General features: G+C 63.1%; 51 protein-coding genes, 2 tRNA genes and 1 pseudogene. 21 read left to right on the top strand and 33 right to left on the bottom strand.

Translation table 11 applies throughout. The annotated features are described in order from the left end of the window. Nucleotides 1-47: 47 nt before the first annotated feature. Nucleotides 48-218 (bottom strand): hypothetical protein, encoded by a 171-nt coding sequence (locus LB519_RS30465; RefSeq protein ID WP_013531212.1) that lies wholly within the window; start codon nucleotides 216-218, stop codon nucleotides 48-50. A 51-nt stretch (nucleotides 219-269) separates the two neighbouring features. Beyond that, nucleotides 270-1,055 (bottom strand): TSUP family transporter, encoded by a 786-nt coding sequence (locus tag LB519_RS30460; protein WP_013531213.1) that lies wholly within the window; start codon nucleotides 1,053-1,055, stop codon nucleotides 270-272. A 147-nt stretch (nucleotides 1,056-1,202) separates the two neighbouring features. On the opposite strand from LB519_RS30460, the gene LB519_RS30455 reads away from it, so the two are divergent. Further along, nucleotides 1,203-1,634, top strand: a complete 432-nt coding sequence (locus tag LB519_RS30455; protein WP_224621885.1) for a TerB family tellurite resistance protein — start codon at nucleotides 1,203-1,205, stop codon at nucleotides 1,632-1,634. A 21-nt stretch (nucleotides 1,635-1,655) separates the two neighbouring features. On the opposite strand, the gene LB519_RS30450 is transcribed toward LB519_RS30455, so the two are convergent. The 5 genes from LB519_RS30450 to LB519_RS30430 all read right to left on the bottom strand — a co-directional run bounded on the left by LB519_RS30450 (nucleotide 1,656) and on the right by LB519_RS30430 (nucleotide 8,022). Further along, nucleotides 1,656-3,278, bottom strand: a complete 1,623-nt coding sequence (locus tag LB519_RS30450) for an ABC transporter ATP-binding protein (RefSeq protein WP_224621884.1) — start codon at nucleotides 3,276-3,278, stop codon at nucleotides 1,656-1,658. Next, on the bottom strand, nucleotides 3,275-4,144 hold the full coding sequence (locus tag LB519_RS30445) for an ABC transporter permease (protein ID WP_224621883.1): 870 nt from the start codon (nucleotides 4,142-4,144) through the stop codon (nucleotides 3,275-3,277). Before LB519_RS30445 ends, LB519_RS30450 begins: the two co-directional genes overlap by 4 nt. After that, on the bottom strand, nucleotides 4,141-5,088 hold the full coding sequence (locus LB519_RS30440; protein WP_224621882.1) for an ABC transporter permease: 948 nt from the start codon (nucleotides 5,086-5,088) through the stop codon (nucleotides 4,141-4,143). Before LB519_RS30440 ends, LB519_RS30445 begins: the two co-directional genes overlap by 4 nt. Nucleotides 5,089-5,101: 13 nt before the next feature. Then, nucleotides 5,102-6,580, bottom strand: coding sequence for an ABC transporter substrate-binding protein (locus LB519_RS30435; RefSeq protein WP_224621881.1), 1,479 nt, complete (start codon nucleotides 6,578-6,580; stop codon nucleotides 5,102-5,104). Nucleotides 6,581-6,741: 161 nt separating this feature from the next. Then, on the bottom strand, nucleotides 6,742-8,022 hold the full coding sequence (locus LB519_RS30430; RefSeq protein ID WP_224621880.1) for an acetylornithine deacetylase/succinyl-diaminopimelate desuccinylase family protein: 1,281 nt from the start codon (nucleotides 8,020-8,022) through the stop codon (nucleotides 6,742-6,744). An 8-nt stretch (nucleotides 8,023-8,030) separates the two neighbouring features. On the opposite strand from LB519_RS30430, the gene LB519_RS30425 reads away from it, so the two are divergent. Then, nucleotides 8,031-8,237, top strand: coding sequence for a hypothetical protein (locus LB519_RS30425; RefSeq protein ID WP_127224121.1), 207 nt, complete (start codon nucleotides 8,031-8,033; stop codon nucleotides 8,235-8,237). A 4-nt stretch (nucleotides 8,238-8,241) separates the two neighbouring features. Beyond that, complete coding sequence (locus LB519_RS30420; RefSeq protein WP_013531220.1) at nucleotides 8,242-8,670, top strand: L,D-transpeptidase; 429 nt, start codon at nucleotides 8,242-8,244, stop codon at nucleotides 8,668-8,670. A gap of 60 nt (nucleotides 8,671-8,730) precedes the next feature. Here LB519_RS30420 and LB519_RS30415 read toward each other — a convergent pair whose 3' ends face one another. The 10 genes from LB519_RS30415 to LB519_RS30370 all read right to left on the bottom strand — a co-directional run bounded on the left by LB519_RS30415 (nucleotide 8,731) and on the right by LB519_RS30370 (nucleotide 16,587). Next, nucleotides 8,731-9,720 (bottom strand): lipid A biosynthesis lauroyl acyltransferase, encoded by a 990-nt coding sequence (locus LB519_RS30415; protein ID WP_224621879.1) that lies wholly within the window; start codon nucleotides 9,718-9,720, stop codon nucleotides 8,731-8,733. A 4-nt stretch (nucleotides 9,721-9,724) separates the two neighbouring features. After that, the gene (locus LB519_RS30410) at nucleotides 9,725-10,753 is read right to left on the bottom strand and encodes a zinc-binding dehydrogenase (protein ID WP_224621878.1); all 1,029 of its coding nucleotides are present in this window, start codon (nucleotides 10,751-10,753) and stop codon (nucleotides 9,725-9,727) included. A gap of 36 nt (nucleotides 10,754-10,789) precedes the next feature. Then, on the bottom strand, nucleotides 10,790-12,067 hold the full coding sequence (locus tag LB519_RS30405) for a beta-ketoacyl-ACP synthase (RefSeq protein WP_013531223.1): 1,278 nt from the start codon (nucleotides 12,065-12,067) through the stop codon (nucleotides 10,790-10,792). Nucleotides 12,068-12,110: 43 nt separating this feature from the next. After that, complete coding sequence (locus LB519_RS30400) at nucleotides 12,111-13,301, bottom strand: beta-ketoacyl-ACP synthase (protein ID WP_224621877.1); 1,191 nt, start codon at nucleotides 13,299-13,301, stop codon at nucleotides 12,111-12,113. A gap of 56 nt (nucleotides 13,302-13,357) precedes the next feature. After that, nucleotides 13,358-13,639, bottom strand: coding sequence for an acyl carrier protein (locus tag LB519_RS30395; RefSeq protein ID WP_010909964.1), 282 nt, complete (start codon nucleotides 13,637-13,639; stop codon nucleotides 13,358-13,360). Between the two features lie 230 nt (nucleotides 13,640-13,869). Beyond that, a complete protein-coding gene (locus LB519_RS30390; RefSeq protein ID WP_027160471.1) occupies nucleotides 13,870-15,012 on the bottom strand; it encodes a slipin family protein in 1,143 nt (380 codons plus the stop codon). A gap of 352 nt (nucleotides 15,013-15,364) precedes the next feature. Then, nucleotides 15,365-15,434: transfer RNA gene (locus LB519_RS30385), tRNA-Asn, on the bottom strand. Between the two features lie 2 nt (nucleotides 15,435-15,436). Then, nucleotides 15,437-15,510, bottom strand: a tRNA-Tyr gene (locus tag LB519_RS30380). 227 nt (nucleotides 15,511-15,737) lie between these two features. After that, nucleotides 15,738-16,286: a histidine phosphatase family protein gene (locus tag LB519_RS30375; RefSeq protein WP_224621876.1), complete on the bottom strand. Its 549-nt coding sequence runs from the start codon at nucleotides 16,284-16,286 to the stop codon at nucleotides 15,738-15,740. A 103-nt stretch (nucleotides 16,287-16,389) separates the two neighbouring features. Beyond that, nucleotides 16,390-16,587 (bottom strand): hypothetical protein, encoded by a 198-nt coding sequence (locus LB519_RS30370; RefSeq protein WP_224621875.1) that lies wholly within the window; start codon nucleotides 16,585-16,587, stop codon nucleotides 16,390-16,392. Nucleotides 16,588-16,901: 314 nt separating this feature from the next. Between LB519_RS30370 and LB519_RS30365 the strand changes: the two genes are divergently transcribed. The 3 genes from LB519_RS30365 to LB519_RS30355 all read left to right on the top strand — a co-directional run bounded on the left by LB519_RS30365 (nucleotide 16,902) and on the right by LB519_RS30355 (nucleotide 20,615). After that, nucleotides 16,902-17,852 carry an AEC family transporter gene (locus LB519_RS30365; RefSeq protein WP_224621874.1) on the top strand — a complete coding sequence of 317 codons (951 nt, stop codon included), beginning with the start codon at nucleotides 16,902-16,904 and terminating at the stop codon, nucleotides 17,850-17,852. Between the two features lie 190 nt (nucleotides 17,853-18,042). After that, nucleotides 18,043-19,500 (top strand): NAD-dependent succinate-semialdehyde dehydrogenase, encoded by a 1,458-nt coding sequence (locus tag LB519_RS30360; protein ID WP_224621873.1) that lies wholly within the window; start codon nucleotides 18,043-18,045, stop codon nucleotides 19,498-19,500. A 92-nt stretch (nucleotides 19,501-19,592) separates the two neighbouring features. Continuing rightward, complete coding sequence (locus LB519_RS30355; RefSeq protein ID WP_027160469.1) at nucleotides 19,593-20,615, top strand: aldose epimerase family protein; 1,023 nt, start codon at nucleotides 19,593-19,595, stop codon at nucleotides 20,613-20,615. A 10-nt stretch (nucleotides 20,616-20,625) separates the two neighbouring features. On the opposite strand, the gene LB519_RS30350 is transcribed toward LB519_RS30355, so the two are convergent. Further along, nucleotides 20,626-21,546, bottom strand: coding sequence for a sugar kinase (locus LB519_RS30350; protein ID WP_224621872.1), 921 nt, complete (start codon nucleotides 21,544-21,546; stop codon nucleotides 20,626-20,628). 152 nt (nucleotides 21,547-21,698) lie between these two features. On the opposite strand from LB519_RS30350, the gene LB519_RS30345 reads away from it, so the two are divergent. Next, entirely contained in the window at nucleotides 21,699-22,148 is a 450-nt protein-coding gene (locus LB519_RS30345; RefSeq protein WP_024503807.1) for a FixH family protein, read from the top strand. 7 nt (nucleotides 22,149-22,155) lie between these two features. Next, the gene (locus LB519_RS30340) at nucleotides 22,156-23,355 is read left to right on the top strand and encodes a cytochrome-c peroxidase (protein WP_224621871.1); all 1,200 of its coding nucleotides are present in this window, start codon (nucleotides 22,156-22,158) and stop codon (nucleotides 23,353-23,355) included. A 1-nt stretch (nucleotide 23,356) separates the two neighbouring features. On the opposite strand, the gene LB519_RS30335 is transcribed toward LB519_RS30340, so the two are convergent. Continuing rightward, nucleotides 23,357-23,809, bottom strand: a complete 453-nt coding sequence (locus tag LB519_RS30335) for an Lrp/AsnC family transcriptional regulator (RefSeq protein ID WP_013531233.1) — start codon at nucleotides 23,807-23,809, stop codon at nucleotides 23,357-23,359. A 163-nt stretch (nucleotides 23,810-23,972) separates the two neighbouring features. Between LB519_RS30335 and putA the strand changes: the two genes are divergently transcribed. Beyond that, nucleotides 23,973-27,587 carry a bifunctional proline dehydrogenase/L-glutamate gamma-semialdehyde dehydrogenase PutA gene (putA, locus tag LB519_RS30330; RefSeq protein ID WP_224621870.1) on the top strand — a complete coding sequence of 1,205 codons (3,615 nt, stop codon included), beginning with the start codon at nucleotides 23,973-23,975 and terminating at the stop codon, nucleotides 27,585-27,587. Nucleotides 27,588-27,701: 114 nt separating this feature from the next. Here the strand turns inward: putA and LB519_RS30325 are convergent, their stop codons facing one another. The 4 genes from LB519_RS30325 to LB519_RS30310 form a co-directional block, all read right to left on the bottom strand. Beyond that, entirely contained in the window at nucleotides 27,702-28,016 is a 315-nt protein-coding gene (locus tag LB519_RS30325; protein ID WP_027039045.1) for an antibiotic biosynthesis monooxygenase family protein, read from the bottom strand. A 62-nt stretch (nucleotides 28,017-28,078) separates the two neighbouring features. Next, nucleotides 28,079-28,954 carry a TonB family protein gene (locus LB519_RS30320; RefSeq protein ID WP_318011981.1) on the bottom strand — a complete coding sequence of 292 codons (876 nt, stop codon included), beginning with the start codon at nucleotides 28,952-28,954 and terminating at the stop codon, nucleotides 28,079-28,081. A 1-nt stretch (nucleotide 28,955) separates the two neighbouring features. Beyond that, nucleotides 28,956-29,399: a hypothetical protein gene (locus LB519_RS30315; RefSeq protein WP_224621869.1), complete on the bottom strand. Its 444-nt coding sequence runs from the start codon at nucleotides 29,397-29,399 to the stop codon at nucleotides 28,956-28,958. Between the two features lie 5 nt (nucleotides 29,400-29,404). Beyond that, the gene (locus LB519_RS30310) at nucleotides 29,405-31,603 is read right to left on the bottom strand and encodes a TonB-dependent hemoglobin/transferrin/lactoferrin family receptor (protein WP_224621868.1); all 2,199 of its coding nucleotides are present in this window, start codon (nucleotides 31,601-31,603) and stop codon (nucleotides 29,405-29,407) included. Nucleotides 31,604-31,801: 198 nt separating this feature from the next. Here LB519_RS30310 and hemP point away from each other — a divergent pair, with 198 nt between their 5' ends. The 5 genes from hemP to LB519_RS30285 are packed head-to-tail and all read left to right on the top strand — an operon-like array spanning nucleotide 31,802 to nucleotide 35,920. Then, on the top strand, nucleotides 31,802-32,008 hold the full coding sequence (gene hemP / locus LB519_RS30305) for a hemin uptake protein HemP (protein ID WP_063168168.1): 207 nt from the start codon (nucleotides 31,802-31,804) through the stop codon (nucleotides 32,006-32,008). Nucleotides 32,009-32,031: 23 nt separating this feature from the next. Further along, nucleotides 32,032-33,093, top strand: a complete 1,062-nt coding sequence (locus LB519_RS30300) for a hemin-degrading factor (protein WP_224621867.1) — start codon at nucleotides 32,032-32,034, stop codon at nucleotides 33,091-33,093. 11 nt (nucleotides 33,094-33,104) lie between these two features. Beyond that, a complete protein-coding gene (locus LB519_RS30295) occupies nucleotides 33,105-34,013 on the top strand; it encodes a hemin ABC transporter substrate-binding protein (RefSeq protein ID WP_224621866.1) in 909 nt (302 codons plus the stop codon). 11 nt (nucleotides 34,014-34,024) lie between these two features. After that, a complete protein-coding gene (locus LB519_RS30290; protein WP_024503814.1) occupies nucleotides 34,025-35,122 on the top strand; it encodes a FecCD family ABC transporter permease in 1,098 nt (365 codons plus the stop codon). A 6-nt stretch (nucleotides 35,123-35,128) separates the two neighbouring features. After that, a complete protein-coding gene (locus LB519_RS30285; RefSeq protein ID WP_224621865.1) occupies nucleotides 35,129-35,920 on the top strand; it encodes a heme ABC transporter ATP-binding protein in 792 nt (263 codons plus the stop codon). Nucleotides 35,921-36,043: 123 nt separating this feature from the next. Here the strand turns inward: LB519_RS30285 and rirA are convergent, their stop codons facing one another. Beyond that, entirely contained in the window at nucleotides 36,044-36,508 is a 465-nt protein-coding gene (rirA, locus tag LB519_RS30280; protein WP_013531245.1) for an iron-responsive transcriptional regulator RirA, read from the bottom strand. A 276-nt stretch (nucleotides 36,509-36,784) separates the two neighbouring features. Between rirA and LB519_RS30275 the strand changes: the two genes are divergently transcribed. The 3 genes from LB519_RS30275 (at nucleotide 36,785) to LB519_RS30265 (ending at nucleotide 39,308) form a co-directional block, all read left to right on the top strand. Further along, the gene (locus LB519_RS30275) at nucleotides 36,785-38,080 is read left to right on the top strand and encodes a DUF445 domain-containing protein (RefSeq protein ID WP_063168163.1); all 1,296 of its coding nucleotides are present in this window, start codon (nucleotides 36,785-36,787) and stop codon (nucleotides 38,078-38,080) included. A 111-nt stretch (nucleotides 38,081-38,191) separates the two neighbouring features. Next, the gene (locus tag LB519_RS30270) at nucleotides 38,192-38,620 is read left to right on the top strand and encodes a phasin family protein (protein ID WP_024503818.1); all 429 of its coding nucleotides are present in this window, start codon (nucleotides 38,192-38,194) and stop codon (nucleotides 38,618-38,620) included. Nucleotides 38,621-38,810: 190 nt separating this feature from the next. Next, nucleotides 38,811-39,308, top strand: coding sequence for a MaoC family dehydratase (locus LB519_RS30265; protein WP_013531248.1), 498 nt, complete (start codon nucleotides 38,811-38,813; stop codon nucleotides 39,306-39,308). 37 nt (nucleotides 39,309-39,345) lie between these two features. Here the strand turns inward: LB519_RS30265 and LB519_RS30260 are convergent, their stop codons facing one another. Continuing rightward, nucleotides 39,346-40,800: an MFS transporter gene (locus LB519_RS30260; protein WP_224621864.1), complete on the bottom strand. Its 1,455-nt coding sequence runs from the start codon at nucleotides 40,798-40,800 to the stop codon at nucleotides 39,346-39,348. Nucleotides 40,801-40,930: 130 nt separating this feature from the next. Between LB519_RS30260 and LB519_RS30255 the strand changes: the two genes are divergently transcribed. Next, nucleotides 40,931-41,824 (top strand): LysR family transcriptional regulator, encoded by an 894-nt coding sequence (locus tag LB519_RS30255; protein WP_013531250.1) that lies wholly within the window; start codon nucleotides 40,931-40,933, stop codon nucleotides 41,822-41,824. Nucleotides 41,825-41,873: 49 nt separating this feature from the next. Here the strand turns inward: LB519_RS30255 and cml are convergent, their stop codons facing one another. Together cml and LB519_RS30245 are read right to left on the bottom strand one after the other, a co-directional pair. Next, nucleotides 41,874-43,070 (bottom strand): CmlA/FloR family chloramphenicol efflux MFS transporter, encoded by a 1,197-nt coding sequence (gene cml / locus LB519_RS30250; protein WP_224621863.1) that lies wholly within the window; start codon nucleotides 43,068-43,070, stop codon nucleotides 41,874-41,876. Between the two features lie 234 nt (nucleotides 43,071-43,304). Beyond that, on the bottom strand, nucleotides 43,305-44,708 hold the full coding sequence (locus tag LB519_RS30245; protein WP_224621862.1) for a PLP-dependent aminotransferase family protein: 1,404 nt from the start codon (nucleotides 44,706-44,708) through the stop codon (nucleotides 43,305-43,307). Nucleotides 44,709-44,812: 104 nt separating this feature from the next. On the opposite strand from LB519_RS30245, the gene LB519_RS30240 reads away from it, so the two are divergent. Next, the gene (locus LB519_RS30240) at nucleotides 44,813-45,703 is read left to right on the top strand and encodes a DMT family transporter (protein WP_063168159.1); all 891 of its coding nucleotides are present in this window, start codon (nucleotides 44,813-44,815) and stop codon (nucleotides 45,701-45,703) included. An 18-nt stretch (nucleotides 45,704-45,721) separates the two neighbouring features. On the opposite strand, the gene LB519_RS30235 is transcribed toward LB519_RS30240, so the two are convergent. From LB519_RS30235 to LB519_RS30220, 4 genes are all read right to left on the bottom strand, one after another. Next, nucleotides 45,722-46,762, bottom strand: coding sequence for a zinc-dependent alcohol dehydrogenase family protein (locus tag LB519_RS30235; protein WP_064993677.1), 1,041 nt, complete (start codon nucleotides 46,760-46,762; stop codon nucleotides 45,722-45,724). Nucleotides 46,763-46,854: 92 nt separating this feature from the next. Then, entirely contained in the window at nucleotides 46,855-47,334 is a 480-nt protein-coding gene (locus tag LB519_RS30230; RefSeq protein ID WP_064993676.1) for a DUF4262 domain-containing protein, read from the bottom strand. Then, the gene (maiA, locus tag LB519_RS30225; RefSeq protein WP_224621861.1) at nucleotides 47,324-47,974 is read right to left on the bottom strand and encodes a maleylacetoacetate isomerase; all 651 of its coding nucleotides are present in this window, start codon (nucleotides 47,972-47,974) and stop codon (nucleotides 47,324-47,326) included. The genes LB519_RS30230 and maiA overlap by 11 nt, the downstream gene beginning before the upstream one ends. A gap of 4 nt (nucleotides 47,975-47,978) precedes the next feature. Further along, nucleotides 47,979-48,674, bottom strand: coding sequence for a fumarylacetoacetate hydrolase family protein (locus LB519_RS30220; RefSeq protein WP_064994030.1), 696 nt, complete (start codon nucleotides 48,672-48,674; stop codon nucleotides 47,979-47,981). A 175-nt stretch (nucleotides 48,675-48,849) separates the two neighbouring features. On the opposite strand from LB519_RS30220, the gene LB519_RS30215 reads away from it, so the two are divergent. Continuing rightward, nucleotides 48,850-49,533 (top strand): response regulator, encoded by a 684-nt coding sequence (locus LB519_RS30215; RefSeq protein ID WP_024503826.1) that lies wholly within the window; start codon nucleotides 48,850-48,852, stop codon nucleotides 49,531-49,533. Between the two features lie 212 nt (nucleotides 49,534-49,745). Here the strand turns inward: LB519_RS30215 and LB519_RS30210 are convergent, their stop codons facing one another. Together LB519_RS30210 and LB519_RS30205 are read right to left on the bottom strand one after the other, a co-directional pair. Beyond that, nucleotides 49,746-50,222: an Imm26 family immunity protein gene (locus LB519_RS30210; RefSeq protein WP_127366450.1), complete on the bottom strand. Its 477-nt coding sequence runs from the start codon at nucleotides 50,220-50,222 to the stop codon at nucleotides 49,746-49,748. A 9-nt stretch (nucleotides 50,223-50,231) separates the two neighbouring features. Then, nucleotides 50,232-51,116, bottom strand: a complete 885-nt coding sequence (locus tag LB519_RS30205; RefSeq protein WP_224621860.1) for an RHS repeat-associated core domain-containing protein — start codon at nucleotides 51,114-51,116, stop codon at nucleotides 50,232-50,234. An 83-nt stretch (nucleotides 51,117-51,199) separates the two neighbouring features. Here LB519_RS30205 and LB519_RS30200 point away from each other — a divergent pair. Continuing rightward, a pseudogene (locus tag LB519_RS30200) lies at nucleotides 51,200-51,505 on the top strand (helix-turn-helix domain-containing protein); the annotation flags it as partial. Nucleotides 51,506-51,622: the final 117 nt, after the last annotated feature.

The following is a 51,622-nucleotide window of genomic DNA, read 5'->3' as shown; positions in this document are numbered from 1 at the left end:
CGGGGTTTTGGGCGGGCCGCTCCTCGTCCCCACTTCAAGGGAAATGGTCAGGCGCCGCGCATCAAGCAGCCGCCGGCAAGCACGATGAAAGCAATAAGCACGATCCACACCGATGCGAGTGGAATGAATGAGAGAACGCCAAGCGCGGCGAGAACGCCGATGATGGCGATAACAACGGAGATGATAAAAACGATCTGGGTAGGTGCGCTAAGATTCATGTCTGCCTCTCCAACATGATTCGAACAGCGGCATCCTATCAGGGCGCGGGATCACACACCAATCAAGGCCCGCAGCGGGTTCGCCGGGTCAGCCAGCAACTTCACAGCAAGCGCCAGGCATACGATCACCAGCAGCGGCTTGATCAGTCTTGCGCCGATGCGCATGGCCAGGCTGGCGCCGACGCGAGCGCCGAGGAACTGGGCGACGCCCATCATCAGACCGATCTTCCAGTAGACGACGCCGAAGGCCGCGAAGACGATGAAGCCGCCGATGTTGGAGGCGAAGTTGAGCAATTTGGTATGCGCCGTCGCCTTGAGCACGCCGTAGCCGGCAAGTGCCACGAAGGCCAGCATGTAAAAGGAGCCGGCGCCTGGCCCGAACAGGCCATCGTAGAAGCCGATGGCGGGCACCAAGGTCAATCCAAACAGGAACGGCGACAGGCGCTCGGCGCGGTCGACATCGTTCATGTTGGGCTTGAACGCGAAGTAGAGCGCGATGGCGATCAGCACGATGGGCAGGGCAGCCCGCAGTATGTCACCCGGCACGATCGTCGCCAGCAAGGCGCCGATGGCGCTGCCGACAAGGGCCAGAAGCGCCGACGGCAATTGCCGGCGCAGGTCGACATGACCCTTCGACGCGTAGTGGATGGTCGCCGAGCCCGAGCCGAACATGCCTTGCAGTTTGTTGGTGGCGAGCGCCTGGACCGGCGTGAAGCCGGCAAGCAGCAGCGCCGGCACTGTGATCAGCCCGCCGCCGCCGGCGATCGAATCGACAAAGCCCGCGGCAAAAGCGGCGAAAGCGAGCATGGCGACGGTCTGGATGCTAAGGTCGATCATCTGATGTATGAGGGTGTCCGGCTGGCTGAAATATCGGGCGTTCGACCACGGCCGCCCTGTTTGCGCAAGATCGATTCCGCGCTACCTCTATCCTAGCGCATCGCGCCTGGATTGTGTTTGTGTAGTTAACCCGGAAAGAGGCTCCTGATGGCATTCGCATTGCTGGACCAGATACGTCAGATATTCGACGGCGACCCCGGCGTGCGCAAGGTGGCGGACGATCCGGTCCTATCGGCGGAACTGCTGATGCTGTTTCGCATGATCCTGGCCGACGGGTCGGTCAGCGAGAGCGAAATGGTTGCCTTCCGGCGCATCTGCAAGGATGCCTTCGGCATTCCGGAAAGCAGCATCGACAGCGTCATCGAATATCTCAACGAGTTCGGCTACGAGACCAATGGCTCGCAGGCGATTGCACTGTTCCGCGATCTCGACGTCGAGCGGCGCCGGCAATTGGCCAAACATATGGCGGAGATCGCCAAGGCGGATTCGCAACTGGCCGAGAGCGAGATCCGCCTGCTGCGCCGCACGCTCGACCTGCTCGATATCAGTCCGGTCGATGTGGTCAGGACGCAGGAGTGATCGGGCCGCCTTCTCTCCTGATCAGCCTTGCTCCCGCAGCCGCTCCGCGATCGCCCGGTGCAAGTCAGGGGCGGCGGTGACAAGCGCCTTGGCAGCCTCGGACTGCGGGTGGTCGAGCACTTCGCTCGTCTTGCCGCGCTCGACGATCTTGCCGTCATGCATGACCAGCACCTCGTCCGTGATGGCGCGGGCCACGGTCAGGTCGTGGGTGATGAAGAGGTAGGCGATGCCGAGCTTCTGGTTGAGCTCTGCGAACAGATCGAGGATCTGGGCGCGGATCGAGACATCGAGCGCCGAGACCGGCTCGTCGGCAACGACCAGCTTGGGGCGGGTGATGATGGCGCGGGCGATCGACAGGCGCTGGCGCTGGCCGCCGGAAAATTCATGGGGGTATTTGTCCATGTCGCTGATGCCGAGGCCGACTTCGTGCAGGGCATGCGCCACCATCTCGCGGCACTCGGCGCGCGTCGGCTTTTTCTCCAGCACATGCAGGGGTTCGGCAACCAGCTTTTCCACCTTCTGGCGCGGGTCGAAGGAGCCATAGGGATCTTGAAAAACGACCTGCATATCGCGTCGCGCCGGCTTTAACTCGGCTTCGCTCTTGCCGGTTATGGTCCCGCCGCGGAACGAGATTGAGCCCGATGTCGGCCGATCCAGCGCCAGGATCATGCGGGCGAGCGTCGACTTGCCGCAGCCGGAGCGACCAACCAGTGCCACTGACTGACTCGGCGCCATCGACAGCGAGACGTCGTCGACGGCGCGGATACCAGGCGCGCGCTTGAACAGCGAAGTGCGCCGGCCGGGATAGTCGCGGGTCACGCCCTCGACCTGAAGCAAAGGGCGGCCCGTCTCGATGCCATGCGGCCTGGCGCGCGCCGGCACATGCATCGAGGCCTGCGCCAACTGGCGCGTGTAGGGGTGGAGCTGTTCGGATAGCGTGCGTGCGGTGTCGCCGGCTTCCATCACCTCGCCGCGGCGCAGGATGGTGATGCGGTCAGCCATCTCGGTCACCACGGCGAGGTCATGCGAGATCAGCAGCAGGCCCATGCGGCTCTCCGCGACGATGTCGCGCAACAGATCAAGGATTTGTGCCTGCAGCACCACGTCGAGCGCCGTCGTCGGTTCGTCGGCGATCAGCAGCTTCGGCTTCAGCGCACAGGCGATGGCGATGACGACGCGCTGGCGCTGGCCGCCCGACAGTTCGTGCGGATAGCGCGACAGCGGGAATTTCGCTTCGGGCAAGCCGACACGGTCGAGCATTTTTCGCGCCCGGTCTTCGGCCTCGGCGCGGCTGGCCCTGGTGTGCCAGCGTATGCCTTCGGCAACCTGTTCGCCGATGGTCTTGACCGGATTGAGCGCCGTCATCGGCTCCTGGAACACCATGCCGATGTCGTCGCCGCGCAGCGCGCACATCTGGTCCTCGGTTGCTGCCAGGATGTCGATGCCGTCGAATGTGACACGTCCGCTGGCGCGCGCGGCATGGGGCAGAAGCTGCATCACCGTCAGCGCTGTCATCGATTTGCCGGAACCGGATTCGCCGACCAGCCCCATCACCTCACCGGGCGCGACGGAAAGCTCCACACCCTTGAGGATCTGCGTGTCGCCGATGGTCAGCGACAGGTTCTCGATGTCGAGCAGGCTCATCGCTGCCGCCGCGATTTCGGATCGAGGATGTCGGCGATGCCGTCGCCCAGGAGGTTCAGCCCCAGCACGGCGACAACGATCGCCATGCCCGGAAAGATCGCCATCCATGGCGCCACCACCATGCGGGTCTGCGCGTCGAACAGCATGCGGCCCCAGCTCGGCATTGGCGGTTGCGCACCCAGGCCGAGATAGGAAAGCCCGGCCTCGGCCAGGATGCCCAGAGCGAACTGGATGGTGCCTTGCACCAGAAGCAGCGTGGCGATGTTGGGCAGCACATGTTCGATTGTGATCTGCGTGCTGCTCTTGCCGGCGGCGCGTGCGGCGAGAATGAACTCGCGCGGCCAGATCGCCAGCGCGCCGGCCCGGGCGACGCGCGCAAAGACCGGGATGTTGAAGATGCCGATGGCGATGATGGCGTTGACGGCGCCCGGCCCGAAGATGGCGGTGATCATGATCGCCGACAGCAAAGCCGGGAAGGCGAAGACGAGGTCGTTCAGCCGCATCAGCGCCTCGTCGACGAGGCCGCCGCGTGCCGCGGCAAAGGCGCCGAGCGGCACGCCGACCCCCATGCCGATGCCGACCGCGACCAGCGCCACGGCAATCGAATTGCGGGCGCCGACCATGACCATAGACAGGATGTCGCGGCCGAAATGGTCGGTGCCGAACCAGTGCGCCAGCGAGGGCGCTTGCGTCTTATCCGATATCACCAGTTTCGTGACGTCATAGGGCGTCCAGGGATAGGAGACGACAGCCATTGCCAGGATCAGCAGGGTGATGGCGAAACCGGCAACGAAGGCGGTATTCCCGAACGCCTTGCCCAGGATGCTGCCGAACGTCTCTTCTGATATGTCGATGTGCAGTGTCATTGCCGGCTTCTCAGGCGCGGATCGACGACCGCATAGGAAAGGTCGACCAGCAGATTGACGGCGATGACGGCGGCGACCAGCAGCATGACGACGCTTTCGACGACGATCAGGTCGCGCTGGGTGATGGCCTGGAACACCAGCCGGCCGAGGCCGGGCAGATAGAAAACATTCTCGATGATGATGGTGCCGGCAAGCAGGAAGGCGAACTGCAGGCCCAGAATGGTCAGCACCGGAATCATGGCGTTGCGCAGCGCGTGCCGCCACAGCACAGCTCGGTAGGGCAGACCCTTGGCGCGGGCGGTACGGATATAGTCCTCGTTCAGCACCTCGATCAGCGCCGAGCGGGTGACGCGCGCCAGAATCGCGGCTTGCGGCAAGGCAAGCGCCAACGCCGGCAGCAGCAGCGACTTCAAGGCTGGCCAGACGCCGGCACTCCAGCCGGGAAAGCCGCCAGCAGGAACCAGCCGCAGCCAGACGGCGAAGACATAGATCAGCATCAGCGCGAACCAGAAATTGGGCACGGCGACGCCAAGCTGTGCGGCGCCCATGGAAATCGTATCACCGGCGCGTCCGCGCCGGCTGGCGGAAAACAGGCCGACGGGAATCGCGATGACGGTGGAGAGCGCAAGCGCAATCAGCGCCAGCGGCAGCGAGACGGCCAGCCGCTCGCGCACCAGATCGATGACCGGCACCGAATAGGTGTAGGAGCGGCCGAAATCGAGGCTGAGCAGGCCGCCCGCCCAGTGCAGATAGCGCCAAGCCAGCGGCGCGTTGAGGCCCATCTGGTTGCGCAGCAACTCGACCTGGTCGGCACTGGCATTCATGCCCAGCATTAGCCGCGCCGGATCGCCGGGCAGGATCTCCAGGACGGCGAACACCACCATGGAAGCCAGCACCAGCGTGGCGATGGCGATGGCGAGGCGTTTTAGGAGGTAGGCGGTCATGGAAGGTGGGGGATCATTCGCTCCACTTCACCTTGGTCAAATCATTGGCCTGGATCGGGGCGTTTTCCCACAGCCCTTGCAACCTGGCGTCCCAGACGCCGATCTTCGGCAATTCATAGAGGAAGCCGACCACCGCATCGTCGGCCAGGATCTTCTGCGCTTGCCCCAGCAATTCCTTGCGCTTGGCTTCGTCGGAGGTGACGCCGAGATCGGCAATCACCTTGTCGAAGGCCGGGTTGTCGTAGTTGAAGTAATAGTCTTTGCGCGAATAGATATCGATGTCGTTGGGCTCGGTGTGGGAGACGATCGTCAGGTCGTAATCCTTCTTAGTGAATACCTGGTCCAGCCACTGTGCCCATTCGACCGGAATGATTTCCAGATCGATGCCAACGTCGCGAAGCTGCGAGGCGATGATTTCGCCACCGAGACGGGCATAGGTGGGCGGCGGCAGTTTCAGCGTCGCCTTGAAGCCGTTCTCGAGGCCTGCCTCTTTCAGCAATTCCTTGGCCTTGGCGACATCATGCGGGTAGCGGCCGGTGAGGTCGACATAGTCCTTGTTGGCCGGCGACATATGCGAGCCGATCGGCTGGCCGAGGCCGGCCGAGGCGCCGTCGATGATGGCCTTGCGGTCGAGCGCGTAAGAGATCGCCTGCCTCACCTGCAGCTTGTCGAAAGGCGGCTTCTTGTTGTTGATCGACAGGATGGTCTCACCCTCGGTCGCGCCGATCACCACCTTGAAGCGCGGGTCGTCCTTGACCTGGGCGACGCTGTCGGCATCGAAGAACGGGAAAGCCTGGATGTCGCCCGAGAGCAGCGCCGGCACATAGGCCGCGGCATCCGGCACGATGCGAAACTCGGCCTTGTCGAGCGACGCCGGTGTGCCCCAGTAATTGTCCGATTTGACCAGCGTGATCGACGATCCCTTGGCCCAGCTCTGGAACTTAAACGGGCCGGTGCCGATCGGTTTTTCCTTGTTGGTGTCGGCAGATTCCGGCGCCACGATCACCGCGTCGCCCCAGCCCATATTGTAGAGGAACGAGCCCTGCGGGTTCTTCAGCGTGACCTTGACGGTTGCCGGATCGACGACGTCGACCTTGTCGATGGCGGCGAACAGGCCCTTTTGTGCGTTGACGGAGTTGTCGGCTCGCGCCCGGTCGAGCGAGAATTTCACGTCGGCGGCATCGAAGTCGGTGCCGTCATGGAATTTCACGCCGGTGTGCAGCTTGAAGGTGTAGACCTTGCCGTCATCGGAAATGGTCCAGCTTTCGGCCAGATCCGGCAGCACCTCGCCATTCGGCCCGATGCGCGTCAGGCCTTCGAACACATTGGCATAGAGAACCTCGTCGATCGCTGCGGCGGCACCGGCGGTCGGATCGAGATGCGGGGGTTCGAGCGGAATGCCGATGACCAGGTCGGTTCGCGCGGCGAACGCAGAGGTGCCGGCGGCCAGTGACAGCACCGCGGCCGCCAGAATGGTTTTCCACAATTTCATCGTGCAACTCCCCATGCGTTCAGACACGTGCTCGAACCCGAGCGATAGAAGCGTGATTTCGCCACGGAGTAAATTGCGTTTCGTTCTGCCCCTTGGCGTGGCCGGGAATGTTTTTGTCCTGGCGACCGCATCGGCAGTCGAAGCTTGTCGCGGTGCACACCTTATCCCGTGGCTGTGCCGCGCAGCAGCACGTTGAGCCCTATCGCCATCACCTTGGCCGATTCCACCATGTCCGATATGCCGACCCATTCGTCCGGCCGGTGGGCGAGGTCGAGAATGCCAGGCCCATAAGCGATGCAATCATAGATATGGCCGATGCGAGCTATGTGCTTCTGGTCATAGGTGCCGGGCGAAATGACATAATCGGGTTCGCGGTCGAAGATCGCCATGATGCCTTGCGCAACCGCCTTGACCACCGGCGCGTCGCGCTCGGTCATCAGCGGCAGCACTTCCATCAGGTCGCGGATTTCATAGTCGAATTTTGTCCGCTCGCGTTTCAACCGGTCGAGAATGCCGGTCACTTCACCTTTGACGGTGTCGAGATCCTCCTCGAGCAGGAAACGGCGGTCGATGGTCATCCGGCAGGAGTCGGGCACGTTGGGCGACGGCAGGCCGGGCCGGAAATCCTCGGTCTGGCCGCCATGGATCGAGTTGATGTTCATGGTCGAGCGTTTTGCTCCTTCGGGCACGACCGGCATGCGCGTCATCTTGCGGTCGAGCGCGGGAAACAGTTCGTCCTCGAAAGCCCGCAGCACGGCGCCCATGTGGCGCACCGCATTGTCGCCGAGAAACGGCATCGAGCCGTGCGCGATCTCGCCCTTGGTCTCGATCTCCGCCCACCAGACGCCACGATGGCCGAGGCAGATGCGGTCCTTGTTCAGCGGCTCGGGAATGATGACATGGTCGACCCTGGGTTTTGAGAAATAGCCGAGCCTGGCCAGATGCGCGACGCCGCCGAAGCCGCCGGATTCCTCGTCGACGGTGCCGGATATTTCGATGGCGCCGGGAAAATCAGGGAAGACTTCCAGGAAGGCCTCGGCTGCGATGATAGAGGCGGCAAGACCGCCCTTCATGTCGCAGGCGCCGCGGCCATAGACCCTGCCGTCCCTGACGATGCCGGCGAAGGGATCGACGGTCCAGCCATCGCCGGCTTCGACCACGTCGATATGCGAGTTGAAGTGGACGCAGGCGCCTGATGATCTCCCGTCGAAACGGGCAACGACATTGACGCGCGGGTAGCGGTCGGTGTCGCCGGGCGTGCCTTCGGCGCGGATGAACTCGGTCTCGAAACCGCTCTTCTTCAGCCGCGCGCCGAGATATTCGGCGCATGGCCGGTAGGCCTCGCCGGGTGGATTGATAGTCGGAAAACGGATCAGTTCGGCGGTCAGCGCGACGACGTCGTCGCGCCTGTCATCGATTGCCTGGAGGAGTCGCTGGTTCATGCGCAGAGTTGAGCAGCGATCCCAGCGGTTTTGCAAGCCCGCCGGCGATCAAGCCGGTGCGGCGTGTCGTTGCGGCAACTATTGCGGGAAATCGTTCAAATTCGCTGCTTTGGATTGGCGAATTGGTCAAGGTGTGCGTGTTAGCCCGTGCATCTGCCATTAAAAAGATGAAAAACAATCAGGCAGGCAGGTTAGGGGCAATCAAAGGGGTTTGATCGCATGAAAAAGACAGTTCTCATGGCAACCATGTTTGTTGCGATGCTGTTCGGTGCTTCGGGGCAGGGCTGGGCAGCCAGCCTCGTTGCAAATATAGACGTGTCGTCGCAGACGATGACCGTCAGATATGGCGCGTCGGTTTACCGGTGGAGTGTCTCCACCGCCCGCACCGGCTATTTCACGCCGCGCGGCACCTATCGGCCGCAGCGCACGGCCAGGATGTGGTATTCGCGCAAATACCATATGTCGCCGATGCCCTATTCGGTGTTCTTCCATGGCGGCTATGCCATCCATGGAACCGGCGCCGTCAGGCAGCTCGGCCGGCCGGCGTCGCATGGCTGCGTGAGGCTGCACACGGCCAATGCCGCCACGTTCTATTCGATGGTGCGGGAAGTGGGTTTCGGCAACACGCGCATTGTCGTCACCAACTAAGGCGGTTCAGGTTCGCTGTTGTCTGCTGGCGCTGGGCTAACCCCATGCCAGCAGCTCTGCCTAAGCGTTTGGGACCGCCTTTGCCTGCGGTCGCTTTCGACGCCCGCCGCTGATCTCCCACCTTTTGTGGAACCACATCCACTGGCCGGGATCTTCTCGCACCCAGCGTTCGACGACGTCGTTGAGACGCTGGGTGGTGGCGCGGACATCGACGCTGCCGTCAGGGGTGCGCGGCAAGGTCAACTTGTCCTCGATTTCGAGCCGGAAGCGGTTGCCCGGCAGTCTGACGCAGCGCGCCGGATAGACGTCGCAGTCGTAGTGGCGGGCAAGGGTGGCCAGCACGCGATTGCTCTGGCAGGGACGGCCGAAGAATGTCGTCTCCAGTCCATTGGAGAATTTCTGGTCGACAAGGATGCCGATGTTGCCGCCGTTCTCCAGAACCCCGGCCAGGGCGAATGACGCGCCCGCCATGGATGGCAGCAACGAGCCCATGGTCGAGCGGCGCGTCGAGAGGATGTAGTCGGCGAGATAGGGATTGTTAGGCGGGCGAAACAGCGCAGTGATGTTCATGCCGAAAGTCGCGGCCGCCACCGGCAGCAATTCGAAATTGCCGAGATGGCCGGTAAAGACGATATGCGGCTTCTCTTCGCTGGCTATTTCGACGAAGTGGTCAGCTCCCTTGACCTCGACGCGGCCGGGCTCGCTGGCCGCGGGGTCGTAGTCGAAGAGGGCGTCGAGAAAAATGTATTCCGCGGCCAAGCGGGCCATGTTGCCCCACATGTCGGAGGCGATCGCTTGGATTTCGGCTTCGCTCTTTTCCGGATAGGCCTTGCGCAGATTGTCGACGGCGACCTGATGGCGTCCCACCCGGGGGCCGACCAGGCGTGCGACGCGGTCGGCGAAATTCAGCGCACTGTCGGCCGGCAGCAGGCGCAGGACCGAGATGACCATCATCGCTGCCCGCGCCACCAGCCAGTAATTGAGCTGGCGCAGTTGCCTGCCGTAACGAAATTTGAGGTCCCGGCGGAACTTCTTGAATACAGAGGTCAAGGCTCTAGCCGACGCGCAGGATGATCTTGCCGAAAACGTCGCGGCCTTCCATGCGCTTCAGCGCGGCGTCGATACCGTCGAAGCCGACTTCGGTGTCGATGACGGGTGCGACTTGTCCCGCCGCCATTTTCTGCATGGCGTTGGCCATGTTTTCCATGCGGCAGCCAAAGGAGCCAAGCAGTTTCAATTGCTGCTGGAACAGCTGCATCAAATTGATCTGCGTCGACACGCCGGAGGTCGAACCGCAGGTCACCAGGCGGCCGCCACGCTTCAGGCACAGCATCGAGGCGGCGAATGTGTCGGCGCCGACATGTTCAAAGACGACGTCGACGCCCTTCTTCTTGGTCAGCTTGCGCACGACGCCCTCGAAACGGTCGTCGCGGTAGTTGATGACATGGTCGGCGCCGAGCGCCTTGGCCTTGTCGATCTTGTCGTTGGAGCCGACCGTAGTGATGATCGTGCAGCCCATCCGCTTGGCCAGCTGGATGGCCGCCGAGCCGATGCCGGATCCGCCGGCATGGATAAGGATGGTTTCGCCGGGTTGAAGCCTGGCGTTGTCGAACAGCATGTGCTCGACGGTGCCGAAGGTGACGGGCGCCACCGCCGCGCCGATGTCGGTCACGCCGGGCGGGGCAGGGACCAGCAGGCGGGCCGGCAGATTGATCTTCTCCTGCGCGAAACCGTCGAGATGGAAACCGTGCACGCCCGAAACATGTTCGCAAAGGTTGTCGCGGCCTTCGCCGCAGGCTCGGCAGAGGCCGCAGGTGCGCGCGCCATAGATCGACACCAATTGTCCGGGCAGCAGGCTGGAAACGCCGGGGCCAACCGCCTCGACCTCGCCGGATGCCTCCGCGCCGACGACCAGCGGCAGCTTGCGCTTGGCGAAGGCCATGCCGCGCCAGCCCCAGACGTCGATATGGTTCAGCGCTACTGCCTTGATGCGCAGCGTGACTTCGCCGAGTGCCGGCGGTGGAGGAGGCGGCAGGTCCACCGTCTCAAGACGGCGGTCCTCTATAAGTTGCAATGCGCGCATGGGGCCTGTCGGTTCAGTCTGGCTGAAAAAGGTCGCTTAGACCGGTTCCCGCGCCATGACAAGGCAAGTGTTCTGGCCGCCGAAGCCGAAGGAGCTCGACAGAACGGTGCGGACCTCGGCGTTGCGCTTCTTGTTCGGCACCACGTCGAGCACGATCGCGGGGTCGGGATTGTCATAGTTGATGGTCGGCGGAATGACGCTTTCGCGCATCGTCATCAGCGAGAAAGCCGCCTCGACAGCGCCCGCCGCCGACAGTGTGTGACCGATCATCGATTTGTTCGACGAGACCGGCATCGAGCCGATCCGCTCGCCGAACACCGTCGACAGCGCCAGATGCTCCATCTTGTCGTTTTCGGGCGTCGAGGTGCCGTGGGCATTGACGTAGTCGATCTCGTCTTCACCCAGTCCGGCATCGACGAGGGCGGCGCGGACCGCGGCGATGGCCGGTGAAGCGTCCGGTTTGGAGCGGGTGCGGTGGAAGTCGTCGGCCTTCTCGCCGCAACCGCCCAGGACGCCGAGAATAGTCGCGCCGCGAGCCAATGCCGTCTCAAGCGATTCCAACACCAGCGCCCCGGATCCCTCGGCCAACACGAAGCCGTCGCGATCCCTGGAGAAGGGTTTCGACGCCTTTTCGGGGATGTCGTTGTGCGTGGAGAGCGCCGAAAGCAATGAGAAACGGATCAATGCCTCGGCGGTCGCGGAACCGTCCGCGCCGATCGACAGCGCACGGTCGCATTCGCCGCGTCGGATCGCCTCGACACCGAGCTGAATCGCGGTGGCGCCTGAAGCGCAAGCCGTCGACAGCGTGATCGGCAGACCACGCGTGCCAAGGCGATCGGCAAGGCGGCCGGCGATCGAACCGAACTGGGTGGTCTCGAAAATATCCAGCTCTTTCAAGCTACGCGCGACCCGAAGCAGTCTTTCGGCGGCGGTGTCATCCTTGTCCTTGTCAGAATTGTAGAGCGAGAAGCGCTCGGCCCAGTCGAGTTCGACTGGCGGCGATGCGAGGAAGAGCGGTCCGCCGAAATCGCTGGAATCAAGACCGGCTTCGCTCACCGCTTCTAAGCCCGCAAGCTCGGCTAGCTCATAGGTGAGTGGGCTGGCGCCTTTCGAGCTCGACGGCAGGAAATCGACCATGCCGGAGATGCGGGTGTTCAATTGATCGATGGGAAAGCGAGTGATCGGGTGAATGCCCGACTTGCCGGAGGTCAGTGCCGCCCAATTGTCTGATTTGCCGACGCCAAGCGAGGTCACCACGCCGATGCCGGTGACGGCGACGATCGGCCTGCCCATGTGATCTCTGAGATTGGCCATCCGGGAGCCCTCTTATCGTTGCAGCATGGATCGTGGAGCCGCGTTACGCGGCATTGACCAGCGCCATGCCCTCGAATTGGTGATAGCCGATCGCCGTTGCAAGGACGGATTGGGGAGCGCCTTCGAACGGCGTCTCGGCTGCGGCATCAAAAACAGGATAGGCAGCCTTGCGGTCGACAGCGAGTGCCGCCAGTGCCACAGCGAAAGGAAACTGTGCTTCCTTCATGTGCCCGGTCAGCGTCGAGAAGCCACGCGCGGCGATCGCCGGATTGGCATCGAGCGCTGCCTTCTCGGCTGTTGTCGCCGCATGCGCGCCCGATGCGCCCGACAGGGTCAGCAATTTGCCGTTCGGCAATGCAGCCTGCTTGAGCAGTGCGGCGATCTCGGCGTCGAGTTCTCCCCGTGGCCGCCGGGCACGGCCGGAGACGACCGGTCCAAGTTCTGCATAGATCTTGCGGCCGCGGCTCATCGCGTGTTCGCGCTGCTCCAGCACCAGGAAGGCGCCGCCGGAGCCGGTCACGACGCCACCGCCCTCAGTGCCCTGTCTTTGCCAAACCGGCTTCCATGGGCCGCGATGCAGATAGCCGGCGAGTTCATAGCCGAGCAGCATATCGGAATGTTCGGTCTGGAAGGCACCGCCGACCAGGATATGCGTCGACTGACCCGAGCGGATGCGTGCGGCGGCCGTTTCAACCGCGGCGACACCGGCACCTTCCTCGCCCATGAAGGTTCTGGACGAACCGGTGACCTTGTGGACGATGGAGATGTTGCCGGCGAGCAGGTTGGACAATTGGGCCAGAAACAGTGTCGGGCGCAATTCGGTGGTCAATTTCTCGTTGAGCAGTACATCGCGGTCATTGCGGCTTTCCGAAGCGGCGAGAATGGCGGCATCGACCGCCTCGTCGCGCTCGCCGCCGCCCGCCGCCACAACCATGTCCATGGTCGCGCAGAGTTCGTCATCGCCCTTGATGCCGGCGTCGTCCAGTGCAAGGCCGGCAGCATAGGTGCCGAGCCTCTGCCAGGTTTCCATCTGGCGCTGATCGCCACGCTTGGCGATCTGCAGGTTCCAGTCGATCTCAGGCAGCGGATGGACAGTATAGGGTGCAAAGCGCGTCGCTTCGAGCACCGGCCGCGGGCCCGGTTGCGCGAGCTTCTGCCAGTGGGCGTCAGGACCTTCCCCCAGCGAGGAGACAAGGCCGATACCTGATATGACGACGTCGCGGGGGCTGCTCATGTGCGGCTTTGTGGGTCAGGCGGCAGAGCGCGTCAAGATCGTGCGCTTAACTGACGTCAGGCGGTCTTGGCGGCGACCAGCGCGTCGATCTTGGCGCACAGATTCTTCATGACGAAGTAATCGTCGGTCGAAGCCTTGCCGTCATTGACCTCCTGGGTCCACTTTTCCAGCGGCACCTTGATGCCGAATTCCTTGTCGATGGCAAAGACGATGTCGAGAAAATCGAGGCTGTCTATGCCGAGATCGTCAATCGTGTGGCTCTCGGGCGTGATGGTGTCGATATCGATCTCGCTGGTGTCGGCAATGATCTTGGCGACTTTGTCGAACGTGGTGGACAAGGGCTTTTCCTTCGGTTGCGGGCGGAATCTGTCCGCATCTTGTTTGGGCGCTGTCTAATCGGTTTTTTCCGGCAGGAAAAGGCCTGATACGCCGGGCGCAGATGGGTAGGGTTCCTTCGAAACGCAAGAAGGGCCGCCGGTTTACCCGGCGGCCCTTCTGTTGACGCAACGTCAGCCTTATTTCGATGCGTGTCGTTTTTCCAAAAGCGGAACACTTTTGGCGACATGCATCAGCTGTCGCGAAGCTTGACCAGATCGTTCAGCAGCCCGCCCGTTCCGTTGTGGACGGTCAGCCGCTCGACCTTGCCGGCGATGGTTTCCAGCGCCTCGAGCTCCTTCAGCCGCAGCATCACCGGGTTTTCCGCCATCACCCTGGCCGTGTTGAGGAGGGAACGGGTCGCGTTCGTCTCCTCGCGGCGACGGATGATGTTGGCCTCGGCCTGCTTTTCGGCCGACACCACCTGGTTGAGGATCTCGCGCATCTCGCCCGGCAGGATGACATCCTTGAGCGCGATATCGCTGACCTCCACGCCGATCTCGGCCATGTCGGCGCGGACCTTGGCTGCCGCTTCCTCATCGATCGTCACCTTCTTTTCGAGGATCTGATCGAGTGTCAGCGCGCCAAGCGTCTTGCGGAAGGCATATTGCAGGGCGCGGTAGAGGGCTTCGGAGAAGTCCTTCACCATGCTGACCGCCTTGACCGGATCGACGACCCGGTATTCGGCTGCGATGTTGACGCGGATCGTCACGCGATCCTTGGTCAGCACTTCCTGCCCGGCAACGTCGAGCGACTGGCGCTTGAGGTCGACGACCTTGATCTGCACCATGCGTCCGACGTTCCAGAAGCCATGCACGCCCGCCGTCAGCGTCCTGACCAGGACACCGTCGATGAACAGCAGTCCGGCCTGACCATCGACGACCGGATGGACGGACATCAATTCCGCCTTCCGGGCCTGGCCGAGCCGGCGCATGATCGCCGCATCGATGGCGAGATCGACTGACGTGTCGATCAGCGTCACCTTCCACGGGCCGGCATCCGTCCACAGCACGAGCTTGCGGTCCGGTGCCAGCACGGCGTGCAGATTGCCGTCACGCTCGATGACGGCGACATCCGTGCGCCCGGTGCGAACGACGGTGAAATGACGCGCGGCCACATCCGGAAGCTTGTCGAACAACGCCTTCTCGTATGCCGAAACGAATTCCGGGTTCTTCAGATCGTGCCGAGACACTTCGAGGCTGCCGCGCCGGTTGGCGAGCCAGTGCTCGCCCGGCAGCAGGACAGCCTTGATCTCCCCCTTGTGGAGGGCGAGGGCACGTTCGTTTTCCCTTACGAGGACGCGCTCGCGCCCAAGAACCTTGTCGAGAATGGTCATTGTCTTACTCCTGTCGGGCATGGCCCCATGCGAGGCGTCACGTCATGCGTCGATCTTCCCTTCGTTTCTCGTTTCACGTCGTCTCTTGCGTCGTAGCCCGGGCACGAATGATCCGGGGACTGGTGGCATCGAGCCGTGGCGGGCCTTCGGGAGCGGATCGCGGGGCAGCGAAGCGGGCGCAGGAGGCCTTAGCCTCCCTTGCCGGCGACACCGCGCCTTGATCGTCACCGCGGGCCTGGCCGCGAGCCGATGGCGAAAGACGCTTGGGATGATCCGCGCCCGAAGGCTTGGGTCACCCGTCCAGTCTTTCGCATTCCAGTCCCCGGACCGTTTTTCGGATGGCTTTTCAAGGCCAATGGAGAAGGAATCGAACCTTCGACAGTCAGATTAACAATCTGATGCTCTAACCAAACTGAGCTATCCGTGGTGCAGATGAAGGGACTCGAACCCACAACCTCCGGATTATGTCCGGCGCTCTCCCAGTTGAGCTACATCCGCGATCCCAATCCCCAAAGCGGCGCCGTATACAGGGCGGCAATGCCGCCTGCACGGGCGGAGACGAAAGCTCCAACCGTTGTGCTCGCTTCGGTTCTCGTGACCGGGAGCGCGCCTATAGCCCCTGCGACGGGTTGTCGCAAGCGGCATTGTCACGGCGAATTTGCGGCTTCTTTCAACGGTGGCATTTCAGCAACACCGCTTTCGGCGTCAGCGATCGCGCAGCACGCTCAGAAGGTGACGCGGCCGAGCACGCGCAGGCCATCGCCTTGCGGCTCGACGACGACGGCCTCACCTTCGCGCGGTGAGATGCCGGTCAGTGCCACGATGTCTTCCAGATGGGTGACCATGACCAGATTGTCGGAGCCGGAATAGACGCGGATTTCCTTCAGGATCGCAGCGATCTGCGCGGCCTTCTGCGTCTCGTCGCCTTTCAGGAGATCGAGCGGTGCAAAGAGTTCCGGGTCGGTCTCGAAGGCGATGCGGGCGGTGTCGAGGCAGCGGCAATAGCGGCTGGACAGCACGCGCTCGATCGGTGCCGCCCGAGCGGCAAACAGAGCGCCGATCTTGCTCGCCTGCTGCTTGCCGCGCGCCGACAGGTTCATCTGGGTGGCGCAGCTGTCGATGTCGAAATTGGCCGGATCGGTGGTGCCGGTGACCATGGCATGGCGCAGCAGCACGACGTGTCCGCCGTCGCGCAGCAGCGCCCAGCCTGCATCCGTGGCGTGCGCCACGCCGGGAACAACAAGCAGGAACAACGCCAAGGCAAATCGAATCATCCGCTATCCTTCTGCGGTTCCCGGCAAGGGGTTCCGGTGGCAGGACATATAGGGACGGTAAAGCCGGCCGAAAGACAAGGCGCGGTCGGCGGGAAGCGTAGACCTACTTCTTCGCCATCTGCTTCTTCACCAGATCGACCTTCCGGTCGGTGAGAGGGATGGGCATGGTGTAGCCGGCTTCGGTAAAACCCTGCTTGGCGTTCTCGAAGAATCCGATCGCCTTTTGATATTCGGCCTTGCCGCCGCCATAGCTGGCCCGATTCCAGCTGACATCCCCGAGATTGTTCTGCGCGAAGGCCATTGCATCGGAAGGCTTCCCTGGTGAATACCTTCAGCGTCGCCGTGAATGCGGCCTCGATCGGTGCGTCGCTTTTCGTCTCGGCAACTGCAAGCGCGGTCGCGGCAAGACAAAGCAGTGCGGCGACGAAAGCCGTCAGCCATGCCCGCTGCAAAAGACGGAGGTTCGAGAGTCGGACAAAGGCTATTTGTCGTCCGTGTCCGCCCTGATGATCCAAGCCCTCTATAACGCTGCCAGCCGACGATGATCAAATTCAGGCGCGATTGCGTCGCGGTCCTGGCTCGCCTATCACGGGGAACCCGCCCCTCACGGTAAAAATGTCTCCGCTCACCGAAACCGTTCTTTTCGTCTTCAGCCTTGTCGCGCTCGGCTACCTCGCCGGGCTCACCGGCTATCTGAAGCCGGCGAGCGGCGAGGGGATTTCGGAATTTGCCATCAACGTGACGATGCCGCTGCTGCTGTTCCAGACGATGGTGAAGTCCGACTTCCACGGCGTGGCGCCTTGGCCGCTGTGGGGCGCTTACTTCACGGCGGTTGCAATGACATGGGCTGCCGGCCATCTGGTGACGACGCGGATTTTCGGGCGGGACGCACGCGCAGGCATCGTCGGTGGAGTGTCGTCGTCCTTCTCGAACGTGGTGCTGCTGGGCATTCCCTTCATTCTCGGCGTATTCGGGTCGAGGGGATTCGAAGTGCTGTCGCTGCTCGTTTCCGTGCATCTGCCGACCATGATGATGGCTTCGATCATCATGTTCGAGATATTTGGCCGCGGTGGCAGTGAGCCCGTACACCCGCTGCGCATCGTCCAGAGCTTTCTGAGAAGACTGTTCACCAATCCCCTGATCATCGGTATCCTGGCCGGGCTGGCTTGGCGCCTAACCGGCGCGCCGCTGCCGAACCTTGCCACGCGGCTGGTCGATACGCTGGCTGACACTGCCGGGCCAGTGGCGCTGTTCGCCATGGGGCTCAGCCTGCGCCGTTTCGGCATATCGGGCAATGTCCGGCCGGCGTTGGCGCTTTCGGTGCTGAAGCTGTTCCTGATGCCGGCGCTGGTGCTGGTCTTCGTCTGGTTGCTCGGCATGCCGCCCTTGACGGCCAAGGTGGCGGTGATGGTGGCCGCGATGCCATCCGGCGTCAATTCCTATCTGATCGCGGTGCAGTTCAACACCGGCCAGGCGCTGGCGTCGAACCAGATGACCCTCGCCACGGCCTGCGCCGCCGTCACCACCGCGTTCTGGCTGACTGTTGTCTTGTACGTTTTCGGGTAAGGCATCGGTGTAAGCACGTCAGCCTGCTCTCGTCTCGCTCTGGCCCAAGCCCTATATGCCATCTTGCGATTGCTTGCGTGCCTTGCCCTCGGTAAAGAGCAGTGGCTCCGGCGTGCCGGCCTCAGTCCATGGCGCACGCGCACCGAAGATTTCACAGACCCGCCCGTCAGGGCGCCGAACGGAGGATAGCATGCTTCAGAAAACCAGCCATTTCATGCGGCAGGCCAATCTCATCAATGGCGAATGGGTGCAGGCCGACAGCGGCCAGACGGTCGACGTCAACAACCCGGCCACCTGTCTCAAGATCGGCACCGTGCCGAAGTCGGGCAAGGCCGAGACCCGCCGCGCCATCGAAGCCGCCGCGGAAGCTTTCAAGACCTGGCGCAAGACGACCGCGCTCGAGCGCTCGAAGCTGCTGCGCAAGCTGCACGACGCGATGATGGACAATCAGGACGTACTGGCCGAACTGCTGACTATCGAGCAGGGCAAGTCGCTGTTCGAATCGAAGGGCGAGATCGGCTCGGCCGCGTCCTACATATTGTGGTTCGCCGAGGAAGGTCGCCGCACCTATGGCGACGTCGTGCCCTCGCCATGGGCGGACCGCCGCATCCTGGTGACCAAGGAGCCGGTTGGCGTCATCGCCGCCATCACGCCGTGGAATTTTCCGTCCTCGATGCTGGCCCGCAAGCTCGGCCCGGCGCTCGCCGCCGGCTGCACCGCCGTGGTCAAGCCTGCGTCGCAGACGCCGTATTCGGGTCTCGCCTGGGGCGCGCTTGCAGAGGAAGTCGGGTTCCCCAAGGGCGTCGTCAACATCCTGACCGGTTCGGCCAGCGAGATCGGCGACGAGATCTGCGCCAATCCGCTGGTGTCGAAGATCACTTTCACCGGCTCGACCGAGGTCGGCAAGCTTCTCATCCAGAAGTCGTCGGTCACCGTCAAGAAGGTGTCGATGGAACTCGGCGGCAACGCGCCGTTCATCGTTTTCGACGACGCCGACCTCGAGCGTGCCGTCGCCGGCGCCATCACCGCCAAGTACCGCAATTCCGGCCAGACCTGCGTTTGCACCAACCGCTTCCTTGTCCAGGCAGGTGTCTATGACAAGTTCGTCGAGAAGCTCGCTGCCGCCAGCAACGCGCTGAAGGTCGGCTCCGGCCTCGAGGACGGCGTGCAGCAGGGACCGCTGATCGACGAGAAGGCGGTCGAGAAGGTCGAGGAACTGATCGCCGACGCCACATCAAAGGGCGGCAAGATCGTTGCCGGCGGCAAGCGCCATGCGCTCGGCGGTTCGTTCTTCCAGCCGACGGTCATCGCCAACGCGACACCCAAGATGCGCTTCATGAAGGAAGAGATCTTTGGCCCGGTCGCACCGGTGTTCAAGTTCGAGACCGAAGAGGAAGCCGTCGCCCTCGCCAACGACACCGAATTCGGCCTTGCCTGCTACTTCTACACCGGTGACCTCGGCCGCGCCTTCCGAGTGATGGAAGGGCTGAAATACGGCATGGTCGGGGTCAATGAAGGCCTCATCACCACGCCGGAAGCGCCGTTCGGCGGCGTCAAGGAATCCGGCCTCGGCAAAGAAGGCGGGCATCAGGGCATCGAGGATTATCTCGACACCAAATATGTCTGCATCGGCGGCCTCGGCCTCTGATAGGCTATCCCTGAGATGGGGAGGCCGATGGCCTGCCCATCTCTCATGGAAAAACCAGCCGAAGTCTTCTGGATCAACTGGCATTTACGGGCATGGCGATGAAGGACGGCGAGGTTTTCGGCACGACGCAGGCTGGCGAGCAGGTGCGTCGCTTCACGATCAGGGGCGGCGGCATCACAGCCAACATCATCGGTCTGGGCGCGATCATCCAGGATTTGCGCCTGACCGGGCACGATGCTCCGCTGGTGCTCGGCTACGACAGTCTGGAAGGCTACGAGACGGATACGGCCTTCTTCGGTGCGGTCGTCGGCCGCTATGCCAACCGCATCCGCGACGGCCGCTTCACCATTGGCGGCAGCCGCTACCAGACCGAGCAAAACTTCCTCGACAAGCATACGCTGCATGGCGGCTCGCAAGGTTACTCCCACCGGGCGTGGACGGTTTCCTTGCATGGCAGGGATTTCGTCACGCTGACGCTGCACGATCCCGACGGCACGATGGGTTTTCCCGGCGCGCTCGACGTCACCTGCACCTACCGGCTGAAGATCCCCGGCACGCTCAGCGTCGAGCTGACCGCCACCTGCGAGGAGCCGACGCTGTGCAATCTCACCCAGCATTCCTATTTCAACCTGGATGATGGCGGCGCAGGCGACATTCTCGACCACAGGATGATGCTGAATGCCGGCGCCTACCTGCCGGTCGATGGCGACATGATCCCCACAGGCGTGGTCAAGCCGGTTGACGGCACGCCATTCGATTTCCGCCAGGCGCGGCCGCTGCGCATGGAAACCGAGGGTGATCAACTGCCCTACGACCAGAATTTCTGCCTTGCTTCGGCACGCGGGCCGCTCAAGCAGGCGGCATGGACGCAGGGCGCCAGTTCCGGTGTCGAGATGGAGGTCTGGACCACCGAGCCCGGCGTCCAGCTCTATACCGGCCAGTATGTGACGCCGCGCACCGGGCTGGAAGGGCGGAACTACAAGGCCTTTTGCGGCTTCTGCCTGGAGCCGCAGATTTGGCCGGACGCGCCGAACCGGCCTTATTTCCCGCAAGCAACGCTGTGGCCGGGCGCGATCTACCACCACGTCACGGAATACAGGTTCCGCCTGCCCTAGTTTTCCGACCTTAGCCTTCGAAAGCCGCCCGCAGCGTCTCGAACGGCGCCAGCGCGCCGCGCACTTGCACCACGGCGGCGGCGACACGATGCGCACGGCGCGCGGCTTCCTGCGGGTCGTGGCCGGCGAGACGAGCCGCAAGATAGCCGCCGTTGAACGAATCGCCGGCGCCGGTCGTATCGGCGGGGGCGGCGACATGGATCGCCGGGACTTCGCGTAGTGTTTCTCCTTGGGCAATCAGGGCGGGCTGCTCGCCGTTCTTGACGACGACCTCGCTAACCAGTTGCCTGAGTCGCTCTGCGGTCGCTTGCGGTGTTGCATCGCCAAACAGCATCTGCTCGTCGGGGAAAGTCGGCAATGCGATGTCGGTGGCGGCAAGGGCTTCGACGATCGCTGCCTGTGCATTCTCGCGATTGCGCCAAAGCCGCGGCCGGTAGTTGGGATCGAAGGCGACAAGTGAACCGGCCGAGCGCGCCTTGGCGACGGCCGCCAGCAATACGGCGCGCGCGGCCTCATCCAGAATTGCCAAAGTGATTCCGGAAAAATAGACAAGCGCCTGATTTACCAGGTTTTTCGACAATGCAGCTGGGTCTGAGGCGAGCTGCCGCGCGGCGGCGTCGCCGCGCCAGTAGGTGAAGGAACGCTCGGCCCCGGTCAGCGTGATGGCATAGAGGCCAGGCCGTGCGCCCGCTATGATCGGGCTGGAGCCGATGCCGATGCCGTTCTGGCCTAAGAAATCGATCTGGGCTTGCGAGAACGGATCGTCGCCGAAGGCCGAGACATAGGTTGCCGGCCGCTCAGTGCTCAGCGCGTGCAGCGCCCACAGCGTGTTGAACGTGTCGCCGGCAAAGCCCATGCGCCAGTTCGGTCCGGTCTGGCCCGACAGTTCGAGCATGCATTCGCCGATCGAGGCGACGCCGGTTCCCGCCATCTACAATCCTCCAGTGCTTCCCGGTGCTGTAGCTTTTTGCCATCGGCAGCGCCATGCTTGGCAAGCAGGGTTTTTTCCGCCACAGCGTTTTCCCACAGGCTGGCGGGATGCGATCCGTTCGGCAGAGCGTTATCTGCAGAAGAGGAACCGGTTTGGCATCGATATGGCGTTATCTTCTGGCGGGTCTTGGTCTGGCTGCCTTGCTGGTCGGCATTCTCGCGGTCGTCTTCCTGACGGCGCCGCGTTCGTCGCTGCCAGCCGGCCCGGATGTCGCGCGGACGAAGAAAACCGACAACGGGCTGTACGTGGCGAGTTTCGTGCCGGAACGGGGCGTGGTGCGGCAGGGCGAACTGGAATCCTGGCTGCTGACCCTGAAAACAAAGACAGGGGCTTCGGTGGAGCGCGCCGCGATCGCCATCTCCGGCGGCATGCCGCAACACAATCACGGCCTGCCGACCAGCCCGCAGGTCACCGATTACCTGGGCGAAGGCCGTTACCGCATCGAGGGGCTGAAATTCACCATGAGCGGCTGGTGGCAACTTCGTTTCGCCATCTCATCCGGCGCCGGCTCCGATACAGTACTGTTCAACGTGGTGCTGTGAGCGATCGATGAAGCGCCTTTTCCGCTTTCTGGCGCTGATGGTCGCCGTCGTCCTCGTGGGCTGCGGCAAGCCTGATTTTTCCGACGCAGAAAAGAAAACTATCGCTTCGCTGGCGCTATCGTCGCTGCCGGCGCTCAAGCCCGACACCACCAATCGTTTTGCCGACGTGCCGGCGGCCGCCGCACTCGGCTCGACGCTGTTCTTCGATCAGGGCATGAGCGGTGACGGGTCGGTATCCTGTTCGACCTGCCACAAGATCGACCGCCAGTTCCAGGACGACCTGCCGCAGGCGGTCGGCGTCGGCCACACCAACCGGCGCACCATGCCGCTGGCCGGCGTGGCGCACGATCCCTGGTTCTTCTGGGATGGCCGTCGCGACAGCCTGTGGGCGCAAGCGTTGACGCCGCTCGAAAATCCGCTGGAGCAGGCGGGAAACCGCGCTGCCTACGCGCATTACATCAAGGCGCGCTTCGGCGAGCGCTATGAGCGCATTTTTGGGCCGCTGCCCGATTTTTCCGGCATGCCGTTGAATGCCAGCCCACTTGGAAACGATGCCGAGAAAGCAGCCTGGAATGCCATGAGCAGCGCGCAGCGCGACGCCATCAACGGTGTCTTCGTCAATATCGGCAAGGCGATTGCCGCCTTCGAACGCTCGATAGCGCCAGCGCCAGCGCGCTTCGACCGCTTTGCGCTGGACCTCGCCACCGGTGCCGAGCCGAAGGGCGATGCTGTCTTTTCCAAACAAGAAATCCTTGGGCTTAAACTGTTCATCGGCAAGGCCAATTGCGTGACCTGTCACAACGGCCCGCGCTTCACCGACAACAGCTTTCACAACACCGGCGTGCCGCCTGTTGCGGGCCTGCCGCCGGATCGCGGCCGCATCGATGCCGTGCACCAAGTCGAGGCCGACCCGTTCAACTGCCTTGGCGCCTATCGGGACGGCGACGTTGCCGCCTGCGGCGAACTGCGCTTCATGGTCAAGAATGCGCCACAACTCATCCGCGCCTACAAGACGCCGTCTCTGCGCGGTGCGGCAACGCGACCGCCCTATATGCATGCCGGGCAGTTTTCGTCGCTCGACGAGGTCGTGGCGCATTATGCGAAGGCCGCGCCCAGCGTCGAAGGGGTATCAGAGGTTCACCCGTTGGAGCTTTCAGACCGAGAACGCGCTGCTCTGGTGGCGTTTTTGAAGACGCTTTCGGAGTGATCTACCGATCCTTCACGGTCTCCATCGCCACAAAGGTCGAGGTCTGAGCGACATGGGGCAGGGCCGAGATGCGCTCGCCGAGGACGCGGCGGTAGGCGGCGATGTCCCTGGTGCGGACTTTCAGCAGATAATCGAAGCTCGACGCCATCATGTGGCACTGTTCGATCTCCGGCACAGCCTGTACGGACCGGTTGAAGGCGTCGAGCGCGGCGGATCTGGTGTCGGACAATTTCACCTGGACGAATGCAACATGGCCTTCGCCCATGCGCTCGCGGTCGACGATCGCCTGGTAGCCTCTGATATAGCCGTCCTTCTCAAGCCGCTTCACCCGCGCCTGCACCGGCGTCTTCGACAGGCCGACCTTTGCGGCCAGTTCTGACATGGAAAGCCGGCCATCGCTTGCAAGTGCGGCCAGGATATTCCGATCTATGCGGTCCAATTGGTCTTCTGTCATCGAAATTGCAGTCCAAATGTCAATTATATGCCGCTACGATAGATCGAATGACCTGCAATGTCGATTTCTTTGGACCGGCCGAAATTTTGCACTTGTGCTAGCTTGCGCTATTCGGTCCGGTGACCGCCGGCCCGATCCCCTTTGCTCGATCCACGGGACCGCCATGCCAGCGCTCGATGCCATCCGCCAGCAGATCCGCGCCAACTACCTGCCCGACGAAGACGAGGCCGTGAAGCGGCTTGCCGAGGCGACGGGGCTCTCCGGGAAAGACCGCAAGGCGATCTCGGCTCGCGCCGCCGATCTGGTGCGCGCGGTGCGCGGCTCGTCGGATCCAAGGCTGATGGAAGTCTTCCTCTCCGCGTACGGTCTCTCCACCAAGGAAGGCGTGGCGCTGATGTGCCTGGCCGAGGCGCTGCTGCGCGTGCCCGATACCGAGACGATGGACGACCTCATCGCCGACAAGATTGCGCCGCACGACTGGTCGGCGCATTCGGGCGGTTCGAGCTCCATCTTCGTCAACGCCTCGACCTGGGCGCTGATGCTGACCGGCCGCGTCCTCGACGAAGGCGAGGGCGGCATCGAGGGCACGCTGCGTTCTATGGTGCGGCGGCTGGGCGAGCCGGTCATCCGCAAGGCGGTGGCCGCCGCCATGCGCGAGATGGGCGAGCAGTTCGTGCTCGGCCGCACCATCACTGAAGCCGTCAAGCGCGGCCGGCCTATGACCCAGAAGGGTTATCTCTATTCCTTCGACATGCTGGGCGAGGCGGCCCGCACCGAGGCCGACGCCTTGCGCTATCACAAGGCCTATGCCGACGCGATTTCGTCGCTCGATTCCGGCTCCAACGGTCCTGATATCAGGCAGAACCACGGCATCTCGGTCAAGCTTTCGGCACTGCATCCGCGCTACGAGGTGGCGCAGAAGGAAGAGATGCTGCCTGTGATGGCCGAGCGGCTTTTGTCGCTGGCGCTGGCCGCGCGCCACTCGCGCATGGGTCTCAACATCGATGCCGAGGAGGCCGACCGCCTCGATCTATCGCTCGACGTCATCGAGCGGGTGCTGGCCGAGCCGGAACTTGCCGGCTGGAACGGGTTTGGCGTGGTGGTGCAGGCGTATGGGCCACGCGCGGCCTTCGCCATCGACTGGCTCTATGCGCTGGCCAAAAAATACGACCGCAACATCATGGTTCGGCTGGTCAAGGGCGCCTATTGGGACACCGAGATCAAGCGGGGGCAGACGTTGGGACTCACCGGCTATCCCGTCTTCACCCGCAAGGCCAACACCGACGTCTCCTACATGGCTTGCGCCAAGAAGCTGCTTGGCATGACCGACCGCATCTACCCGCAGTTCGCCACCCACAATGCCCACACCGTCGCCGCCATCCTGTCGATGGCTGATAATAACCGCGATTCCTTCGAGTTCCAGCGCCTGCACGGCATGGGCGAGGCGCTGCACGAGACGGTGCGACGGTCCGAAGGCACGCGCTGCCGGATCTATGCGCCGGTCGGTGCGCATTCCGATCTGCTGGCCTATCTGGTGCGCCGGCTGCTGGAGAACGGCGCCAACTCCTCCTTCGTGCACCAGCTGACCGATGAGGATGTCGAGCCGGAGGACATTGCGCGCGATCCGCTCGAGACGGTCGAAAGCCAGGGTCCGGCAGCCAATCCGGCGATTGCCCGGCCTTCTCAGATTTTTGGAGCCGGGCGTCGCAATTCGAAAGGATTCGACATCACCGACACGGTGACGCTGGCGGCGATCGACAAGGCCAGGGCGGCCTTCGCCGGGCCGGATCGCTGGCATGCCAAGCCGATTACGCGGGCCGCCGGCTATGGCAAGCAGCGTCCGATCGTCAACCCGGCAAAGCCTTCCGAAGTGGTCGGCACGGTCAGCGAAGCAGCTGCCAAGCAAGTCGCGACCGCCGTGCGCTTTGCGGTGGAAGCGCAACCGGCCTGGGCGAAGCGTCCCGTCGCCGAGCGCGCCGCCATCCTCAACCGTGCCGCCGATCTCTATGAGGCGAATGCCGTCGAGTTCTTTGCACTCGCCACCCGCGAGGCCGGCAAATCGCTGGCCGACGGCGTCGCCGAGGTGCGTGAAGCCGTCGACTTCCTGCGCTACTACGCCACTGAGGCGGCCAATGCGGAGGCGGGCACGCAAGCGCGCGGCGCCATCGTCTGCATTTCGCCGTGGAATTTCCCGCTCGCCATCTTCACCGGCCAGATCGCGGCAGCGCTCGTCACCGGCAATTCGGTGATCGCCAAGCCGGCCGAGCAGACGCCGCTGATCGCCTTCCGCGCCGTCGAACTGCTGCGCGAGGCCGGCGTGCCGGAAGACGTCATCCAGTTGCTCCCTGGCGACGGCCCATCGGTCGGCGGGCCGCTCACCGCCGATCCGCGCATCGCTGGCGTCTGCTTCACAGGTTCGACCGAGGTTGCCAAGCTGATCGAGAAGCAGCTGGCCGAGACGGCCGCGCCCGACGCCATGCTGATCGCCGAGACCGGCGGCCTCAACGCCATGATCGTCGATTCCACCGCGCTGCCCGAACAGGCGGTGCGCGATATCCTCGCCTCCGCCTTCCAGAGTGCCGGCCAGCGCTGCTCGGCGCTGCGCGTACTCTACGTGCAGAAGGACGTCGAGAAGAAGATGCTGGAGATGCTGAAGGGCGCCATGGAGGCGCTCAACGTCGGCGATCCCTGGCGGATTTCGACCGATGTCGGCCCGGTTATCGACGACGAGGCGCAAAGCTCGATCCGCGAGTATTGCACGAAGATGGGCCTGCAGGGCAGGCTGATCGCCAAGCTCGAGGCGCCCAGGGAAGGTCGCTTCGTCGCGCCGCATGTCTTCCGGGTCAAGGGTATCGAGGACATGGAGCGCGAGGTGTTCGGGCCGGTGCTGCATGTCGCCAGTTTCGACGCCGACCAGATCGACGCCGTCATCGCCGCCATCAACCGCAAGGGTTATGGCCTGACCTTCGGCCTGCACACCCGCATCGAGGGCCGCGTGCAGCATTTCGTCGATGGCATCCATGCCGGCAACATCTATGTCAACCGCAACCAGATCGGCGCCGTCGTCGGTTCGCAGCCGTTTGGCGGCGAGGGGCTTTCCGGCACCGGGCCGAAGGCCGGCGGTCCGCACTATCTCCGCCGCTTCCGCAAGGGGCCGGAGGCCGGCACCCATGTGCAGGATGGCCACAAGGTCACGGCGACCGAGCTTGCCGACAATCTGCCTGATCCCACACTTGGCGGCTGGTCGACGCGTCCGGACCGGATCGCCATTCTGAGGAAGCATCTGCGCGGCAAGGGTGCTGCGGCCATTGGTGCGGCCGCCGGCATCGATTTCGGCCAGGTCGACCTGCCCGGGCCGACCGGCGAAGCCAACACGCTCTCGCTGTCGCCACGTGGACGGGTGCTGTGCCTTGGTCCCGATGGTGATACGCTGCTGGCGCAGACGATCCAGGCGCTCGCCGCCGGCAACGCCGTGCTGGCCGTTGCACCGGGTGCACCGGCGGCCCTTTCCGCTCTGACCGGCAAGGGCCTCCCACTGGCCGTCATCGACGGGCGGCCTGATCCGGTCGAGGCACGTTCGCTGCGCGTCGATATCGTTGCTTTTTCCGGCACGCCAGAGGCCGCGCGCATCGTGCGCAGGGTTATCGCTGATCGCTCAGGCCCGATCGTGCCGCTGGTCAGCGAAGTGTTGAACCCGGCGGCTTATGCACATGAGCGGGCCGTCTGCGTCGACACCACCGCCGCGGGCGGCAATGCGAGCTTGCTGGCCGGAGCCTGACTCCGGCCGGTCGTTAGAGCCATTCACCGTTTCGTGGAAACAGTGAATGTCTCTATCTCTTTTGTTTTATGCATGTCGTTGTCCCAAACCGGGACCACTTTTGGGCGACATGCATTACGCGCCTTCGACGACCGAAAAACCCTCGAACTGGGGGTGGCCGAGATAGTGGACCTTCGTCGTGCCGACATTCCTGTGGGCGGCGCGGAAATTCTCGGACTTGGTCCAGGCGATGAAATCATCGTGGCTCGCCCACACCGTGTGCGATGCAAACAGCGTGTAGCCTTCGGTCTCGTTGACCGGGCCTCGCAGCAGGTGGAATTCGCGGAACCCCTTCATCTCCGCAAGGCTGGAATCGCGGTTCTTCCACACGGCCTCGAAATCGTTCTCCGAGCCGGTCTGCACCTTGAAGCGGTTCATGGCGATGTACATGGTGGTTTCCTCTCACAGGGATGTTGATGATTTGCGGCCGCAGCGTTTTGTTCTGCGCACATTCAAAATGGGCCGATTTCGGTCTCGAACTCCAAACTTGCGCTTGCTGCCTGTGGTGGAATCGAAGGGAAGGGGGCCGCTTTGCGGATACTGCCAAGCGCCGCCTGATCGAAAGCCGCCGACCCTGAGGTCTCCAGGATGCGCAACTTATTTATGTTGCCCTTCCTGCCTATGACGAATTTAACAACCGCATTGTTGCGTGCCGCCAGTTGTAGGGACGGCGGCAGAGTGCGATTGACGCTGCCGAGCTTTCTAAAGACATCGCCGCGGTAGTTATCTTCCGCGGCAGTGCCTGCCTCGTTTTGCCTTTTGCCCTTGCTGGCCGCTTGCGCCGACAGGTCCTGGCCATCCGCCGTGCCGCGCTTTTCATCCGCCGTCTTTGAAGAGGCAGCTGGCGGACTGGGCCTCGCGCTGGGGATCGGCGGCTGTTCTGGAACGGCGACAGCCGGTTGCGGGCTGGGCACCAGTGCAACGTTTATTGCCGTCGGGTCCTTGTCCAGCGCGCTGCCGACCACGTTGGTGCCCGACTGATCACTGCCTTCCGGCTGCTCGGCATTCTGGGAACTCGAAATCCCCGAAGGCGAGATCAGAAAAGCCGCCGCCACGGCGGCGTGGAGCGCGCAGGAGACGACGATCGCCGCCGTCCATTTGCGGTTCCAGGCCGATGGCCGCGGCTGCGCGAGCGGCTCGGTTGGCTCTATCGTCAGCTCGGCGCCGGCTTCGGGGAGGGGGCTGATATCCTGCATGTCTCGCCGCGAGACCTGCAGCGACAAGAGCAGAATTGTCAAATCAAGATCGTTCGCTCGCAGCGGCAGTCGGCAGTGGCCGGCAGCTGGCCACGCCGCTTTGTTTTGCAGGAATGCGGGATGCAGTCCCACCTCAGACGCCGAAGGCGATACCGGTCCTGGTGTCTGTCTTCAGCTTTCGCATGCAGGCGTTCGGTTCGACGCCGGTACCGGTGCATTCGGTCGCGCTGTTGATCAGCACGCGGCTGACTTTCGAGCACTCGGTGCCGGCCAGATCGAAACGCGCCACCTTGGTCTTGCCGGCCGGCAATTCCTTGAAATCGAGCACGGTCAGCCGGTCGACGACGCCTGCCTCGTTGAACAAGGCGATCTCGAAGGCAGCCTTGGACAGGTCGGCGCCGAGATTGTTGTTGACCACGAACGTCAGGCGGCAACCCTTGTCGGAAGGTTGCGCACCATTGAGTTCCAGGGTGAGCGCGGGGACCGGCGCGGACTCTTGCGCCCACGCCGAAACCATCGCAAGCGACATCGCCAGCATCGAGGTCAGCAGACGAAGGGGTGTCGTCAAGCTCGTCATGGCAATCAGCCTCCAAACCGCATCGTTGCCGCCAGCTTCAGCGTTATGCCGGGCTCGTAGGCCGCGAAAACCGGCTGCGGCGGCTGGCCAGCCGTGGTCAGGTTGAGCGGGTTGGCGTATTTGACATCGAACAGATTGTCGGCGCGGAAATCAATCTTCAAATTGTCCGTCGCCTGGTAGCTGGCAAAGGCATTGACCAGCGTGTAGTCCTCGGCGATCGGATTGCCCTTGGGCTTGCCATTGTATTGCACTTCGCCGCCGACGGTCAGCTTGTCCTCGAGAAAGCGCAAGCCGAGCTGCGCGGTGACCTGGGATGATGGGATCGTGGCGAGATCCGCTTCCACACCCTTGTAGGAAATGGTGTGACCATTGGTGATTGAAGCCGAGAGCCCGGCATAGCCCCATCCGGCATCATAGACGCCCTCCAGTTCGAAGCCGTCGATCTTGGCCTTGGCAAAATTCTGGTACTGGAAGCATATCGGGATACCGGGTCCGCTCGGGCAACCGGCTGTCGGGTCAAACCGCGACAGGGTAACGCCATCGATGTAATCTTCGACATCATTGTTGAAATACGCTGCCTTGATGCGCAGCGCATCGCCGGCTTCGAGGATGTCGTTCTGCTTGTAGTTGACGCCGAATTCGGTCGTCTTGCCGGTTTCCGGCCGCAGATTGGGATTGGGCAGGAACGGAAAGCTGACGCCTGCCGGATGATTGCCGCTGATCAGCGTCTCGGTGATCGATGGCGAGCGATAGCCCTCGGCATAGGTGCCATAAAACTGAAGGCCGGCAAGGCCTGCGGATTCGAACGGGGAGACGCCGACGGTGATGCGCGGCGATACCCTGTCGCCGGAAATGTCGTGGGTGTCATCCTTGAGGATGTAGTTGTCGTAACGCAGTCCGGCGATGACTTCGAGCCACTCCCAGGTGAGCTTGTCCTGGACATAGGCGCCCGAAACGTTGCGCTTGCCCGAAGGCGTGTAGAAACTGTCGCCACCAGCCGCGCCGCCTGTCTTGACATTGTCGCCGGCCCAGTCGCCGCCATAGGTCAGCTCGTGCGCGATCCCACTCGTCTCGAACCGGGACGTGTTCCAGAGGTCGATGCTGGTCGTGCCGATGTCGAATGTCGACGTCGAGCCAGCCGGCAAGACAACGGGAAGGCCGGTGACCGGATCAAAGCGGTTTTGCGGGACAAGGCTGGTCAGATCGAGGTTGGTCTTGTTGTAGGAGGTGTTGATGTGGAGATCGAGCCAGCTCTTGTCCTCATCCGTGATGTTGTAGCGCGCCGTGAAGGTGTTCGACTTCAGGTCGACGTCATTGACCGGCGCACCGCCGCTGATCTCGTTCCAGCCATCGCTTGAGCCGACCCAGCCGAGCTTCAGTTCGCTGTTGTCGGTCGGGCGTATGCTGGTCTTGAGCAGTCCGCTCAGCACGTCGAAGCCGGTGCCCTTGACGGTGTCGCCGCCGCCATCCTTGTAGTCGTCATAGTCGCGGTAGACGATGTTGCCCAGCACGTCCCAATTCTCGTTAATGCGGTAGGCGCCGGATGCACTTGTGGTCCAGCCCTTGCCGTTGCTCTCATAGCGTCCCGTGATGGAACCGGCCCATGTCTCGTCAGGCTTGAGGAAATCCTCGGCATCCTTGGTGTCGAAGAAGACGACGCCGCCGATAGCGCCCGAGCCGTAGGTGTTGGCTACAGGACCACGGATAACATCCACGGATTTGACGAGTTCGGGGTCGATGTAGAAGGTCGACTGCGTGCCGTGGTCGGAGCGCTGGAAATTCTGTCGTGCGCCGTCGACGATGACTGCGACGCGACCGAAATCCTGCAGGCCGCGGATGTTGATGCTGGTGCTGACGCGCCTGGCGTCGGCCTGCGCCGCGACACCGGGCACGCCGAGCAGCATCTCATTGGGTGTCGTCGCCATGCGGCGGTCGAGCTGTTCCTGGCCGACATGGCTGGCCGATGCCAGCGATTCGATCGCCGTCTCGCCGGTGCGGCTGATGACGAGGATCTTGTCGAGCAGCGTTGCTCCCGCTGGTGCTGCCTTTTCCTCTTCAGCCTTCTTCGTTTGATCTGTCGTCTGCGCCGCCTGCTGGGCGTTGGCCAGTTGCGCCGATAAGGCAATCGCCGCCACACTTGCCAGCAATGCCGCCGCGCCGTTCGCCGCCGACCGGCCGCGCCATTCCCAAGTCACAAACCCCATGCCCCAACTCCAAAGTCCAGGTTTGATGCTGGCTGGCCCGGGGCTGGCTGGCATTTTTGATCGTCGCCGACGTCTTAAATGTTGACTCATTTAATCCGGTATTGCACTGACTAGTAAACATGATTATTCAAGTCAAGAAATGAATCGGATTACGCAACGCCTAGCCAGACGCCCGGCACAGGAAAGGGATCCATCCAGATGAACACCCACAATCCCAACGATTTTCGCTATCGCGTCCGCCGTCCCGACGATGCCTCCCCCCATTTCGACCGGGTTCCGCTGGCGGTACGAACCCTTTCCAGCAACACCCTGTTCCAGGGCGAGCACGAGATAGGCATCGAGCATCACGGTGCACTCTACCGGCTGAAGATCACCCGCCAGGGCAAGCTCATTCTCAACAAGTAAGACAAGGCAACAGGGACCGAGACATGGATCAGCGCGTAAAACCCGCCCCGCATGAAATCCGGCGGGCACGGACAGACAATCCGAAGACGCGCGAGCGTGATCTGGCTGCCCATCTCGGCATTTCGGAAGCCGAACTGGTCGCGGCGCATTGCGGCGACGGCGTCGTCCGCATCGAGCCGCGCGTCAACGATCTTCTGACCGGCCTCGAGGCCGTCGGCGAGGTCATGGCGCTGACCCGCAATGACAGCGCGGTGCACGAGAAGATCGGCGTCTATGACAAGGTCGTCACCGGCACCCACAATGCCATGGTGCTTGGCGAAAACATCGACTTGCGCATCTTCCCGAAGGTCTGGGCGCACGGCTTTGCCGTCGAGAAGCGCGACGGCGACGAAATCCGCCGCAGCCTCCAGTTCTTCGATGCGGCAGGCGAGGCCGTGCACAAGGTGCATCTGCGGCCGGCCTCCAGCCTCTATGCCTATCAGAAGCTGGTCGCCGCGCTCGAATCGTCCAACCAGGAACCGACGGTCGACATCTCGGGGCCACTCCCCGATGACGAGATCCATGGCGACGAAGCGGCCGCCAATCTCGACGATCTGCGTGACCGCTGGAGCCGGCTGACCGACGTGCACCAGTTCTTTGGTATGCTGAAGACGCTGAAACTAAGCCGCCGGCAGGCGGTGCGCCTGGTTGGGCAGGACTATGCCTGGCAGCTCGACAATGAGGCGGTCCGGGCCATGTTTCATCATGCCGCGGAGGGCGAGATGCCGATCATGTGCTTTGTGGGAAACCGCGGCTGCATCCAGATCCATTCCGGTCCGATCAAGTCGATCAAGCCGATGGGACCATGGATCAACGTGCTGGACGAAACCTTCCACCTGCATCTGCGCACCGACCACATCCACGAGGTCTGGGCCGTGCGCAAGCCGACCAAGGACGGTCATGTCACCTCGCTCGAGGTCTATGACGCCGACGGCAAGATGATCATCCAGTTCTTCGGCAAGCGTCATGAAGGCGAAAGCGAGCGGGACGACTGGCGCTTCCTGGCGGAAAACCTGCCGCGCATCCCAAGCCCGACCGCAGCCTGAGAAAAAATGCTATGAGTGTTTTCCCAAGATTGTCGGCTGTGCGCGAATTTATTTTGGGGCCGGTGATCGGTCTCTCCATGGCTGCTATCGCACTGCAACCCGCCAGCGCCGCGGATGGCACGGCCGTGTTTGCCGATCCTTCAAAGATCGTGGCCATTGGCGGCTCGATCACCGAGATCGTCTATGCTCTCGGCCAGGAAAAGCATCTGGTGGCACGCGATTCCACCAGCCGGTTCCCAAAGGCGGCGCTTGAGCTGCCCGATGTCGGCTATATGCGCGCGCTGTCGCCGGAGGGTGTGCTGTCGGTCGACCCGACCGGCATCCTGGCGCTGCATGGCAGCGGCCCCAAGGAAGCAGTCGATGTCTTGAAGAAGACGAGCGTGCCGTTCATCGAGGTGCCCGAGCACTACAGCCACGAAGGCATTCTCGAGAAGGTCCGCATCGTCGGCAAGGCGCTCGGCGTCGACGCCAAGGCCGAGGTGCTGGCCAAGGAGCTCGATGCCAAGCTCACGGCCGCCGAGAAGCAGACGGCTTCGATCAAGGAGCGCAAGCGCATCCTGTTCGTGCTGTCGATACAGGGTGGCAAGATTCTGGCGGCCGGCAGCGAGACCGCCGCCGACGGCATGGTCAAGCTGGCCGGCGGCGTCAACGCGGTCGAGGGCTTTTCCGGCTACAAGCAGATGTCCGACGAGGCGATCATAACCGCCAGGCCTGACGTGATCCTGATGATGAGCAATGCCGGGCCTCCGGTTTCGGACGACGAACTGTTCGTCAATCCGTCGATCGCCTCCACGCCGGCCGGAACGGCGCACAAGCTGATCCGCATCGACGGCGCCTATCTGCTCGGCTTCGGGCCGCGCACGGCTGATGCCATCCACGACCTCGCTGTCTCGCTTTATGGCGGGCAGGTCACGGACTGAGCAGGCAGATCATGGTCGATCAATCGATCGCCGGCCCGGTGATGGCAAGCGTATCCGAAGGCGACCGGTCGGGCCGCGCCCGCATCGTCATCCTTCTGCTGTGCCTGGGGCTCGCGGCTGCCGTTTTTCTGTCGCTGACATCGGGGGCTTCGGACGCATCGGCCGCCAACGTCATCGGGGGCCGGCTGTTCGGCGCAGTGCCTGACGACGCCGCGTTGAGCGCCCGCGACAGCCTGATCGTCTATGACATCCGCCTGCCGCGCGTCATCCTCGGCATGCTGGTCGGCGCTGCGCTCGCCGTCTCCGGCGCGGTCATGCAGGGGCTGTTCCGCAATCCGCTGGCGGACCCCGGCCTGATCGGCGTCTCGGCCGGCTCCAGCCTCGGCGCGGTTGCCGTCATCGTGCTCGGCGCGACGATATTGGCTCCGGTGACAGTCTTGCTCGGCACGCTTGCCCTGCCGCTGGCGGCCTTCTGTGGCGGGCTCGCCACCACGCTGATGCTCTATCAGGTCGCGACGCGGCGGGGGCAAACCTCGGTTGCCACAATGCTGCTCGCCGGCATCGCGCTGGCGGCGCTCGCCATGGCGCTGACCGGCATCCTTATCTTCATGGCCGACGATCGCCAGTTGCGCGACCTGACCTTCTGGCAACTCGGATCGCTCGGTGGTGCGACCTGGGCGAAGATCGCGTCGGTAGGGCCGATCATCGTCCTGGCGCTGGCGGCGATGCCGTTCCTGGCACGCGGCCTCAACGCGCTGGCGCTTGGCGAGGCGACCGCCGGCCATCTCGGCATTCCGGTGCAGCGGCTGAAATACACGGCCATCGTCGGCGTCTCCGCCGCGGTCGGCGCATCCGTCGCCGTCAGCGGCGGCATCGGCTTCGTCGGCATCGTGGTGCCGCATCTGCTGCGCCTGCTGATTGGTCCGGACAATCGCTATCTGCTGCCGGCGTCGGCGCTGCTCGGCGCCTCGCTGCTGCTTCTGGCCGATGCGGTCGCACGCACCATCGTTGCGCCGGCCGAACTGCCGATAGGCATCGTCACCGCGATAGCGGGCGCGCCGTTCTTCCTTTGGATCCTGCTGCGCAAGCGCGGCGTGGTTGATTTGTGAGGCTTGATGATCGAGGCAAAGGATGTTTCGGTTGATATCGCCGGCAAGCCTATCGTCAGTGGTGTCGATTTCCACGCGCGGCCCGGCGAGATCGCCGCCATCGTCGGCCCCAATGGTTCGGGCAAGACGACCTTCCTCAAAGCGCTCTCCGGCGAACTCGCCTATACCGGCCGCGTTGCCCTCAACGGCCGAGATCTCTCGACGATGAAGCCGGCCGAGGCAGCCGTCCATCGCGCGGTGCTGCCGCAGGCGACGACGCTGTCGTTCCCGTTCACCGTGCGGGAAGTGGTCAAGCTTGGTCTTGTCGGCGGCCGTTCGGGCGCCTTGCCGGGCGAGGATGCGCGGCTGCCGGAACGGGCGCTGGCGCGTGTCGATCTCGACGGCTTTGCCGGCCGTTTCTACCAGGAGCTTTCCGGCGGGGAGCAACAGCGCGTTCAGTTGGCGCGCGTGCTATGCCAGGTCTGGGCGCCGGTGCTCGACGGCAAGCCGCGCTTTCTGTTCCTCGACGAGCCAGTGTCCAGCCTCGACATCAAGCACCAGCTGATCATCATGAACATTGCCCGCGACTTCGCCAGAAGGGGCGGTGGCGTGGTCGCCATCCTGCATGACCTCAATCTGACGGCCATGTATGCGGAGCGGATCTTCGTCATGCATCGCGGCCGGCTGGCCGCCGCCGGATCGCCGCGGGACGTGCTGAGCGATGATCTGATCGAGAAAGTGTTCGACTGCCGGCTCAAGGTCGGCGTGCTGCCGGCGGGCAATATGCCGTTCGTGCTGCCGCAGTCGGCGGTCTATTGATATTCAGGTGAGGCCGGGCCTGCGAATGGCGGTTTCCTGCGCTTCTCCCGCCAATTGTCGAAGTCGGCGCCGCCCCTCATTGCCCTGCCGGGCATTTCTCTCCGCAGAACGGGGAGAAATACGCTAGGCAGCCGGGGCGCGGCGCTCCATCAGCATGTCGATGCCGAGCAGGTTGCGTACATTCGGCCGCGCCGCTACCAGATCGGCGATCGTATAGCGGGCGAGCACTGCGAAAAACGCATTCAGGGCCTCGCGCAGCGCCGAGTTCAGCGCGCAGCTGTCGACGAGCGGGCATTCGGCGGCATCGTTCTCGAAGCATTCGGCCATGGCGAAGCTCTCTTCCGTCACGCGCACGACATCGAACAGGCTGATGGCTTCGGCCGCCCGGCCAAGCTTGACGCCGCCATTCCTGCCACGCACGGTCTGGACGAGGCCGTGCTCGACCAGCGGCTGCAGGATCTTGAACAGGAAAAGCTCCGACACAGAATAGGCGGCCGCGATCTCGGGAATACGGCTCAATCGGTCGTCATTTGCCGCGCAATACATCAAGATGCGCATGGCATAGTTGGTCTGGCGCGTAAGCCGCATATTGTCCTCACAAGGCACTGGGGCGGTGCAACCCACGCCAGATCTGGAAATTTTGCTGATGCGGCTTTGACCCGACATTCCGGATTCGCCACATTGGCCCAGGCGGAATATGGCCTATACCTTGGAATAATTCCAGACTAGCTTGGCGCGATAGATGAATTTTCTCCTCAACTTTGTGTGCGCAGCCGGGCAAGATGCCGGGCGAAACCGGCTGTCGCGGGTATTTCGGCCGTCGGAACACTAGATAGGCTGAGATCGACGAGGAGCGGCTCACCCATGTCACAATCGGCTTCGCCCTTGACGCCGGTCCGTTTCGATGCCGAAGCGGATGCGAAGCTTTCCGCGTTGCGGCGGACGAAATTCCTCGCGGCGGCCGCGCTGGCGCTTTGCGTACTGGTGTTTGCGCTCGCCAAATCGTTCGAGCACATCCATGCGTGGCTCGGCTTCGTCGCTGCCTTTGCCGAGGCGGCGACCATCGGCGGCCTCGCCGACTGGTACGCGGTGGTGGCGCTGTTTCGAAGGCCGCTGGGGCTGCCGATCCCGCACACCGCCATTATCCCCGAGAACCAGAACCGCATCGCCGACAATCTCGGCCGCTTCATCGAGGTCAACTTTCTGGCGCCCGAACCGGTGCGTGAAAAGCTTGCCGAGGTCGATTTTTCGGCGCTGGTCGCCGATTGGCTGGCCGATACGGAGCGCGCCGCCGGCCTGTCGCGCTTCATCGTGCGGCTGGTGCCGCAGACGCTTGCGGCGATAGAGCAATCCGGCCTGCGCGGCTTCGTCACCAGCCGCATGCTCGAACAGATCGAAAAGGTGCCGCTGGCGCCGCTGGCCGCCGAACTGCTCTCGGCGCTTACCGATGATCGCCGCCATCAGAAATTGTTCGACGAATTCACCAAGGTGATCGGGCGGTTCCTCAATGACGAAAAAGCGCTGGCAACGATGCGCGAAAAAATCCGCGAGGAACTGCCGTCGCTGTTCAACCTGTTCCGCGCCGACGCCTATCTCCTGAAGAAGATCGTCGCCTCGGCGGGCTCGCTGCTCGACGAAGTGAGGGCCGATCCCGACCACCCGCTGCGCGCCGAGTTCGACAGCTTCGCCCAAGGCTTCATCGATAAGCTGAGGACATCGAAACAATACGCCAAACGGGCCGAAAAGCTGAAGCGCGACTTCCTGGGCCGGCCGGAGGTCAAGGGATTGGCCGGCGACATGTGGGCAAGCCTCAGCCAGTTCATCGAGCAGGATGCCAAGGCGCCGAATTCGGTCATCCGTGCGCACCTCGCCAACATGTTCGTCGAGGTCGGCCGGCATCTTGCCGGCGATGCGCAGATCCGGGCCGACATGAACCAGGGGTTCGTGGTGGCGCTGGCGTCGTTCGTGGAGAGCCAGAAGGCCGGCGTGTCGACGTTCATCGCCGACCAGGTCAAACGCTGGGACCTCGCGCAACTGACGCGGCTGATCGAGATGAACATCGGCCGGGACCTGCAGTACATCCGCTTCAACGGCATGATCATCGGCGGCCTCGCCGGTGTCGTGCTCTATGTGGCCGAGCGGCTGTTCCTCGTGAATTGATGCGCGGCCAGACTGGCGCTCATTCCTCCGCGTCCGAATGGACTCACGGCACGCGAGTGTTATTCTCCATCCGAGGGTGCCCGCATCCGCGGCAAAGGGGAGCAAACAAGCATGGCAAAACAACCGGAATCCGATTCCTTCATGGACATGTTCGGCAGGTTCGGCCGCGACCTGAAGGTGCCGAATGTCGATGTCGAGGCGATCCTTGCCCATCATCGCAAGAACCTCGAAGCGCTGGAGAAATCGGCACGAGCCGGTGCCGCCGGCGCCACCTCGCTGTTGTCCCGGCAGCGCGAGATGCTGCAGGATACGCTGCGCGAGGTCACCGATATGGCGCAAAGCTACAGGGCGCCGGGCAATCCGCAGGAACTGATGGCCAAACAGACGGAGTTTGCCAGAAAGTCCTTCGAGGCCGCGTTGAAAAATGCCGGCGAAGTGGCTGAACTGGTCAAGAAATCCGGTGCCGAATCGGTCGACATCCTGCGCACCCGCATCAAGGAGGCGATGGAGGAAATCCGCGCCGGCTACGAGAAGAAGTAGCGGATGTGGCCGGGACCGGTTCATGGCTGCCGGCCGCCCTGAAGCCCGGAAAGCCCGAGTTGGCCTGCGACTGCGCCGGCGGCGTGGCACGATTGCGGCCGAAATCGACGGAACGGATTCGTGTAGAGCGAATTGACAGAGGCCGTCAGTTCGTGGTCCGGAGGCTCTGGAAGCGATCGGGAAACCAGGAATGAACGAAATACGGCCTAAAACGCCGCCTACCTACGAGCAGTTGAGGACGATGGCCGGGCTGGAACTCGGCGTGTCGGAGTGGACGACGGTCGACCAGAACCGCATCGACCAGTTCGCTGAATGCACCGGCGACCATCAATGGATTCATGTCGACCCTGAAAGGGCGCGGCGGCAAAGCCCGTTCCGCACGACGATCGCGCATGGCTATCTGACGCTGTCGATCATCGGCGCGCTGGCGCTCGGCATGGGCATCGTGCCCGAGAATACGCAGGCCGCCTTCAATTATGGCTTCGACAAAGTACGCTTCCTGGCGCCGGTCAGGGTCGGCGCCCGCATCAGACTGCGCATCACGCTGCTGTCCATGGAGGACAGGGGCCCGGGCCAGTATCTGATGAAGGCGGCCAACACGGTCGAGATCGAAGGCGAGGAAAAGCCTGCGTTGACGGCGGAAACGCTGGTCATGCTCTATGAACGCCGCAAGCGGGCAGGTGCCTGAGCCTGTTTGGAATTCTACTCTCTGAGCGGTGTGCGCGTCACGAAGCCCTGGATTCTGCGCGGCCTGTGGCGCGGGCCGAGAGCAGTGCGAGGAACAGCGCAGCCAGCGCCAGCACCGTCGCCGTCTGAAAGGTGACCTGCATTCCCCGGGCGGCGGCCTCGGAACTCAGAAGACCAATGCCTTCGTGCCCTTCGGCCGATGCGACGGCGAATATAGCGCCCATCAACGAGGCGCCGGTGATGAGCCCGAGATTGCGCGAAAGGTTGAGCAGACCGGAGACGACGCCGCGCTGACCCGCGTCAACGCCGGTCATGACGGCTGCATTGTTCGACGTCTGGAACAGCGCGTAGCCGATGCAGGTGACGGTGATCGCAACGACATAGCCGGCAATGCCGAATCTGGTCACGGCGAGCGACAGCAGGAACGTGCCTGTCGTGAGGCTGAGCAGGCCTGCGACCATCATCCTATGAGCGCCGAAGCGGTCGGTCAGGCGTCCGGCCACCAGCGCCGACAAGGTCGAGACGAGCGGGCCGGTCGACAGCACCGCACCCACCATTGCAGCATCCAGCCCGAGCCCGCGCGACAGGTAGAACGGAGCCACCACCAGCGTCGCCATCATCACCGTGGCGACGACGAGGCTCATGGCGAGACTGGCACTCAGCTGAAGATCGCGGAAGCTGGCAAGCCGGATCAAGGGGTTTTTCACTCTCGCCTGCGCGGCGGCGAAAAGAAAAACGCCGGTGCCGGCGGCGATCAGCAGGCCGATGTTGAGCGTGCCGAAATTGCCTCTGCCCAGCGTCATCGCCAGCGCATAGGCGGCCAACGTCAGGGCCAGCAGGGCGGTGCCCACGACATCGAACGTGCCTCGGTCGAGCCGCGCGGTTTTATTGCGTGCCGGCAGGGCACGCCAGGCAAGAGCGAAGGTGAGCACTCCCAGCGGGACATTGACGAGGAAGATTGCCCGCCAGCCGAAGCCGGTGATCAAAAGGCCGCCGAGCGAGGGGCCAAGTGTCGTGCCGATCGCGGACATGGCGCCGAGCAGGCCCATGGCGCCGCCGATTCTGTCTTTGGTCACGGTTTCGGCGACGAAGGCCAGCGTCAGCGCCATCATCAGCGCTGCGCCAAGTCCCTGCACGGCGCGTGCGGCAATCAGCAGCCAGAGTGTCGGCGCCAGGCCGCAGAGCACCGATGCGGACGTGAACAGCGCGATGCCCGCAAGCAGCAACGGTCGGCGCCCGAACATGTCGGCCAGCCGGCCGGCGCTGACGATCAGTGTGGTGATGGCGAGGAGATAGGCCAGAACAACCCATTGCACGGCCTGGAACGTCGCGCCGAAATTCTGCATCAGCGACGGCAGCCCGACGCTGGCAATGCTGGTTCCCAGCGACGACAGCAGTGTGGCGAGCGACAGGCTTGCCAACACCCAGCCGGCGGATTGCATCCGTGGTGGCGCCGATGTCAGCGCGTCCGGATTTTGCTCAGCGATTGCCACGGCGATCTCCTTCCATCAGTCCCACAACCGGAACTGCTGGAGATCTAGTTCCTTGGCCAATGTGGCGGAAGGCGCAGCATTTGCATCTTATTCGTGCGTTTGGCGCCATATCATGTCATGATCTCTGCCGATGACATCACCCGATCTCAACTTACTGTTCGCTCTCGACGTCCTGCTGACCGAAGGCAGCGTGGCGCGCGCCGCCAGCCGCCTACGCCTCAGCCCTTCGGCGATGAGCCGCACGCTGGCGCGACTGCGCCAGGCGACGGGCGATCCGCTGCTGGTTCGCGCCGGTCGAGGCCTTGTGGCGACGCCGCGTGCGGAAGAACTGCGACAGCAGGTAGGCCGTGTCGTCCAGGATGCGGAGGCGATCCTGCGCCCTGCCACCTTGCTCGATCTCCCGAACCTGGACAGGGTCTTCACGCTGCGCACCAATGAGAGCTTCGTCGAAGAGTTCGCACCTCGTCTCGTTGCCCGTATCCAGGCCGATGCGCCCGGCGTGCGGCTGCGCTTTGCACCGAAGTCCGACCGGGACGTCATGTCGCTGCGCGACGCGGCGATCGATCTGGACATAGGCGTCGCTGGCGAGACCGGCCCGGAGGTGCGCATCCAGGCGTTGCTTCGCGACCGCTTCATCGGCGCCGTGCGAACGGGCCATCCCTTGACCGAGGGCGCGGTGACGCCTGAGCGCTATGCCGCAGGCCGACACATCAGCGTTTCACGGCGTGGCCGCGAGAAAGGGCCGATCGACGAGGCTTTGAACCGGCTCGGGCTGCGGCGGACCGTCGTGTGCATGGTTTCCGGTTTCTCGGCAGCCCTTGCCATGGCCCGCACATCAGACCTGATCGCCAGCGTTCCGGAGCGGCATACCGAGGGCGCACGCGCCGGCATGCGCAGTTTTCCCCTGCCGGTTGCCACCGCGGAAGTCACTATCTCCATGCTCTGGCATCCGCGCCTCGATGCCGATCCGGCGCAACGCTGGTTGCGCGACTGTGTGCGGGAGGTGTGTGCGGCGTCGCGCTGACAACGATGAGAAGCCTGCGCCAACCGCCCAGGCTTCTCATCTGCCCAGTCTATTCGGTTTGGCGTTTCTGCAAATGCCCCAGTGCGCTTAGTGTGAGCGTCGCCATGACCGAACAGTAGGCGACCAGCGGCCACGCCGTGTCTCCGCCGAGCAGGACGACGAACAACGTGCCGAGGATGCCGACGACAAGGCTCTGGATGCAGAAGTAGAGTGCGACTGCGGTTCCCGCGACATCGCCAAACGCCTCGAGTGCACCGTTTGCGGTGACTGAGACAGTGAAGACGATACCCACGGCAACGACCCACATCGGCAAGATAAATGTCGCGAAGGACGGCTGTGCGAACAGTTGCCCCACTGCCAATAGCGCCGCGCCGAACAGCAGCATCGCCATGCCCCTGATGGCACTGCCGGCGATGCCCCAGCTTGCAATGAACCTTCTGGCGAAGCGGGTGGTGACGATCATCACCAGCGCCGCGGTGGCGAAGGCTAGACTGAAGCCGAACTGTGAAAAGCCGGCCCGATCCATGAGCACCCGTGGCGCAGTCGAAAAGAACACGAAGAAGGCGCCCATGGCGGCACTGAATGCAAGCGTGTAGGTCCAAAAGGCAAGACTGGAGAGAATGGGTCGAAGCGCCATTCGCCTGGTATCGCCATTCGAGGGGCGGGTTTCGTGCCATTTCGGCCATGCATTGAGGGTAGCTGCCGTGGCCAGGACTCCGAGCGTCAGGAAGATCGCCCGCCAGCCGAAATTGTCGGCAATCAACGCACCGGCAACCGGCCCCAACGCCGGCACGAAAGCCAACATCGAGCTGAACAGGCCGTAAATGACGGCACTTTCGGGTCTTTGCGCATAGACGTCGCGAACCGTTGCGAAGGTTGCAACGAGAATGGCGGACGCACCAATGGCCTGCACGACGCGCAGGACGACGAAGACAGCGGCCAGCGAGGTGCTGGCGAGCAGAAAGGAAGCGCCTGAAAACAAAAGCGCGCCACCGATCAGCACCGGGCGCCTGCCGATCCTGTCGGAAATCGGGCCGAAGACGACTTGGCCGAGCCCAAGACAGATCATGTAGAGGCTCAGCGTCAGCTGGATGACATCAGGCGATGTCTCGAGGATCCCCGGCATCGCCGGGACAATCGGGAGGTAGATGTCCATGGCCAGCGAGGCCAGGATGTCGAAGGGCGCCATCAGCACCATGGCTGCTGGCAGGGAAGTGGTCCATGTCGGGTTTTTTGGAAAAGGCATGATTGAACATCCGCTCAAATGGCTACATTTGGCGGCGATCTGCCGTTCTCACTGAAGATGGGAAATGACGGGCCGCCGCAACAACGAGGTGCTGTTGCGGCCTACTTGTCTGCTGACTTGCTGGTTCCCATAAACGCTATCCCGGAAAATGACGGCGCAGACATTCTCTCGAGTGCGCTCGCGTTTCCCTAGCAGCCGAAGGTTGCCCAGGCAACAGGATCAGCTTGATGCGCGTCAACGCGCCATCGCCGCCTCGAGCACCCTGAAAATCCGCTCGTCCGCGCATTGGGCAACGTTGAAGCGCAGGAAACGGCCAGCCGTTCCGGACAGGCTGAATGCGTTGCCGGGCGCCAGCACGATGTTGTCGGCCAGCGAGCGGCGGGCCACCTCAGCCGCATCGACGCCGTCCGGCAGGCTGCACCACAGGAACAGACCGGCCGGCTGGTCGATCCAGGGCGTGATGCCGATCGCCTTCAGGCGGGCGCTGGTCTCGCCCATGGCGCGCGCAAGCCGTGCGCGCAGCAAATCCATGTGCTTGCGGTAGCTGCCGTCCTTCAGCAACGTCAGCACCAGTTCGGCCGCGAGCCGGCCGCCGCCGAAGGTCGTGGCGATCTTGAGGTCGGTCAGGGGCTCGATCCAGTCGCGCGGTGCGGCGATGAAGCCGCAGCGAACCGATGCCGACAGTGTCTTGGAGAAGCTGCCGATATGGACAACGCGGTTGAGACCATCGAACGCCGCCAGCCTGGGGGCGGGCGCATGTTCGAAATCGGCGAAGATGTCGTCCTCGACAATGGTCAATTGCGATTGATCGGCGAGTTTCAGCAGCCGGTGCGCGGTGACTGGCGACAGCACCGCGCCGGTCGGATTGTGGATGGCGGAATTGGTGATGTAGAGGCGTGGCCGATGCTCGGCCAACGCCTGCGCGAACAGATCGATATCCGGCCCCGACGGCGTGTAGGGAACGCTGACGACCTTAGCCCGGTGAGCGCGCAACAGGGCGTGGAAGTTGAAGTAGCAGGGGTCGTCGACCAGCACGGTGTCGCCGGGCTCGATCAGGAACCGGCACAGGAGGTCGACGGCCTGCGTGCCTGATTCCGTCAGCATGATCTGCTCGGGCGAGGCCTCGATGCCATGCCCGGCCATGCGCCGCGCCAGCAATTGCCGCAGCGGTGGCAGGCCGAGCGGCGTGCCGTAATCGGCCAGTGCGACATCGTCGGCACGCGCCACCGTGCGCAGTGCCCGGCGCAGCCCTGCCTGTGGCATCCATGAAGCGGGCAGCCAGCCGCAGCCGGGCTTCAGCATGTCATCGCCGGCCTCCAGGGACTGTCGCGAGATCCAGAGCGGATCGACGGCGCGGTCGAGGCGGGGGCCGATTTCGGCCAGCGACAGCGGCGCCAGCGATCCGGCGGCATAGAAGCCGGAGCCCGGCCGCGAGCGGATCGCGCCTTCGGCGGCGAGCCGCTCATAGGCTTCGACCACGGTGGATTTGGACACTCGCATGGATTTGGCAAAGGTGCGGATCGACGGCAATTGCGCTCCCGGCGTCAGGCTGCGCGCCGCGATCCGTTGGCGGATCGTCGCCATGACGCCTTCGACCAGCGTACCGCCGCTCTCGCTTCCTGTAGTCTGCTTGTCCATCCGTACTGCTCTGCTGACCATGACAGTTTTGCATAATTGTACCGCATTGTCTCTGGCGATACTACCGGCTCCGCGCGATACGGAGCCGACAAACGGAGCATACGATGGACAAGACCGCGAGTGGCTGGATGAATGGATTCATCGGCGTGTTGATCTTCAGCGGCTCGCTGCCGGCGACGCGGGTGGCGGTCAGGGAATTCGATCCGACATTCCTGACCTCGGCCCGGGCGGCGATTGCCGGACTGCTTGGCCTTGCGCTCCTGCTCCTGTTTCGGCAGAAACGCCCGGAGCGCGGCGATCTGCTGTCGCTGGTGATCGTGGCACTTGGCGTGGTTGTCGGCTTTCCCTTGCTGACCGCGCTGGCGCTGAAGCACGTCACCACGGCCCATTCCATTATCTTCGTCGGCCTGCTGCCGCTGGCCACTGCGATATTCGGCGTGCTGCGCGGCGGCGATCGGCCGCGCCCGGCGTTCTGGTTGTTTTCATGCATAGGCAGTGCGCTGGTCGCGGGCTTTGCGCTGACGCAGGGCGTGACGGCCTCGCCGGTTGGCGACGGTCTGATGCTGGCTGCCATCATCGCTTGCGGCCTCGGCTATGCCGAGGGCGCCGCGCTGTCGCGCAGGCTCGGCGGCTGGCAAGTGATCTGCTGGGCGCTGGTGCTGTCGCTGCCGATCATGCTGGTGCTGACGCTGCTGACCATGCCGCCGTCGTTCGACGGCGTCGGCGTCAGTGCGTGGATGGGGCTTGCCTATGTCTCGTTGTTCAGCATGCTGATCGGCTTCGTGTTCTGGTATCGCGGCCTGGCGCAAGGCGGCATCGCCGCGGTCGGACAGTTGCAGCTGCTGCAGCCATTCTTCGGACTGGCACTGGCAGCGACGCTGCTGCACGAACAGGTCAGTTCGTTGATGGTCGTCGTCACGCTTGGCGTGGTGCTTTGCGTCGTAGGCGCCAAGCGATTCGCGAAGCAGGAATTGCCACGACGCGCGATCGCCTGACGACGGTGCCGTCCTCGCCTAAAACTTCGTCACCACCCCAATCCCAATGCCCTCGAAGCCGCCCATCGCCATCAGGGCCGCAGGCGCCTCGTCGAGGCTGATCCTCTTGCCGACCAGCAGTTCGGGCTTCAGCTTGCCGTTGCGGATCATGTCCATCATCGCCTGGTAGCGGTAGGCCTGCATGCCGTGGCTGCCGAGGATTTCGAGCTCGAAGGCGATCACCTTGTCCATCGGCACCTGCGGCCGGGCATGCTCGCCCAGCATCAGACCGACCTGCACATGGCGGCCGCGCCGGCGCAGATTGGATATCGAATTGAACGAGGTGGTGGGGTGGCCGAGCGCGTCCATCGACATATGCGCGCCGCCATTGGTGATCTGCTTGACCGCCTTGACCACGTTCGGCGTCGTAGATGCATTGATGGTGGCGACGGCGCCGATCTTTTTGGCGAAATCCAGTTTCTCGTCGGTGAGATCGATGGCGATGACATTGGCGCCCATGGCGCTGGCAATCATAATCGCCGACAGGCCGACGCCGCCGCAGCCATGCACCGCGACCCATTCGCCCGGCTTCACCCGGCCCTGGTCGACAATGGCTCGAAACGAAGTGACGAAGCGGCAGCCGAGGCTGGCGGCGGTGGCGAATTCCATCTCGTCGGGCAGGCGCACAAGATTGGTGTCGGCATGTTCGATGGCGACATATTCGGCAAACGAGCCCCAGCCGGTGAAGCCAGGCTGTGTCTGGTGCTCGCAGACCTGGTGATTGCCCGAATTACACTCGAAGCAGCGGCCGCAGCCGACGGCGAACGGCACTGTGACGCGCTCGCCGGCCTTCCAGCGCGTGACCTGCCTGCCCGCGGCGACGACGATGCCGGCAAGTTCGTGGCCCGGCACGTGCGGCAGCGTGATGCCTTCGTCATGACCCATCCAGCCATGCCAGTCGCTGCGGCACAGACCGGTCGCCTCGACCTTGATGACGACGCCATCGGCTGCCGGCTTCGGATCAGGAACGGTCTGGATCCTCGGCGCTTCGCCGAATTTCTCGAAGACGACGGCTTTCATCGATAACTCCAAATAATTTCACGGACCACGCGCATCGAAGCGCGAAGATAGCCGATTCCTTGGCGCGGCGAGTCCGAAATTGATGCCGTCGATCAGGCCTGGGACGCGGGAGCCGTGTCGAGCAGCGGCTGCCAGGCTCGGAACCAGTCGTCGGCCTCGGCGTCCCATGGCCAGAGGCCTTCAGTCGTCGGAAAAATCAGCTGCACGACACGGAAATCCGGGCCGTCGTAGAACCAGAGATCCCAGCCGAAATGCTCGGGGTAGTGCTCGATATGAACAGCGTCGAACTGGCAGTCGAAGTCTTTGACGAAGCCGGACGTTCGCTGTCCTGGTTCGAAAACCTCGCCTGAGTGGACCCGTCTGCAATACTCGTTGATGATAGACTGCGAGATTTCAGGCCTCAGACCTATCACGACCAATTCTGGAGCCCCGAAATTGTGCTCGATACCGACTGAATAGGCGAAGGGCGCCAGGTCGCCTTCCTCCAGCACGTACAGGATATGGCAGCCATAGGCCTCGATGTCGGCAAGCGCCTTTACTTCCTCTGGATCGGTGGCTTCTCTATTCGGCATCGATCTGGTTCTGGGGCGCCGCTTTCTGGAAGGCCGGCAGCGCCATGCAGGCGGCGTTGATGCGCGCGATCGTCGGGTAGGGCGTCAGATCGACGCCAAAGCGGGCATTGCTGGCAATCTGTGCGGCGAGGCAGATGTCAGCCAGACCCGGCGCGTCGCCATGGCAGAATGTTCCGGTCTCCGCCGACAAGGCCAGGATCTTTTCAAGCGGCTGAAAGCCCTCGTTCACCCAGTGGCGGAACCAGTTGACGACGTCCTCGTCGCCGGCGCCGAACAGCGTGCGCAGCGAGGTCAGCACGCGCAGATTGTTCACCGGGTGGATGTCGCAGGCGATCATCTGCGCCAGCATTCTGACCCGTGCCCGACCGGCCGCATCCCCTGGCAATAGCGGTGGTTCCGGGCTGGTCTCGTCGAGGAATTCGATGATCGCCAGCGATTGCGTCAGCAGCGTGCCGTCGCCGAGGATCAGCGCCGGCACCAGCCCTTGCGGATTGACCGCGAGATAGGCTGGTTCCAGATGCTCGCCATGGCGCAAATGATGCGGGACGTAGTCGTAGCTCAGCCCCTTCATCTCCAGCGCGATCCGCACCCGATACGAGGTGGAGGAGCGGTAGTAGTTGTGCAGGACGAGTTCGCTCATGGCCTCACTTCGGCTGGCCGATGGTCACTTCGATGGTCCCGATGCCGTCGACGCCGCCGGTCATCGTGTCGCCGGGGCCAACCGCGCCGACGCCTGCCGGCGTACCGGTGAAGATCAGGTCGCCGGGCTCGAGCTCCATCGCCTCGCTGCAGATCGACACGATATCCGGTATCGGCCAGATCAGTTCGGCGAGGTCGGCATCCTGCCTGACCTTGCCGTTGACGGCGAGCCAGATGCGGCCCTTCTGTGGGTGGCCGGATTCGTGCGCTTGCACCAACGGGCTGCAAGGGGCGGAGCGGTCGAAGGCCTTCGACCAGTCCCAGGGCCGGGCGGCCTTCTTGGCCTCGTCCTGCAGGTCGCGGCGGGTGAGGTCGATGCCGACACCATAGCCCCAGACATGGTCCAGCGCTTTGTCGCGGGGAATGCGGAAGCCGGCTTTGCCGATCGCGGCCACCAGTTCGATCTCGTGGTGCAGATTGGCCGTCAGCGGCGGGTAGGGGATAGCGGTGCCGGAATCGACCACCGCGTCGGCCGGCTTGGTGAAGAAGAAGGGCGGATCACGCTCGTCATTGCCGAATTCGCGGGCATGCGCCGCGTAGTTGCGGCCGACGCAGTAGATACGGCGCACCGCAAAACGATCGGACGAGCCGGCAACGGCCACCGATGCGGTTGCGGGCAGGGGAAGGACGAATTCTGTCATCAAGGGTCTCTGCTTGGTTGCCGGAACATTCGACCGATTTGGGGGCCTGGACAAGGCGATTTGGTCGAGAAAGTGCCGGCGGCACTTTCCGCCGGAGATGGCGATATACTATTTGGCAATAATCTGGCCATGGTGGAGAGGTTATTCTAATCGCTCACGAACTGAAATGAACCCCATGACCGCAACCCACGATCGCGCCCGGTTCCTGATCATCGACGACCATCCGCTGTTTCGTGAGGCGCTGCACAGCGCCGTGCAGATGGCCTATCCGGAAGTCGACACGGTGGAGGCGCGCTCGATCACCGAGGCGCTCGATCTTCTGGCCGATGCCAAGCCGTTCGACCTCGCGCTTCTCGACCTCTCGATGCCCGACGTGCACGGTTTTGACGGCCTGCTGCAACTCCGGACCCGCTATCCGCGCTTGCCCGTGGTGATCGTCTCTGGTTACGAGGAGCCGAAGATCATTTCCGAAGCGCTGTCCTATGGCGCTGCCGGCTTCATCCCGAAATCGGCGCGCAAGAGCGACCTCGCCGCAGCCATCCGCTCGGTGATGGAAGGCGCGATCTATGTGCCGGAGACCTATGAAGGCCGGCCGCCGGATGCCGACAGCGCCGACCGCGCCGACATGGTGCAGCGCCTGTCGACACTGACGCCGCAACAGCTGCGCGTGCTGCAGATGCTGCGCCAGGGCCTGCTCAACAAGCAGATCGCCTATGAGCTGCAGGTGGGCGAGACCACGGTGAAGGCGCATGTGTCGGAAATCCTGCGCAAGCTCAATGTCTACAGCCGCACGCAGGCAGTGATCGAGGTTTCGAAGCTGGACAATGCGGAGTTGTTTCGGGACCAGGCTGGGTTTTGAACTTTACCGTCCTCCTTGTGGGGAGGGTCGATCCGCGAAGCGGAGCGGGGTGGGGGTCTGCGCCGCACCCCACCCCGGCGCTCCGCGCCGACCCTCCCCATCAAGGGGAGGGTAACGCAGGCGCCGCGCTCAATGATGGCCGGGCGAACGTAGCAAAAGGTGCACTGTGCCGTAATTCTGTCACCGTAATTGGATAGTGGAGGCAAACAAGACTACAAAACGTTATTACCGTCCAACTGCTTAGTCATAAGCAATTCGACCGCGCCGTAACCGTGTAAGCCATCGGGTTCCAAGCCGACGATATCCAAGGGGGCGGGATCATGGCGCTCAAGCTCTGAAGGGTCAGAATCCGCGTAGGTTGAAATAAATACTTTCTTGGATAGATCGTTTTTATCCACAAATCTCGGCATGGGCCAATCTTCTTTACGCCATGCGTCCAATTCTCCTATAATTCGCCAGTCGCCGTTGATCAGCCCGAGATCCCCCACCCTCAAGCATCTAATTGCGTCTTTCCGCTGGAGCGTGGAGATGTCTTTCAAATTGGGTATCTCTGATCTTTTGGGGCCAAATAGATACACCAAAATGATTCTCCCTCTTGGCGCCGAGCGAGCCACTAAGCCAATGACGTAGCCACCTCGCCTCAGCGGAACAGCAAACAATGTTCCTTCTCTGTACGGCAATTTTGCCATCTTTTACTCCTACTGTCTGCTCAGAAAATCTTTATCCGCCCTCATGTAGTCAGAGAAATTTGGATTTCTATTACCAATCGGGCTAACTTTATTAAGCGAAGGGTTATATGTTTCGTGAGCAATTTGTTCTAAGCCGCGTTGTTCCTTGTAGGCATCTGTAAGGTTTTGTCGCTGGAATGTGAAATCTTTTAAAGCCGGATCGCGGGCATGTTCTAGGGCTCGCCTGGTCAAGTCATTCGTTCTTCCGGTTCTGACAACCACGCCATTCTCATTTTTTAACGTATAAGTCCCTCCCTTTATCGGAGCGCCCTCCGGAACCGCTCCAGTACCTAGACCCTTTATGGTGAAACCGTCGACATGCTTGTCACGTCCAACGACTGGATCAAATAAGTCGTTCTCCAGCTCTTCGTCAAAGTGATGCATCGGGTCGGCTTCGTCCGGCGCTCCGTCGCCGTCAGCTACCTTCGACCCGTCAGAACTCTTTTTCTTGTCCTTTGTGCTCGCGTTCGAGAGGTCCTTTGCAGCCTTGTCTCCTGCTGCTTGAAGATCTTTCGACTTGGTGCTGCTGTCTGCCGCCTTGGAGCCGCCTTCGGCCCCAAGAGGATCCTTGCCTTCGTTCGGATCGATGGCATGCCCATTCGGGTCACTCTTGTTGACCGGATCGTTCTGGGCATACGCATACCGGTTGGTGCCCACGCCAGGCAGCGTCGGATCCCAATCATCCGGCGAAATGAACCGCCCCAGAACCGGATCCATATACCGTGCGTTGAGATACAGCAGGCCGGTCTCGGGATCGAAGCGTTCGCCGATGTAGTTCTTCTGCGTCTGGAAGCCGGTGTTGAGGCTTTCGCCATAGGCGGCGTAGCTGGTGGCGTCGACGACGGTGCCCGACATGTCGGTGACTTGGCGCACCGAGGCGAGATGTTCGCGGTGCAGGAAGTATTTGGTGGTGCCGACGACCTTGATGTCGGGATGCGGATAGCGCGATCTATGTGCCGGAAACCTATGAAGGCCGGCCGCCGGACGCCGACAGCGCCGACCGCGCCGACATGGTGCAGCGCCTGTCGACACTGACGCCGCAACAGCTGCGCGTGCTGCAGATGCTGCGCCAGGGCCTGCTCAACAAGCAGATCGCCTATGAGCTGCAGGTGGGCGAAACCACGGTGAAGGCGCATGTCTCCGAAATCCTGCGCAAGCTCAATGTCTACAGCCGCACGCAAGCGGTGATCGAGGTTTCGAAGCTGGACAATGCGGAGTTGTTTCGCGATCAGGCTGGGTTTTGAGCTTTTACCCTCCTCCTTGTGGGGAGGGTCGATCCGCGAAGCGGAGCGGGGTGGGGGTCTGCGCCGCACCCCACCCCGGCGCTCCGCGCCGACCCTCCCCATCAAGGGGAGGGTAAC

Source organism: Mesorhizobium sp. AD1-1, assembly GCF_020164655.1.
In the GTDB taxonomy this organism is placed as follows: Bacteria; Pseudomonadota; Alphaproteobacteria; order Rhizobiales; family Rhizobiaceae; genus Mesorhizobium; species Mesorhizobium ciceri.
The sequence above is the reverse complement of the archived record's forward strand: the minus strand, read 5'-3'. Positions and strand labels throughout refer to the sequence as shown.

Coding starts and splice junctions, on each gene's coding strand:
- LB519_RS30460 (WP_013531213.1), bottom strand. CDS start 1,055: ATGATCGACCTTAGCATCCAGACCGTCGCCATGCTCGCTTTCGCCGCT.
- LB519_RS30465 (WP_013531212.1), bottom strand. CDS start 218: ATGAATCTTAGCGCACCTACCCAGATCGTTTTTATCATCTCCGTTGTT.
- LB519_RS30440 (WP_224621882.1), bottom strand. CDS start 5,088: ATGACCGCCTACCTCCTAAAACGCCTCGCCATCGCCATCGCCACGCTG.
- LB519_RS30360 (WP_224621873.1), top strand. CDS start 18,043: ATGCTTCAGAAAACCAGCCATTTCATGCGGCAGGCCAATCTCATCAAT.
- LB519_RS30430 (WP_224621880.1), bottom strand. CDS start 8,022: ATGAACCAGCGACTCCTCCAGGCAATCGATGACAGGCGCGACGACGTC.
- LB519_RS30445 (WP_224621883.1), bottom strand. CDS start 4,144: ATGACACTGCACATCGACATATCAGAAGAGACGTTCGGCAGCATCCTG.
- LB519_RS30455 (WP_224621885.1), top strand. CDS start 1,203: ATGGCATTCGCATTGCTGGACCAGATACGTCAGATATTCGACGGCGAC.
- LB519_RS30265 (WP_013531248.1), top strand. CDS start 38,811: ATGAACGAAATACGGCCTAAAACGCCGCCTACCTACGAGCAGTTGAGG.
- LB519_RS30355 (WP_027160469.1), top strand. CDS start 19,593: ATGGCGATGAAGGACGGCGAGGTTTTCGGCACGACGCAGGCTGGCGAG.
- LB519_RS30215 (WP_024503826.1), top strand. CDS start 48,850: ATGACCGCAACCCACGATCGCGCCCGGTTCCTGATCATCGACGACCAT.
- LB519_RS30300 (WP_224621867.1), top strand. CDS start 32,032: ATGGATCAGCGCGTAAAACCCGCCCCGCATGAAATCCGGCGGGCACGG.
- putA (WP_224621870.1), top strand. CDS start 23,973: ATGCCAGCGCTCGATGCCATCCGCCAGCAGATCCGCGCCAACTACCTG.
- LB519_RS30310 (WP_224621868.1), bottom strand. CDS start 31,603: ATGGGGTTTGTGACTTGGGAATGGCGCGGCCGGTCGGCGGCGAACGGC.
- cml (WP_224621863.1), bottom strand. CDS start 43,070: ATGCCTTTTCCAAAAAACCCGACATGGACCACTTCCCTGCCAGCAGCC.
- LB519_RS30420 (WP_013531220.1), top strand. CDS start 8,242: ATGAAAAAGACAGTTCTCATGGCAACCATGTTTGTTGCGATGCTGTTC.
- LB519_RS30240 (WP_063168159.1), top strand. CDS start 44,813: ATGGACAAGACCGCGAGTGGCTGGATGAATGGATTCATCGGCGTGTTG.
- LB519_RS30220 (WP_064994030.1), bottom strand. CDS start 48,674: ATGACAGAATTCGTCCTTCCCCTGCCCGCAACCGCATCGGTGGCCGTT.
- LB519_RS30450 (WP_224621884.1), bottom strand. CDS start 3,278: ATGAGCCTGCTCGACATCGAGAACCTGTCGCTGACCATCGGCGACACG.
- LB519_RS30235 (WP_064993677.1), bottom strand. CDS start 46,762: ATGAAAGCCGTCGTCTTCGAGAAATTCGGCGAAGCGCCGAGGATCCAG.
- LB519_RS30335 (WP_013531233.1), bottom strand. CDS start 23,809: ATGACAGAAGACCAATTGGACCGCATAGATCGGAATATCCTGGCCGCA.
- LB519_RS30390 (WP_027160471.1), bottom strand. CDS start 15,012: ATGACCATTCTCGACAAGGTTCTTGGGCGCGAGCGCGTCCTCGTAAGG.
- LB519_RS30210 (WP_127366450.1), bottom strand. CDS start 50,222: ATGGCAAAATTGCCGTACAGAGAAGGAACATTGTTTGCTGTTCCGCTG.
- LB519_RS30315 (WP_224621869.1), bottom strand. CDS start 29,399: ATGACGAGCTTGACGACACCCCTTCGTCTGCTGACCTCGATGCTGGCG.
- LB519_RS30275 (WP_063168163.1), top strand. CDS start 36,785: ATGTCACAATCGGCTTCGCCCTTGACGCCGGTCCGTTTCGATGCCGAA.
- LB519_RS30245 (WP_224621862.1), bottom strand. CDS start 44,708: ATGGACAAGCAGACTACAGGAAGCGAGAGCGGCGGTACGCTGGTCGAA.
- LB519_RS30270 (WP_024503818.1), top strand. CDS start 38,192: ATGGCAAAACAACCGGAATCCGATTCCTTCATGGACATGTTCGGCAGG.
- LB519_RS30340 (WP_224621871.1), top strand. CDS start 22,156: ATGAAGCGCCTTTTCCGCTTTCTGGCGCTGATGGTCGCCGTCGTCCTC.
- LB519_RS30410 (WP_224621878.1), bottom strand. CDS start 10,753: ATGCGCGCATTGCAACTTATAGAGGACCGCCGTCTTGAGACGGTGGAC.
- LB519_RS30205 (WP_224621860.1), bottom strand. CDS start 51,116: ATGTCGGGCACCGTCGTCGACGCCACCAGCTACGCCGCCTATGGCGAA.
- LB519_RS30405 (WP_013531223.1), bottom strand. CDS start 12,067: ATGGCCAATCTCAGAGATCACATGGGCAGGCCGATCGTCGCCGTCACC.
- LB519_RS30365 (WP_224621874.1), top strand. CDS start 16,902: ATGTCTCCGCTCACCGAAACCGTTCTTTTCGTCTTCAGCCTTGTCGCG.
- LB519_RS30230 (WP_064993676.1), bottom strand. CDS start 47,334: ATGCCGAATAGAGAAGCCACCGATCCAGAGGAAGTAAAGGCGCTTGCC.
- LB519_RS30400 (WP_224621877.1), bottom strand. CDS start 13,301: ATGAGCAGCCCCCGCGACGTCGTCATATCAGGTATCGGCCTTGTCTCC.
- LB519_RS30350 (WP_224621872.1), bottom strand. CDS start 21,546: ATGGCGGGAACCGGCGTCGCCTCGATCGGCGAATGCATGCTCGAACTG.
- LB519_RS30325 (WP_027039045.1), bottom strand. CDS start 28,016: ATGTACATCGCCATGAACCGCTTCAAGGTGCAGACCGGCTCGGAGAAC.
- maiA (WP_224621861.1), bottom strand. CDS start 47,974: ATGAGCGAACTCGTCCTGCACAACTACTACCGCTCCTCCACCTCGTAT.
- LB519_RS30285 (WP_224621865.1), top strand. CDS start 35,129: ATGATCGAGGCAAAGGATGTTTCGGTTGATATCGCCGGCAAGCCTATC.
- LB519_RS30255 (WP_013531250.1), top strand. CDS start 40,931: ATGACATCACCCGATCTCAACTTACTGTTCGCTCTCGACGTCCTGCTG.
- LB519_RS30435 (WP_224621881.1), bottom strand. CDS start 6,580: ATGAAATTGTGGAAAACCATTCTGGCGGCCGCGGTGCTGTCACTGGCC.
- LB519_RS30370 (WP_224621875.1), bottom strand. CDS start 16,587: ATGGCCTTCGCGCAGAACAATCTCGGGGATGTCAGCTGGAATCGGGCC.
- LB519_RS30290 (WP_024503814.1), top strand. CDS start 34,025: ATGGTCGATCAATCGATCGCCGGCCCGGTGATGGCAAGCGTATCCGAA.
- hemP (WP_063168168.1), top strand. CDS start 31,802: ATGAACACCCACAATCCCAACGATTTTCGCTATCGCGTCCGCCGTCCC.
- LB519_RS30375 (WP_224621876.1), bottom strand. CDS start 16,286: ATGATTCGATTTGCCTTGGCGTTGTTCCTGCTTGTTGTTCCCGGCGTG.
- LB519_RS30295 (WP_224621866.1), top strand. CDS start 33,105: ATGAGTGTTTTCCCAAGATTGTCGGCTGTGCGCGAATTTATTTTGGGG.
- rirA (WP_013531245.1), bottom strand. CDS start 36,508: ATGCGGCTTACGCGCCAGACCAACTATGCCATGCGCATCTTGATGTAT.